Here is a 50,788-nt window from a genome sequence, read left to right as displayed (position 1 = left end):
CGTCTACAAGCCCTGATTCACCACAAACGAAAAAGCCCCGCCGCGATCGCTCGCGGCGGGGCTTTTTCGTTTGAAGACGTATTACCTGAGGACGCTGCGGCGGGAGCCGCGCACCGTCAGTGCTTCATCGTGACTTCGTCGCCCTTCAGGACGGCGAAATGCAGAACCACCATGGTGATGATAACGCTGAGAACGCTCATGATGACGCCGGCCCCGACGATGAGACCCATCAACATGCCGATCAGAATGGCGATGATGCCGGCGGTGCCGTATTTCACCAGCCAGAGAAAACCGAGATAGGTCTTCTGATGCTCGCGGTAGTCCATCGGCGCGCTTTTGCCGACCTCGAAACCCGAATGCTCCGCCATGCTTTCCTCCCCCGCGATCGCTCAAAGCTTGTCCCTGAATAGCCAAAAGCGGGAGGCCGGGCAATCGAGCTGACGCATGGATGCGAAAACGGGGCGCCCGAAGACGCCCCGCCATGAGCGATCTTGTGAGGCCGTCGTCAGGCGGCCTGACGCTTCTCGTGCCGGCCTTCCTCGACCTCCTCAATGATCTTCGCCACGAAGGCGTCGAGATCGCCGGGATTGCGCGAGGTGATGAGCGCCTGATCCGTCACCACGGTCTCGTCGTGCCAGCGACCGCCGGCGTTTTCGACATCGGTCTTGATCGACTTGAAGGACGTGACGTCGCGCCCCTTGATGACACCAGCCTCGATCAGAAGCCAGGGAGCATGGCAAATCGCGGCCAGCGTCTTCTTGGAATTGTAGAAATCGCGGATGAAGGAGACCGCCTGCTCTTCGGCGCGCAGCTTGTCAGGGTTGATCTGGCCGCCCGGCAGCACGAGCGCGTCGTAGTCGGACACGCTCACATCCGACAGCACCTTGTCGACCGGCACGCTCTTGCCCCAGTCGGTCTGGTCCCAGCCCTTGATCTCGCCGCTCTTGAGCGAGACCACATGGACGGTAGCACCGGCTGCCTTCAGCTTTTCCAGCGGAACCGTCAGCTCGGACTGCTCGAAACCATCCGTGGCGAGAATCGCGATCTTTGCCTGTTTGATGCTCGGCATGGGAAAATCCTCTTGCGTATTGGCGGCCCTTTCGGGTGCTGCGAAGCGCCGCTCGCGGCGCGGCACCACATGGCCGTTCGGGGAGCTAACGGAGGCGATTCGGGATGGTTCCCCGAAAGCGGCGTAATCGATCGCGCCACAGTCTCACTTGCACGATCGAATAATGCCCTTGCTCAGAACGCGTCCGGCTCGGGCTCGGCGTCGATGGCGGCCATGGCGACGGAGTAGGAAAAGCCCGCGCGCATAAGAGCGGCGATGTCCTTGTCGCGCCGCTCGGCCCGGCCCCTGGTGCGATGCGGCCCAAGGCGGCGGCGCTTCGCCAAGGCCCTGGCCGCTCCCTCCTCGTCCGTCTCGTCGGCTTCCATCACGCTCGCCACCGTCTCGCGATCGACGCCCTTCTCGCTGAGCTTCATCGCGCTGTGGCGGCGCGAGGCGCCGCGCCGGCGAAGGCTGGCGAGCTTGGCCTCGGCGAAGGCGCGATCGTCGAGCAGCTTCAGCTCCACGAAACGCGCGACCGTCTCGTCCACCAGCCCGGCGAAGGCCGAAGCATCCTCGCCGCGCAGCATGGCGCGGCGCGTCACCTTGCGCGCTAGGACGCGCTTCAGATGCGCCGTGCTAGCGGCGTAGCGCTCGAGATAATGGGCGGCGGCTCGAAACAGCCAGTCGGCCGTGATCGGCTTCGGGGGCTTGGGCTCGTCGGTGGGGCTCTGGCGGCGCATGAGCCGATCTATAGGGCCGATGCGGGTCTTCACCAAGGGCATGGCCCGACACGAAAAGGCCGGCGCTCTCGCACCGGCCTTTTCCCATGTTGAATCGACGTCGACTGTCAGGCGGCGCGGGCGTAGCCGCGCTCGATGTGGCCCGTACCTTGCGACCCGAAGCGCTCGCCCAGAAGGCCGACTTCATAGGCCAGCATCGTGGCCTCGGTGCGGGCGCGGTCTAGGCCCGAGACATGCTCTTCGGTGAGGTTGAACAGCGTACCGCCATGGAGGAAGGACGCCTCATAGGCGGCGCGCTGCACCAGCCCGGTTTCGAGGCGCGGGGTGGGCGAGCGTTCGATCATCGTCTCGATGGTGCGCGCGATACGGCTCGGAATGGTGGTCACGGCGCTGGCGACGAAGGCCCAGTCGCGGTCGCGTCGGCCCTTGCCCATTTCCATTCGCAGAAGCTGGTCTGTGGCGAGCGCGGCATAGGCCGAGAGCGGCGAAAAGCGCACCGGGATCAACGCCCGGTCGGCAAGGCGGGCGCCGGCGCGCAGGAGATCGGCATTGTCGCCGGCATCGATGATGGCGACCTCGCCCCGACGGCGCGCAGCGCGTACCAGACGCTCCAGCGCCATTTCGTCGTCGGCCACCTCGACCGTACAGCGCTCTGGGCGACCGGGCTTGGTGCCCCATTCCACCAAGTCCTTGTCGCGCGCCGCGTCGATGAGCACGACGGGAATGTCCGCCGCCGAAGCGACGCCCGCGAGCGCCAAGGCCAGGGTGGAGGAACCGGAGGTCTTGAGAGATCCGATGGACAGAACGGGGATCATGGCATGCCTTTTCACAAGGCGCGCAAAAGCTCTGCCGCACGGGAGCTGTGGCGTCGCGCTGGGTTGAAACAATCTGTCTGAGGATATGGCCGGCGGGAGGAACCGGCCGTTAAGCTCCTCGCAGGATTGATTAAAGTGCGGTGAGGGTTAACGAGGTGTTAACGCCGCCCGGCGCCGCCGCCCTGCGGCTGACCCAGGGCTTGCAGGGGCGCCGGGGCGTATGCCATGCGACAGGTTCAGGGCCGAGCGGGCCGATTTTGGCGGGAAAGGTGACAAGTCTCATGAGCGCGAACGGGCTTCTCGTGGCTGTTCCGGCCGATGTCAGGGAGTTCGAGAACTATTCCTGGCACGCCAGCCCCAGCACCTATCTCGCGGCGATCCGGGACGTGGCCGGCGCGCTGCCAGTGATCGTGCCGGCGCTGGCCGACGAGAGCGATCTCGACATCCTGTTCGAGCGGATCGACGGCGTGCTCGTCACCGGGTCTGTCTCCAACGTCCATCCCGCGCTCTACGGCGTCGAGCCCAGCCCGGCCCACGAGCCCTTCGACCCCGCGCGCGACCGGCTGTCGCTCGCCATGATCCGCAAGGCGATCGAAGGCGGCGTGCCGCTTCTGGCGATCTGCCGGGGACATCAGGAGCTGAACGTGGCGCTAGGCGGATCGCTCGCCACCGAGATCCAAGATGCGGCCGGGCGGATGGACCATCGCGCGCCGTCCCATCCCGAGCAGAGCGGGCGCTTCGCCCTACGCCATCCCGTCAGCCCCGAGCCGGGCGGCCGGCTGGCGGGGCTCGTGGGCACGGCGCCCTTCGCCGTCAATTCGCTGCACCGGCAGGCAATCGACCGGCTGGCCGAAGGACTGGCGGTCGAGGCGCGGGCCGAGGACGGAACGATCGAGGCCGTGTCGGTGCCCGGCGCCGCGAGCTTCGCGCTCGGCGTTCAGTGGCACCCGGAATATTGGGCAATGAGCGACGCGCCTTCGCGCGCCATTTTCGAAGCCTTCGCCAATGCCTGCGCCGCGCGCCGCGACGCCCGGCGGCGCTGAATCAGGGCAGCGAGGCCAGGAGCAGCCCGAAGCCGAGAACGACCAGAAGCAGCGCGCCGGCCAGTTCCAGAGCGGCGCGCAAGGGGCGCAGGCGCGACGCGCCCTGGCCGAGGCGCAAAACCACGTCCTTCGCCAGGACCGCGAGCGTGGCGAGCGCCGACACGGTGATCGCCGTGCCCAGCGCCATGGCGGCGACCGACAGAGCGCCGCTGCCGTAGAGGCCGTTGAGCAACGCGAAGGTCAGCACCACGATCGCGCCCGAGCAGGGGCGCAGGCCGATCGCCACCACGGCGACCAGACCCGAGCGCCAGGAAAAGCCGGCTGCACTGAGCTCAGCCGGGGCCAGGATATGAGGCCGGCCGCAGTCGCAGGCGTCTCCCGCCGCATCGTCGCAGACATCCGCGCCATAGGCGCCCGAGGCTCGCTGCAGGTGCCGGGGCCGGCCCTGGCTGGCATCGGAGAAGGTGCCTTGCCCGGCGAAGGCCAGCCCCTCCGTCCCCCGCGCCGTCGGGCGCAAGAAAAGCGCGAGTGACGGCAGGCGGCGCAGAAGCGCCCGTCCCTTTCGAAGAACCAGCCAAAGGCCGATCAGGCCGACCGAAAGATAGGAGGCGAGTTCCAGGCCGAAGGCGACCTTGGTCATCGACATCGACGTGCCGCGCAGCACCACCCAGCCGAAGGCGACGATGAGGCCCGCCGACAGGCCTTGGGCCAGCGCCGAGGCGAAGGACAGTGCGATGCCGCGCTTCAACTCCACCTCGTTGGCGAGCATGTAGGAGGAAATTACCGCCTTGCCGTGGCCCGGCCCGGCTGCATGGAACACGCCGTAGACGAAGGACAGGCCGACCAGCCAGGACAACCCGCCCTGCCCGTCCCTGATGCCAACCAGCGCGTGGCGCAGATCCACGAAGAAGGCGCGCTGGATGCTGAGGATTTCCATGAAGACCCCGGCCAGCGGCCCACTCGGCACGGTGGTCACCTCCGCATTGCCGATGCCGAGCGAGGACTGCGCGAGGGCCGCCCCGCTGAACAGGCAGAGAAGAACCAGCGTGGGACCGGCAAGGCGCAGGGACGAACGCATGGAGGGGCCTTTCGAGGTCGATCGAAGCAGAAGCCAAGCTTGGGGTTCAGCGCGCTCTCAAGGCGCGCAGGTCACGTCGATGCGCGTCGCCAGAAGCTGCGAGAAGTTCACCCCGTCGTCGGGCAGCTTCTGGTCGGGCTTCAGCATGGAGACCGAGTTCATCCATTCCGACGCGTCGGCGTCCGGGTCCGGCCGCGTGAAGCTCTTCTTGCAGGACTTGGGCAGGTCGAGCAGCTGGTAGCTGTTCTCGTCCGCGAAATCGAAGGCGACGAAATAGCTTTCGTCATAGACCGAGAAGGTGACCTTCTGCTTGGTGAGGTCCACCGGCTCGGCCGGCACCATCTCGAAGAACAGCGTCAGCTGTCCATGGTCGAACAAGCCGCGGATCTGATGCGGCGGCTTCAGCTTGATGTCGCGCCCGCCGATCGACACGAACGTGTAGAACTCCCATTCGGCGATGGAGCCAAGAACGGTCTTGCCCACCTCCTCGAGTTCGGGCGGGTCGAGCTTGCCGTTGCCGTTCTTGTCGAAGTCCACCACGACCGAGGAGGAGAAAAGCTCGTCGAAGCGCCAAATGTTGCGCAGCGAGACGAGCTTGCCCTCCTTGTTTCCGACGATCTCCATCTTCGAATCGGCGAAGACATGGGGGTGGGCGCTCGCCAGACCGGTGGCGGAAAGACATAGAGCCAGCGCGCCAGCGCCCGCCCGCACCATCCGTTTGCGATTCATGCCGCAGTCCCCGTTCGATTCGCTTCGTTGGACGGGCAAAGAACGGCCAAATTGGGGACAAGGCAAGCGGGAGCGCCCCGCTCGCCCCGCCTCGCTCCAGCGTTACTGCAGCACCACGACCTGCGCGCCGACATGGACGCGCTCGAACAGGTCCTCCACATCGGCGTTGCGCATGCGGAAGCAGCCGGCGGAGGCCGCCGAGCCGATAGAGTTCGGCGAGTTGGTGCCGTGGATGCGATAGGTGCCCCAGCCCAGATTCATCGCTCGCTTGCCGAGCGGATTGCTGGGGCCCGGGCCGACCGAGACCGGCAGCGTGGGCTTGGCCTCGCGCATGGAGGGCGTCGGCACCCAGATCGGGTTGAGGCGCTTCTTCGACACCCAGCTCGTGCCGAACCACTGCTCGCTCGGCTTGCCCACGGCGATGTCGTATTTCAGCGCCCGCTCGTGGCCGGTGACGAGGAAGAGCTGGCGGGCGCCGGTGAAGACGACGATCGTCCCCGGCTCGTAGTCGCCCAGGAACAGCGTCTCCTGCCGGTCGGCCGCGGGCACGGCGGCAAGAGCCGGCGCGGGGCCGAAGGCGAGGGAAAGGGCGAAAGCGGCGCAAGCGGCAAGTGCGCGAAAGCGGACCATGGACTGACCTCGGATCAAAGCGGCCCCGCCACGACCGAATGGGTCAAGCGGCGGGCTCGCGACCCGGGCAATTCTTTCGAAACCAGGTTGCCAAGAAGTCAACAAACACGCGCGTTCGCGCCGGCAAATGTCGGCGATGGGGAAAAACCGCGTAGATGCCGGCATCGTGCGGCACGAATTCATCGAGAATCGAGACCAGACGCCCGTCGGCGATGTCCTGCCGCACCACGAATTCGGGGATCAGCGCGACGCCGAGGCCGGCGAGGGTCGCGGCACGAACCGTGTAGGGCGAGTTCGCGGAGAAGCGGCCCGAGACGTTGATGGGGATCGGATCGCCTGTCTTGGGGTCGCGGAAGGTCCAGTTGTAGAGCGCCTTGGCGTTGGAATCGATCACCGCCGGCATGCGCGAAATTTCGGTGGGATGGGTGGGCACGCCGTGCTCGCGCAGGAATTCCGGCGTCGCGCAGATGGCGAAGTCGAGCTGGCCGAGCCGGCGCGCGATCATCGACGAATCGGTAAGCCGCGTCATGCGGATAGCGACGTCGAAGCCCTCCTCCACCAGATTGACGAAACTGTCGTTGAGATGAAGGTCGAGCGAGATGTCGGGATGGGCGGCCGAGAACTCCACGAGGCTGAGCCCGAGCTCGGCGTCGCCGAACGTGCGCGCGGCGGTCACGCGGAGCGCGCCCTTCGCCTCGCCGGTCGCCTCGCGCGCTTCCTCGTTCAGGGCCGCCAGATCTGCCAGGATGGTGGAGGCGCGCGCCACGTAGATCTCGCCCGCCGCCGTCAGGGCCACCTGCCGCGTGGTGCGGTTGATCAGGAGAACGCCGAGTTCGTCCTCCAGCTCGCGCACGTATTTCGACAGAAGCGCCTTGGAGCGACCGGTCTTGCGCGCGGCGGCGGAGAAGCCCTCGCTCTCCACCACGGACAAAAAAGCGCGCATCCGGGTCAACGTATCCATCGGCACATGTTCCTTGCCTAAAACCGACCTGTGTTGCCGTCCGACGACACCGGAAGACTGGCTTCCTTAGCAGGTTCGCATCCACCGAAGAGGGTGAATTTTTTGCTTGTCTGAGCCGGCTGGCGGACTTATATCCGCCTCTGCCCAATGTCGCACGTGCCTGTGGGCGTCCCCCGGTCCTTCGAATGCGAATGTCACCGGGTCGGTCACTGGAGTTTAGTCTCCAGGTCGGTTTCGCTGCTGGCGAAATCGTGGACGCCTTGAAGCAACGACGGTGCGGGCCTTTCTGGTCTCTCCCGGTCTCCATCTCCGGGAATACTGCAGAGGCACACCATCCTTGCCTGAAGTGCGGCGGGTTCAAGCCCTCCAAGCCATGGCACAATCCTCCGTTCCTGCGCGGCCTCGCGGCCGTTCGGACCGGTCGTCTGTCGCGTTTCGCGTTCAGTCCATGAGCGGGGTCTCCACCGGCCGCTTGTGGGTTCGACCGCGTGCGCTCCTTGTCAACCCCCGCGGTTTACCGGAGCTATCCCATGGCCACGCAGCGCATCATCGATTTCCTCGCCACCCGACGTCCCACCGGCCCTTGCCTCGTGGTCGATCTCGACGTGGTGGAAGACAATTACCAGGCCTTCCGTCGCGCGCTGCCCGATTCGGCGATCTACTACGCGGTGAAGGCCAACCCGGCGCCCGAGATCCTGCGCCTCCTCGCTTCGCTCGGCTCCAATTTCGACTGCGCCTCCGTGGCGGAGATCGAGATGGCGCTGAACGCCGGCGCGAGCGCGAACCGCATCTCCTACGGCAACACGATTAAGAAGGAGCGCGACGTCGCGGCCGCCCATGCGCTCGGCGTCTCGCTCTTCGCGGTCGACTGCGTGGAAGAGGTCGAGAAGGTCGCCCGCGCCGCCCCCGGCGCGCGCGTCTTCTGCCGCGTGCTGACGGACGGCGCGGGCGCCGAATGGCCGCTGTCGCGCAAGTTCGGCTGCGTGCCGGCCATGGCGGTGGACGTGCTCACCCACGCGCAGGCGCTCGGCCTCGTTGCCACCGGTGTGTCCTTCCATGTCGGCTCGCAGCAGTGCGATACGCAGGCTTGGGACGGCGCGCTGGCGGACGCGGCCTTCGTGTTCAACACGCTGGCCGAGCGCGGCATCACGCTGACCCTCGTCAACATGGGCGGCGGCTTTCCGACGCGCTACCTCAAGGACGTGCCGAGCGCGCAGGCCTATGGCCGCGCCATCTTCGCCAGCCTCTGCCGCCATTTCGGCAACCGCCTGCCCGAGACGATCATCGAGCCGGGTCGGGGCATGGTGGGCGATGCCGGCGTCATCAAGGCCGAGGTCGTGCTCGTGTCGAAGAAGTCGGTGGAAGACGCCAATCGCTGGGTCTTCCTCGACATCGGCAAGTTCGGTGGCCTCGCCGAGACGATGGACGAGGCGATCCGCTATCCCATCGTGACGGCGCGCGACGAGGACCGCAAGGAGCCCTGCGTGCTCGCCGGGCCGACCTGCGATTCGGCCGACGTGCTCTATGAGAAGACCCCCTACCCGCTGCCGATCTCGCTGACGGTGGGTGACGAGGTCCTGATCGAGGGCACGGGCGCCTACACGACCACCTATTCGGCGGTCGCCTTCAACGGCTTCGAGCCGTTGCGCTCCTACGTCATCTGATCGTGATGGCGGCGCCGTAAAAGACGCCGACACCGATTCCAAAAAACCGAGCCCAGCGTCGGTCGCCCTTTCCAGGGCGTCGGCGGTGGTGCCGAACCGATGGCGACGAGGCCGGCCCAGGCCTCGCCTTTTCTTTCGCACGCTTCTGGTCTGGCCGGCGCCCTCAAGCCCCGGCCGGTCGCTTTCGCTCCCGCGCGCGTTGGTCTTCGACTGAGGCGCGAGTTCGTTCGTCTCCCGTTTCGAGGATCGCCCCATGGCCGCGCGTCCCGTTTCCCTGTTCGAACTTCTCCGCGCTCGGCCGGAGGTGCATCTGCGCGCCGAAACGGCAGCGGATCTGACGGCGCGCGAAACCTTGCTGGACGCCGCCATGGGCACCGGGCGCACGCGCAAATCGTCCGAAGCGATCCGGCGCGGCCGCCTGCCCGCCAGCGGCCTGTCGCTGGTGGCGGAGAGCGAGGACGACGCCTTGGTCGGCACGGTTCGCCTGTGGAACATCGCCTCCGGTGTTCGCGACGGCGCGCCCGTCGCCGCGCTTCTGCTCGGCCCGCTGGCGGTCCTGCCTGGTTTCGAAGGATTGGGCATCGGCGCTAGCCTGATGCGCCGCGCCGTGGCGGAGGCAGCCTTTGGCGGCCACAAGGCGATCGTTCTTGTGGGCGATGCGCCCTATTACAGCCGCTTCGGCTTCTGCGCCGAGCACGCCGCCGGCCTCGTCATGCCCGGCCCGTTCGAGCGGCATCGACTGCTGGGGTTGGAACTCGAAAGGGGCGTCCTGCGCCAAGCGGCCGGGCTGATCGTGCCGACGGGTCGGGAGAGCGCGGCCGGCGATCTAGCCGCCGCGGCCTGAGGACGAAGGCTCAGACGCTGCCGGAGTAAAGCAAACCCGCCGAGGCCGGCCTCGGCAGGTTTGGCATTAGACTGCGATGTCGATGACGCCCGCGTCGCCGCTGTCCGAACCGAAGGCGAGAAAGCGGCCCTTCGCGTCCCAGCCGAGCGTTCGCACCACACCCGAACCGCCGCGCCGCAAGAGCGCTTCCTTCGAGTCGGCGATGCGCACGGCGAGGATCATGCCGTCGGCATAACCGATCGCCACGATGTCGTCGGTCGGGTGGCAGGCGACGGCGGTGACCATCGTGTCGCCGCGCGTGCCGAGTTCCAGCGGCGCCTTGTTCATCGGCCCGTCCTTGGCCGAAAAGGGCCAGAGAATTGCAGCCGGAGCGCCGGAGGTGGCTAGGAACTTTCCCTTGGCCGACCAGGACCAGCTCTTCACCTTGGCTGGATAGCCGGTCATGCGCATGTGCTTGCCGTCTTCCAGCCGCCAGCCATGCAGAGCGTTTTCCTGCATCACGGTGACGAGGAAGCGGCCGTCCGGCGAGAAGAAGACGTCGGAATGCGGCCCCTTCCATTCCAGTTCCTGCGGCTTGGCGTCGGTGCCGGCGAAGTAGAGATTGGCGCCGTCATAGCGCGCGGTCGCGAGCCGGAGGCCCTTGGGCGCGAAGGCGACATCCTCCACCGTTCGCGGGTGGGCGAACTCGCGCACCGGCCCCTTGGCCTCGCGCACGAAGGCCGAGCGGCCGGCGGCAAAGCCGAGCGCGCCGCCCGGCCCACCGGCAACGGACGTGACCCACTTGCGCCCGGCGGAGCCGAGCTCGGCTTGGCCGGCATCGGCGAGGATGGACACGACGCGCCCGTCCTCCCCGCCCGTTAGCAGGCGGTTGGAGAACGGGTCGAACCGGGCGGTGACGAGGCCGCCCTTGTGCGCCTCCACCACCCGCTCGCCGCCGGCGGGAAAGCGCACCGTGCCGTCGGACAGGGCGAAGACCGGCGCTTCTCCCAGGAAAAGCGCCGTCTCGACATGATTGTCGAAGCTATAGGGAACGACCTGCGGCATCAGGCGCCGACTGCCTCGCTGGACTTGGCGAGGCACGCCTGGAACTCGCGCTCCAGACGCTTGGCGTCGAGCTCGCGCCCGATGAAGACAAGTCGGCTTTCGCGCGCCTCGCCTTCGCGCCAGGCGCGCTGGTGGTCGCCCTCGATGATCATGTGAACGCCCTGCACGACATAGCGATCGGGATCGCCGGCAAAGGCCATGATGCCCTTGAGGCGCAGGATATTCGGCCCTTCGGTCTGCGTCAGGTTCTGGATCCAGGGGAAGAACTTGCGCTGGTCCACCTCGCCGCCGCGCAGCGAAACCGAAATCACCGTCACGTCGTGGATCGGCGAAGCCTCGCCATGATGATGGTGGTCGTGGTGATCGTGCCCGTGGTCGTGATGCGCATGGTCGTCATGGCCGTGAGCATGGTGGTCGTGACCATGGCTATGGTCGTGATGATGGTGGTCGTGGTCGCAGTCCGGGCCGCAGACATGGTCGTCATGCGCGTGGGCGGCTTCCTCGAGGAATTCCGGATCCTGATCGAGCACGCGCTTCAGGTCGAACGCACCCTGCCCCAGCACGCGGCGCGGGTCGATCGCGGAGCGCTCGGTGCGATGGATCACGGCATGCGGGTTGATGGCGCGAACCGTCGCCTCGACGCGTGCCAGCTCTTCCGGCGTGACGAGGTCGGTCTTGTTGAGAAGCACGACGTCGGCGAAGGCGATCTGGTCCTCGGCCTCGCGCGAATCCTTGAGGCGCAGCGGCAGGTGCTTGGCGTCCACCAGCGCCACCACGGCGTCGAGCCGCGTCTTGGCGCGCACGTCCTCGTCCATGAAGAAGGTCTGAGCCACGGGCACGGGATCGGCGAGGCCCGTCGTCTCCACGATGATCGCGTCGAACCGGCCGGGGCGCTTGGTCAGGTTCTCCACCACGCGCACGAGATCGCCGCGCACGGTGCAACAGATGCAGCCGTTGTTCATCTCGTAGATCTCTTCGTCGGTCTCGACGATGAGATCGTTGTCGATGCCGATCTCGCCGAACTCGTTCACGATCACGGCGTAGCGCTGGCCGTGGTTCTCGGAGAGAATCCGGTTGAGCAGCGTCGTCTTGCCGGAGCCGAGATAGCCGGTGAGAACGGTGACGGGAATCTGGTTTTCGGAGCCGCGAGCAGAGTCGGACATCGGGGTCACTCCATGACAGGTCCGCCCGATATAGTCCCGCCTCGTGGCGATTGCACGAGCCCCGCGCCAAGATCGAAGCGGGCGATGTCACTGAGGAATTCCACGAAGCCCCGCGCCTGATGGTCGGCGATCGCCTCGCCCATCGCGGCCGAGGCCAGCCGGGCGTCGCCCACCGTGCCGACGGGGTTGAGATCCTCCGCCAGCCAGCCGAAGCCGAGCCGGCCATGGGCTCTGAGATGCCGCAGCTCCAGAGCCATCTCGCTCTGGCGCGACGGCTGGTCGGCAACGCTTTGCGCCCGCACGAGGTCCGGCCGGAAGGCCAGCATGAGCGCGGTTTCCACCGCGCCGCCGTGAATGCCGATCGCCCGCTCCAGCTCCGGCACGAGCCCGTCCGGCAGGCCGAATCGCTGCCAGCCGGCGGTGGCGCAGAGAAGGCCGAAGCGCCGGCGAAGATCCAGCGCGGCCAGTTCCATCACCTGCGTGTTGCCGCCATGCGAGGACACGAAGCACATTCGCCGAAAGCCTGCGCGCGCCAGCCCCTCGCCGATGCGCAGCAGCGTTTCCGCGCCCGTGCGCCAGTCCAAGGACAGCGTACCGGGAAAGCTTCCATGCTCGTCCGAAGTGCCGATCCGCTGCACCGGCAGGAATGTGGCGGCGAGCGTTTCGGGCAGGCGCGCCAGAACCCGCTCCACCATGGCGTCGGCGATGATCGCGTCCGTGCCGAGCGGCAGATGCGCCCCGTGCTGCTCGGTCGCGGCCAGTGGCACCACGGCGACGGCGCGCGCCAGGGCGGGGCCCAGCGCCGCAAGATCGGCCGTGGTGTTCTCCTCGTAGCGCTGGGCGAGCGTCGGCATGGCGGCCTTCCCTGACTGAACCTCGCCTCGGGTCTTAAGCCCCTTGGGTTTGGCCTGCAAACCTGCAGCCGGCTTGGGTTTGCGATGGACTATGACAGGGGCTCCGGTCCATGCTGCCCTTTACACCTGCCAAGCAAGGGAGCGGCATGAGGGGAAAGAAGAACAAGCGGAAACTTCTCAGCCAGTTGACGCTCGCCTCGCGCGCCGCCCGCACCACGCTTTCCGTTCGGCTGGCAGGCGAAGGCCTTCATCCCGGCCAGGACGCCGCGCTTCTCGCCATTGCGGAGGATCGCGGCCTGACCTTGCGCGATCTCGCCGAGAAACTATCGGTGCGCCCGCCCACCGTCACCAAGACCATCGGCCGCCTCGCCGCGCAGGATCTCGTGGAAAAGCGCGCCGGCACGGCCGAGCGGCGCGGCAGCACGGTGCACCTGACCGAACGGGGCGAATCGCTGGTGGAGGGCGTGCGCCGCGCGCAGGTCGAGACCGAGCGCCAGGCCTTCGCCGGCCTTTCGGCCAAGCAGCGCAAGACCCTGCGCAAGCTCCTGCGCCGCATCGAGCGCAATCTCGGCACGCCGGACGGCGTCGATCTGGCGGAAACCGAGGATTAGCGCGCCCGGCACATCCGCCCCGCCGCCGCGCAGCTTCCCGCCGGCTCCTGTTGCGCCGGGCCCGGCCAGTCCTTAAACCCTTAGGCCAAGGACAACCGGACGGATGCGGAACGGCGTATAGGTGGCTCAAAAGGTCAAATTATCGACGATCGCCGAAGCGCTCGGCCTTTCCACGGCCACGGTCTCGCTGGCCCTGCGCGACAGCCCCCTCGTGGCGGAGGCGACGCGCGAGCGTATCAAGGAAGAGGCGCGGCAGTCCGGCTATATCTACAACCGGCGCGCGGCCAGCCTTCGCACCTCCAAGTCGGGCATCGTCGGCGTCTGCGTCCACGACATCATGAATCCGTTCTACGGCGAGATCCTGAAGTCGGTGGAGGACGAGCTCGGCCGCCATCGCCAGACCTTCATTCTCTGCAATCATTATGACGACCTCGCCAAGCAGCGCGCCTTTCTCGACACGCTGCTGCAGCTCGGCGCCGACGGGCTGATCCTCTCGCCCGCCATCGGCACGCCGCCCTCCGACATTCATCTGGCCGAGACCAACGACCTGCCGGTGACGCTGATCGCCCGCACCGTCGAGGGTTCGGGCGTCACCTCCTTCCGGGGTGACGACACCTACGGCATGTCGCTCGTGGTGCGCCATCTCATCGAGGAAGGGCATCGCAAGATCGCGCTGATCGGCGGCACCGACCAGACCTCGACCGGGCGCGACCGCCAACGCGGCTACCAGAACGCGCTGGAAGAGGCCGGCCTGGAAGTGCGGCCGGAATGGTGGATCAGGGGGCCGCGCTCGCGCCATTCCGGCTTCGACGCGGCGCGGGACTTTCTGGCGCTGCCGGACCGGCCGGACGCCGTGGTCTGCTTTTCCGATCTCGTGGCGCTCGGCCTCATGTACGGCCTGTCGCGCGCCGGCTTGCGGCCGGGAGTCGACATCGCCGTCTGCGGCTACGACGATATCGACGAGGCCGCCATCGCCATGCCCCCGCTCACCACCGTTTCCAACGGCCAGAGCGAGGTCGGCGAGCGGGCTGCCGGCGCCCTGCTCGCCCGGCTGAACGGCGAGCCGGCCGTGGAGCGGGTGGAACTCATCAAGCCCGAGCTCCGTATCCGTCGCTCCAGCCGCCTATCGCTCGGTACCGATCTCACCAAGTCCTGAAAGGACCCAAGCCTTGACCTCCGACACGAAGCCTCCCGTTCTCGTCTTCGGCCCCTACAATGCGGATGGTCTGGCCGAACTCGAACGCCGCTTCACGGTCCGCCATCTCAAATCGCGCGATCTGTCGGAGTTGAGCGAGGGCGAGCGCGGCGCGGTGAAGGCCGTGGCCGTCGCCGGCCATCTGCCGAACGAGGCGATGGACGCCCTGCCGGCGCTGGAGATCGTCGGTCATTTCGGCGTCGGCTATGACGGGGTGGACGCCGGCCATGCGGCCGGGCGCGGCATCGCCGTCACCAACACGCCGGACGTTCTGACCGACGAAGTCGCCGACACGGCCGTCGCTCTCCTTCTCATGGTGGTGCGAGAGCTGCCCCAGGCGGAGGCCCATGCCCGCTCCGGCGAATGGGAGCACAAGGGACCCTATCCCCTCACCCGCTTCTCCCTGCGCGGCAAGACGGTCGGCATCATGGGCCTCGGGCGGATCGGCCTTGCCATCGCCAAGCGCCTGGAAGGCTTCGGCGTCGCCATCCGCTACCACAACCGCTCGCAGCGGGGCGACGTTGGCTATCCCTACGACGCGAACCTCGCGGCGCTGGCGCAAGCCTCCGACATTCTCCTCAATGTTGCGCCGGGCGGAGCCTCGACCGACAAGGCGATCGACGCCGAAATCCTGCGTGCGCTGGGGCCGGACGGCATTCTGGTGAATATCGGGCGCGGCTCGACCGTGGACGAGGCGGCGCTGATCGAGGCGCTGGAAACGGGCACCATCGCCGCCGCCGGGCTCGACGTCTTCGCCGACGAGCCCCGGATCCCCGAACGCCTGCGCCGTCTCTCCAACACCGTGCTCCTGCCCCATGTCGCCTCGGCCTCGCGCGACACCCGCATTCTTATGGGCAATCTGGTGGCTGACAATCTGAGCCGCTGGTTCGCGAGCGAAGCGCTGGAAACGCCCGTGCCGGAAAGCGCCAAGGCGGGGTTGATGCGCCGTCCTTAAGCGAGAGGCGCGGCCGGGTTTCGATGGGTTAACAAAGACTTAAAACCGGCCCGCCCGTGCCGCATGGCTGAGTCCCGCGCTTGAGGGTTCCGCGTCTGCCAGCCTCGCGCCATATTGCGCTGCGATAAATCCCCTCTATCGAAACGCAAGGGAGCGGTTGATGACCGACACCTTACGCTCGACCGTCTTCGTGTCGCCCCGCCGGCAGGCTTGCAGCGCGGCCCTCGCCCTTGCAGGCGCTTTGCTTGTCGCATCTCCCAGCTTCGCCGCGCAAACGGTGGAAGGCTCGACAGGCCTCGCCGCCGATCTCGCGTCCGCCACCATCGCGCGCCTGGGCGAGCGGATGGAGGAGGTGCGCGACCCCGAGCAGACCCGCAACACCGATCTCGACCTGACGCTGCGCATCGCCGCGCCGGACGCCGACCGCACGCTGGCGCCCTTTCTCGACGCCGTGCCCATGCCGGTCTTGCCGAGCCTTTATCTCGGCGAGGAGTTCAACGCGCGCGAGACGCCAAGCCGCGCGCTGGAAATCCGCCGCAGCGCCGAGAGCCGGACCGCGCTCAATCTCTGGACAACCGGCGAAGTCGAGATGGGGCGCGACGGATCGGGCATGCTCGACGGCGGGCGGAGCCTCGCCGGCCTGTCGGGCGGATTCGACCTGTCGCTGTCCAACCGCACCTCGCTCGGCATGGCGCTGGGGCTCGACCAGCGTATCGGCGATTCCACCGTCAGCGCATTAAGCCTTGCCACCTATGGCAGTTTTCACCCCACCGCCCGCACCTTCGTGGACGTGGTGGCGGGCGCCTCGCGCCTCGCGGAAACCCGCAGCCTGGACGCGCCCGCCTTTGTCGGCGGGCTGGCCCAGGGCTTCGGCGCCCTCACCTTCGGCTACGAGCACCGTCGCGGCGCCTGGATGATCTCGCCCTATGGCCGCGCGCAGGTCTCGCGCCTCGGCGCCGATCTCCTGCCCGCGCTGAACGGCGCGACGGTCGGCGCCAGCAAGGCGACCGCGATCGCGGGCCTTCGCACGGACTACACGATGAAGGCCTATGGCCTTTCCTTCCGTCCGGGCTTTCGCGTCGAGCTGAACCGCGATCTGTCGCAGGCGCAGATGCGCGGGCAGGACGATGTCTTCGGCCGCTCGGGCTTCGCCAGCCTCACCTTCACGCCCGGCATCCGCGCCGACATCACGCCGGACTGGAGCGCCCGGATCGAGCACAAGACGATCTGGGAGAACGCCTCCCCGCGCTCGTCCATGGAAATGAAGATCAGCGGCAAGTTCTGAGCCACCCCTTTATGTCCCTGTCGCTCCATTATCTCCCCGACGCGCAATTCACCGAGACGCACTCGATCGAGATCCAGGCTGAGCCCGGCGGCATTCTGGATGCGGTGGAGCGACTGGCGCCCGGCGACGATCCGCTCGTGGCGCGCCTCATGGGCCTTCGCGAGGTGCCGGCGCGGCTCCTCGGCCTTCGCGACCCGTCCGATCCATTCGGCCTGCACAATTTCGTTCGGCTGGAGCGCACGACAAACGAACTGGCGTTCGGGCTGGCAGGTCGCTTCTGGCGGCCGGATTTTGGCCTGGTTCGGCTCGACAGCGCCGAGGCCTTCCGCACTTTCGCCGAGACGGGCGTTGCCAAACTGGTCCTGTCCTATGCGGTGGAGCCTGCCTCGCCTGACATCATGCGGCTGACCACGCGCACCCGCGTGTTCTGCCCCGACCTTGCGACGCGGCTGAAGATGATGCCCTATTGGCTGGCGATCCGCCCTGTGAGCGGCTTGATCCGCAAGCGGACCCTTCGCCTCGTGAAGGTCGATGCCGAACGTCTTCGGCAGGCATAAAGGCCGATCTTTTGGCGGCCAGCGTCGGGAACGCACCTTCGCACTTGCGAAAAATGTGTTGCAAATGCGTTTCGTTAACCTTCAGGTAAGATTAATGGAGTGATACTGGCTCTCCAGCGGGCATGGTCAGGACAGCGATCAGCCGCCCGCCTCGATTTTCAGGACACCCGCTTTGGCGAGCCGATGGTTCGCCGCTCGGTGCCTGTGCCGCAGGAGATCGAATATGAGATTCGCCCCCGTCGCTCTCGTCGTCGGATTCGCGGGTACGATTCTGGCTTCCTACCTCCAGGGGCCGGCCGTCGCCTCGACCGACAGTCTCGTGGCCGCCATGTCACCCTCGCCCGAGATCACGGCGTCGATCGCCGCGGACGCCCAGGGCGCCGATGCCGAGACGCTCCGCCTCATCGACCTGCGCAACGGCGCAAGCTGCAAGGTCAACGGTCCGGTGGATTCGGACGGGCCGCACCGCCTGCCCATCGGCCCGGCTTGCGCCAAGTCGCCCGATCTCGCCCGCGTCGCCTATTGGGAAACCAAGAATGACGGCTCGCTGGTCATGACCGACCACCAGGGCGAGACCGTCCTGGAGTTCATGCCGGGCGACGGCGTTCTCTACGAATCCGTCTATCCCAGCAACGCGCTGATCACGATCGTCCCCGCGCGCAGCTAAGCTTTGCCCCAGTGCAGGAGACGGACGGCGCCTTCGGGCGCCGCTTTCGTTTCAGCCCTCGCGGCACGCTTCGAGGGAGCGGATCTGGTGCCCCTCGCCGTTGAAATTCTCGTCCGCCAGCCAGCGCTCGAACCCGGCCTTCACGCCGGGCCATTCCTTGTCGGTGATCGAGAACCAGGCCGTGTCGCGGTTGCGGCCTTTCACCACCATGTGCTGGCGAAACAGGCCCTCGTAGCTGAAGCCGTAGCGCGCGGCCGCGCGGCGCGACGGGGCATTGCCGCTGTTGCATTTCCATTCCAGGCGGCGATAGCCCAACTCGTCGAAGACGCGGCCATAGAGGAGCGCGAAGGCCTCCGTCGAAGCGCGGGTCTTCTGCAGGCCGGGGCTGAGGCAGATATGGCCGATCTCCGCCACGCCGTTCGCGAGATCGAGGCGCATCAGGGCGGCGACGCCGGCCGCCTTACCCGTGTCGGTGGGAATGATCGCATGGAATTTCGGATCGCTGCCGAGATAGGTCGCCTCGGCATAGCGATGGAAGCTCTCGGCTCCGTCGAACGGGCCATAAGCGAGATAGTCCCAAAGCTGGTCGTGACCGCGAAACCCCGCCTCTAGATTGGCGAAATGCCTGTCGTCCACCAGGGTCTCGACCCGCACATGGCGGCCCACCAGCGGCGCGTCCCCAGGCAGGGGTCTGGGCGTCCAGGTCGCGAGGGAGGCGTCGGTCATCGGGAATGGGCCTTCAGGAAGAGAATCACGCGGTCGCGAAGCGCAGGGTTGCCGAGCGGCAGCGCCGTGGCAAGGGAGCTGACCGCGCCGATATGATCGAGACCGGGGTAATACTGCGTTTCGACCCGGCCGCCCTTGGCCTCGATCGCCCGCGCCATGGAGCGCGTCTCCTCGGGGTTTACGGTGGTGTCGGCCAGCCCTGCGATCAGCAACGTCGGGGCCTCGCGTCCGTCGGGAAAGCGAACCGGCTGGCTGTCGGTGCGCGTCGCGGGCGGGAAGATCGCCTTGTAGCGCTCTTCCTGGATCGGCAGGAAATCGTAGGGGCCGGCAAGGCCGACGAAGCCGGCGAGATCATGCGCCTTCAGCCCGACGCGGGCGAGATAGCGCTCGTCGAAGGCGAGCAGGCCGGCAATCTGCGCGCCAGCGGAATGGCCCATCAGAAACAGCGGGTGCCGCCCGGCGGGGATGCCCTGGCCGCCATCGCGCGCGAGCTTCGCGACGACGGCCGTAGCCTTCGCACCATCCTCCACAAAGCCGGGGAAGGTGACTTGCGGATAAAGCCGATAGTTGGGAATGGCCACGACGAAGCCGGCCGAGGCCAGCGACTGTCCGACGAAGGGATAAAGCGCCTTGGAGCCACCGTCCCAGCTTCCGCCGTGAATGAAGACGACCACCGGCGTCGTCGCCGTCGCGCCGTTCGGCACGTAGAGATCGTAAGTGCCGCGATCCCCCGGCGCGTAGCGGAGATCACGCACCGTCTCGAACCCGGCCCGGGAGGTGACGGCGTTGAGAAAGGCCGGGGCGGAGCAGCCGGCGAGAACGCAGAGGGAGACAAGACCGAGGAGGCGGGGGAGAAAGCGCGACATGACCGATCCGGCTGGAGACGACCGGGCCGAACATGGCGCGGCGACGGCCGAAAGCCAGCGGCAATGCCGCGCGAACGAAAGGGTCGCAGGCGAGCTAGCCAGGGGGCCAGCCTTCGCGTCTCGTCCGTCTGGGTCGAGGCAGGGCCGGCAATGACCGGCCGGAAGCGGAGAGAGACGCCCCTCCCCGCCGGCACCGCCTCTTGAAGCGTCAGCGCGTGCGCAGCGCCGCCGCCTCGCGGGCGAGCTGGGTGATCGTGTCGAAACGGCCCTCGGCGATCATGTCCTTGGGCGCGATCCACGAGCCGCCGACGCAGACGACGTTCGGCAGCGCCAGATAGTCCGACACGTTGCTGGGCGACACGCCGCCGGTCGGGCAGAAGCGGATCGCCTTGAAGACGGGGGCGAGCGACTTGAGGTAGGGAATGCCGCCCAGTTGCTCGGCCGGGAAGAACTTCAGGATCTCGTAGCCCTCCTCGATCATCGCCATGAGCTCGCTCGGCGTCGCCGCGCCCGGCAGAAGCGGCACTTCGGAGGTCTTGGCGGCGTCCAGCACCTCGTGCGTCGTGCCGGGCGAGACGATGAAGCGCGAGCCCGCCTCGACCGCTTCCTCGAACTGGCGCGGCGTCAGGATCGTGCCCGCGCCGCAGATGGCGCCCGGCACCTCGGCCGAGATGGCGCGGATCGCGTCCAGCGCGGCGGGCGTGCGCAGCGTCACCTCGATCGCCGGCAGGCCGCCCTTGACCAAAGCTTCGGCGAGCTTCACGCCGTCGGCCGCGCTTTCCACCGCGACCACGGGCATGACCGGCTGGGCTTCCAGGATTTCAAGCAACGCATGGGTCTTCTGGGTCATGGCTCCGGTCCCTTCGGGCGGCTGTGCGGTGGGTTCCCGCTTCCTTAGACCATCCCCGCCCGTGCCGAAACAGGGCAGTTTCGTCAGCGCGCCGGCGAGCCCCCGAAGCCGAAACGATGCCACCAGGAGCGCGGCTGGAGATCACGCTCGTGCCCGTCGTCCAGCACCGCCAGGAAGCTCTCGCACCAGTGCTGCGCCGTGTTGGTGAAAACGCGCTCGCGCATCGCCTCGTGGCGCCGACGCCGCTCGTCCAGCGGCATGGCGACGGCGCGCGACAGGGCCCGGGAAATGTCGTCGGTGGAATAGGGATTGACGATCAGGGCTTCCGGCATCTCGGCCCAGGCACCGGCAAAGCGCGACAGGATCAGGACGCCGGGGTCCTCGGGGTCCTGCGCGGCGATGAACTCCTTGGCGACGAGATTCATGCCATCACGCAGCGGCGTCACCATGCAGATCTGCGCGGCGCGGTAGATGCCGGCCAGCGCCCTGCGCGTGAACCCGTTGACCATGATCTGGATCGGGTTCCAGTCGAGCGTCGCGAAGCGACCGTTGATGTTGCCGGCGAGCCCCTCCAGCTCGACGCGCAGCTCGGCATAGGCCTCCAGTTCGGAGCGCGACAGCGGAGCGACCTGAAGGAACTGCACGTTGCCGCGCTGCTCCGGCTCGTCCTCCAACAGCTGCTCGAAGCCGCGAAAGCGCTCCGGCAAGCCCTTGGAATAGTCCATCCGATCGACGCCGACGATCTGGTGACGGCCGCGCGAGATCTCGCGCACCATGGCCTCGTGCTCGCGCGCCTCGTCGGACTTGGCGAACTCGGCGAAGCCATGCGCATCAATGCCGATCGGAAAGGCGGAGGCGCGCACGATGCGCCCGTCCTGCGTGCGCACGCGGTCGCCGTCGATGTCTTCGGCGCCCAGTTCCTGCACGCAAAAGGCCACGAAATTGCGCCGGTCGCCCTCGGTCTGAAAGCCGACGACGTCATAGTCGAGCATGGCGCGCACGAGATCCTGGCTGCCCGGCAGGGCGGAAAGGAGGTCGGGGGGGCAGAAGGGAATGTGGAGAAAGAAGCCGAGCCGCCCGTCGTAGCGGCAGCGCCGAAGCTCCGTGCCCATGAAGAAGAAATGATAGTCGTGAATCCAGACGAGATCGTCCGGTGTCAGCAGCGGGCAGAGCCGTTCGGCGAAGCGCCGGTTCACGTCGCGATAAACGCGCGCCGTGGCCCGATCAAAGGAGGCGATGTCGAGCCGGTAATGCAGGAGCGGCCAGAGCGAGCGGTTGGCATAGCCGTAGTAGAACCCATCCAGCTCTTCCACGCTCATGTCGATCGTGGTCAGCGAGGTGTGGACGTGGGTCTCGATGCGATAGTCGCTGCTCGTCCCCTCCTCCGAGGTTTCCCCGCTCCAGCCGAACCACAATCCGCCGCGCCGGCGCAGGGCGTCGGCCAAGCCCACCGCGAGCCCTCCGGCCTTTCCCTCGTCGCTCAGCGGACCGACCCGGTTCGAGACGACGACGAGCCGCTGGTTGGTGTCGCCCATGGATGTCATTCCCCTTCGACTTCCTCGGAGGCCCCCGGCCTCCCGACGCCCAGCCAGCGGTGGACCGAATCCACCGAGGCGAGGCGATACTCCGCTTCGGTCGCCCCCTCGCCGACCTTCACCGAAATTCCTCCAAGCTTTCGCACGGCATAGAAGCCGAATTCGTCGGTCGTGTCGTCCCCGAGATAGATCGGCACGCGGCCCTGGAAGGGCGCATGAGCCATCAGGGCCTCGATCGCCTTGCCCTTGTCCATGCCGGCCAGATGCACCTCGACGATGTTGTCGCCCTTCATCACGGCAAAGCCGGGCTGCTCGTCCACGGCGGCCGAGACGAGGCGGATCGCCGCTTCCTGAAGCTCGGGATGGCCGCGATAATGGACGACAAGGGCGGTCTTCTTGTCTTCCAGCCGCAGGCGCGGCTCCTCAACGACGCCGGCCGAAAGCGCCACGCGCAAGGGGTCGAGCCCCTCCGGGCCGGCGAGCGGCACGACCGGCTCGCCCGGCCCGTCGCGCCGCTCCAGCCCATGCACACCGGCGGCGGCAAAGCGCAGCGGCCGCAGGAAATGGTCGAGATCAACGATGCGCCGGCCGCTGACCACGGCGAAGGCGCCCTCGCACGCGCCTTGGATTTCCCCGAGGCGCCGAACGGCCTCGGGGGAAAGGACGACCTTCGAGGGGTCGTCCACAAGGTCCACGAGCGTTCCGTCGAAGTCGATGAACAGCGCATGGCGGGCGGGGTCGATCGGGGGCGGAAGGTTCATGCCACCCGAGATAGGCCCTTTTGCCGATTCGGGAACATGGTTCCGCCAGAGAAAGGACGCCGTCTCGCCGCCCTTCTCCTGGCTGTCGCTCAGACCACAGGGGAGCCCAGCGCGCGCGACGCCTGCCGCCAAGCGCTGGCGATCTTGCCGTCATAGCCGTTGGCGGCAAAGCCCGGGCCGTTGTAGAGGCGCGCGAAGCCAGCCCAGTCCGCCCTCTCAAGCCGCTCCACGAAGGGGCCGGTTTTGAGAAAGCGCGCGACGATGTCGAACTGGCCCTCGGCCGACTGTCGCGCCCGCGTCGCCATCTCGCCCGCGCCGGCGAAGCCGAGCTTGCGCCAATGCGAGCCCATCACCTGCCCCAGACCCCAGGACGTCGCCTCGAAGGCCGCCTCGGCGTCGATCGCGGCCGCCTGCGACAGGAGACGCCAGCGCGCCTCCTGGCCCGCCGGGTTGCGGATCGCGCCCGCGCGCGGCGAGGACAGGCCCGCCAGCCGCGCGATACGGCGCTTGTCGCCGTCCAGCAGCCGGTCGAAATAATGCCCCTCGAAGCGGATCAGAGGCTCGCGCCGCTCGCCCACGGGCGCGAAGGCACGGGCGTTGGTCTCCACCAGAGAAGCGGCGACAAGCGCCGCTGCGCGGACGCCTCTTCGCGCTTCCACGGCCCGCGCGGCGTCCAGAACTTCGCTTGAGATCGACATGAAAATCCCCATCCGTTGAACGGCGGCCAGGATGGGGCCGCGCCAACGGAGGGGGACAAATCGGGGATAGATCATGAAAAGCTTGGCGCAGGCGCCAAGATCAAAGGCACCTGCGGCAGGGGTCGGATCAGGCGGCTTCCCGCTCGGCTTCCTTGCGCACGGCGTCCACCGGCTTCAACTCGCCGCGAACGGGCGTGCCGGAGGCCTTGTAGTCGCCCGCGACTTCCGCGGCGATCGTGTCGGCCGTGATGGCCGAAAGCGTCCAGCCGAGATGGCCGTGGCCGGTGTTGTAGTAGACGCCCTTGGCCTTGCCGCGGCCGACGCGGGGCAGCATGTCGGGCATCATGGGCCTGAGGCCCGCCCAGGGCACGACCGAGGCGGTGGACACGCCTGGAAAGCGGTAGCGGCACCAGTCCACCAGCGGCTTGATGCGTGCCATGCGAATGTCGCGGTTCTCGCCGGCGAACTCCGCCGTGCCGGCGATGCGCAGCCGGTCGCGGCCGAGGCGGCTGGTGACGATCTTGGCCTTGTCGTCAAGCAGAGAGACGAAGGGCGCGCCCTCCTGGCTGGCTTCGTCCTCGAGGTTCACGGTGATGGAATAGCCCTTCACGGGATAGACGTTGACCCGGTCGCCCAGCATGGCGGCGAAGCGACGCGAGGCGACGCCGGCGCAGATGACGGCGCCGTCGAAATCCTGCCGCGTGGCCTCGGCTTCCGTGCCCGCCTTGCGCGAGAACACGGCGACGCCCCCGCCCTCGCGGGTGGAAAGCTGCGTGATGTCAGCCTCGTAGCGGAAGGTGACGCCCTTGCGCGCGCAGGCGTCCGACAGGCGGCGGGTGTATTTGTGGATGTCGCCGGTGAAGTCGCTCTCGGTGAAGAAGCCGCCATGGAACGTGCCGGCGAGCGCCGGCTCGATCTCGTGAATGCCGGGATTGTCGAGGACGCGGCGTTCGAGACCGCCCTTCTTGTAGAGCTCGTTGACGCGCAGCGCGTTCTTGAACTCGGATTCGGTCTCGTAGACGTGCAGAATGCCGCGCTTCACGAGGTCGAACTCGAAGCCCTCGCGCTCGGCCATCTCGATGAGGTGGCGGCGGGCGGCGATCGCCATCTTCACGGTGGCGATCGTGTTCTCCTCGTAGGAGCGCGCGGCGAGCACGAACTCGGCCATCCAGGAGAGCTTGTGCCAGGAGGGGCTGGGATGGACGAGCAGAGGCGCGTCCTTCTTCAGCATCCACTTGATACCCTTGAGGAACGTCGCGGGCGAGTTCCAGACCTCGGCATTGGAGGCCGAAAGCTGGCCGCCATTGGCGAAGGAAGTTTCCATGGCCGAATAGGCGTTGCGGTCGAAGACCGTCACGTCGAGGCCCTGGGAAAGGAGCTTATAGGCAGTGGTCACGCCGGTGATGCCGGCGCCAATAACGGCAATGGAGGTCACGATTCTTCCTTCGCCCGAACATCTCGGGTCTGGTCGTGCCCCTCCGTCATTGGCCTGAGAGTTTCACGGAACCGGGATCATCCCCCGTTCCGCTTTCTCCTTCGGCGGACGGCCGCGCCAAGGCGCCGTCACTCTCCGGATGTGTTTTCGCGCCGAGCGGTCCTTTTGCCTGAGAGTTTCCGGGGCGGTTGCTCCTTCGGCGCCGGCCTTTCGGCCGGTCTCTCCCGCATGCGGCGATATGGACTTTAAGATACGCGACATCCCATGCCGCAGCAAGCACGAAGCGCCGGCATTTCCTGCCTCGATTCAGGCACCCTGCCTCCCAAAGCGGCAGGCACCTTACTCCCCGCGTGGGAAGCGCTGCGACTCCTCCAGAATGTTCAGGTCCATGTGGTTGCGCATGTAGCGCTCGGAGGCCTTCTGCAGCGGCTGGAAATCCCAGGGGTAATAGGCGCCGTTGCGCAGCGCCTCGTAGGTGACGTGGCGGCGCGCCTGGCTCTGGCGCACGTCCCGGTCGAAGCGGTCGAGATCCCAAAGCGATGCGGCGCGGGCGCGAAACGCCTCCAGAAATTCCCTCTGGGCGGGGTCGCCGGCGAGATCGCGCAGCTCCTTCGGATCGGCGTCGAGATCGAAGAGCTGATCCGGGTCGGCGGCGCAGCGCGTGTATTTCCAGCGCCCTTCGCGGATTGCCACCATGGGCGCGACCGATCCTTCCGCTGCATATTCCATCGGCACCGCCTCGCGTCGCTCGCCGCGCGCGACCGTGTCGAGCAGCGACACGCCGTCGATCCACTCGGCGCCCGAGCCGAGGTCGATGCCGGCGAGATCGGCCAGCGTCGGCAGCACGTCGAGGGTGGAGACCGGGGTTGGGAAAGCGCCGGGCGCAAGCCCGGGCGCGGCCACCATCAGCGGCACGCGCGCCGAGCCCTCGAAGAAGTTCATCTTGAACCAGAGACCACGCTCGCCCAGCATATCGCCATGGTCGGAGACAAAGAGGATCGCGGTGCTGTCCAGCATCCGTGTGGCGTCCAGCACCTCGATCAGCTCGCCCACCTTCTCGTCGATATAGGAGATGTTGGCGTAATAGGCCCGGCGCGAGCGGGCGATCATCTCGTCGGTGATGGCATAGTCGGCATCGTTGCAGGCCGTCATCAGGCGCTGCGAATGCGGGTCCTGCCGATCGAAGGGAATGCGCCCGACCTCGGGCAGGAGATGCGGCGCGTCCTCGTAGAGATCGAAGAAGCGGCGGCGCGCGACATAGGGGTCGTGCGGATGGGTGAAGGAAACGGTGAGGCAGAAGGGCCGCTCGTCCTGCGCGCGGCTGAGATCATAGAGCCGCGCTTTGGCATGATAGGCGACCTCGTCGTCATATTCGAGCTGGTTGGTGATCTCCGCCACGCCCGCGCCCGTCACCGAGCCGAGATTGTGATACCACCAGTCGATGCGCTCGCCGGGCTTGGTGTAGTCCGGCGTCCAGCCGAAATCGGCGGGGTAGACGTCGGTGGTCAGCCGCTCCTCGAACCCGTGAAGTTGGTCCGGCCCGACGAAGTGCATCTTGCCAGACAGAATGGTGCGATAGCCCGCGCGGCGCAGATAATGCGCGAAGGTCGGGATGTCGGAGGCGAACTCGGCGGCGTTGTCGTAGACGCGCGTCTTGGACGGCAGCTGCGCGCTCATGAACGAGGCGCGCGCCGGGGCGCAGAGCGGGCTCGCCGTATAGGTGTTGACGAAGCGGGCCGAGCGCGCCGCCAGCGCCTTGAGGTTCGGCGCGTGGAGAAAGGGCGCCGGCCCGTCGGGAAACAGCGTGCCGTTCAGCTGGTCCACCATGATGACGAGGATGTTGGGGCGGCGCGCGGCGGTCATGGCGGTCTTTCGGGCTTTCAGGACATGAAATCGGCGGCGCCCGGTGTGAGCGCCGCCGACAGGAATGGCAATGGCGTTCAGGCGCCGATCTTGGCCTTGACGGCGGCAAGGCCGGGCTGGCCGTCCAGCGTCGTGACGCCGGCAAGCCAGGGCTCCAGAACCCCCGGGTTCTTGGCGAGCCAGCTCTTGGCGGCCTTTTGCGGGTCGGTGCCCTCGGCCAGCGCCGCCATCATCTCGTTCTCCATGCCGATCTCGAAGCGCAGCTGCGAGAAGAGCTTGGCGGCGTTGGGGCAATCCGTGGCATAGCCCGTGCGCGCGAGGGTGAAGACCTCGGCGCCGCCGTAGTTCGGGCCGAAGAACTCGTCGGCGCCGGAGAGATAGGTGATGCCGATACTGTTCATGGGATGGGGCGCCCAGCCCAAGAACACGATCCAATCCTTGGAGCGGGCGGCGCGCTGAACCTGCGCCAGCATGCCCTGCTCGGAGGAATCCACTAGCTTCCAGCCCTTCAGCGCGTAGGCCGGCGCGTCGATCATCGACTGGATATTGGTGTTGGCCGGCGCGCCGGGCTCGATGCCGTAGATCTCGGACTTGAACTTGGCCGCGTTGGCGGCAAGATCCTTCACGTCCTTGACCCCGCCCTCGGCCACGTAGTTCGGCACGGCGAGCGTGAACTTGGCGCCTTCGAGATTGCGGGTCAGCACGTCGGCTGCCTTCTTGGCCTCCAGCTCGTCGCGGAACTTCTTCTGTGCCGGCATCCAGTTGCCGAGGAAGACGTCGGTCTGCTTGTTGGCGAGCGCCTGATAGCCCACCGGCACGCCGAGCGTCTCGACATCGGCCTTGTAGCCGAGACCCTCGAGCACGACGCTGGCCAGGGCGTTGGTGGAGGTGATGTCGCTCCAGCCGGGGTCCGACAGGCGCACGGTCTGGCAAGCGGGCGCATCGGCCGCAAAAGCCGCACCGGCCAGCGAGGCGGAAGCGCAAAGGGCGGCGAGAAACGCGCGGGCGGGGCGAATCATGGGCGGTCTCCTTGTGGGCCATTCATGGGCCGTGTCGCCACGCGGCGACGCTCACCCGCATCAGGACCGAGTGCGCGGCGCCTTTCAAGGTCATTTCGATCGCTTATGACCGGCCGGCGGGGATTTGCCGCTCTTGCGCAAGCGCTTCGTCGCATCCGGAACAGGATCGAATCGAATGCCGCTCATGTGGCGGAGCCCGCCGCCTTTCTCCCCGCTCCGCGCGAGGCTAGGGTCGCGGCTGGACGTGGACGGGAGCCGAACGGTGGACGACGCAAGCATCGAGGAGATGTTCGAAGGGCTCGGCCCGGTCGGCATTCGCCGCATGTTCGGCGGCAAGGGCATCTACCGCGACGGGCTGATCGTGGCGATCGATCTGGCGGACGAGATCCTGCTGAAGGCCGACGCCGTCAGCGCGCCGCTTTTCGCCGCTGCCGGGGCGCGGCAGTGGAGCTACGAGGGCAAGGCGGGAAAGCCTGTGCTCATGCCCTACTGGTCCATCCCGGACGAGGCGCTGGACGACCCGGAAAGCCTGATGACATGGGTTCGCCTCGCCTTCGAGGCAGCCTTGCGCGCAGAGGCCGCCAAGCCCAAGACGCCGCGTCGTCGAAAGCCCGACTCAGGGCTTTAGCCTTGACGCTTGATCCAGCGAGGGATCGTCCGCCGAGCGCGGCAGGAAGCGGCGGGTGCGCCGCTTGAACCCGTCGAGATAGGTCAGCACCACCGGCACGAAGATCAGCGTCAGCACGGTGGAGGAGATGAGGCCGCCGATGACGGCATGGGCCATGGGCGCGCGCTGCGCCCCGCCTTCGCCAAGGCCCAGCGCCAGAGGCAGCATGCCGAAGATCATGGCGAGCGTCGTCATCACGATGGGCCGCAGGCGCACCGCGCCCGCCTCCGCCAGACTGTCGCGCAGCGACAGGCCCCTGCCCCGCGCCTGGTTGGAATAGTCCACCAGGAGAATGGCGTTCTTTGTCACGAGGCCCATCAGCATGATGAAGCCGATGATCGAGAAGATGTTGAGCGTCGAGCCCGTGGCGAAGAGGGCCAGCAGAACGCCGATCAGCGAGAGCGGCAGCGACATCATGATCGCCACCGGCTGGAGGAAGGAGCCGAACTGCGAGGCGAGGATGAGATAGATGAAGATCACCGCCAGCCCCAGCGCCTGGACGGCGTAGCCCGTGCTTTCCACCATGTTCTCCGCGTCGCCGCCGAAGGAGACGCGGTACCCCGCCGGCAGCTGGAGCTTGGCGATCTCCTTTTGCAGATCGGCCGTGACCTCGCCCAAGGCCCGGCCCGAGACGTTGGCGGAAATGCGCACCTCGCGCTGCAGGTCGCGCCGGTTGATGGAACTGGCGGCCACGCTGTCCACGACATCGGCCACTTGGTCGAGCGCCACGGTGACCGGGCGGTTCTCGGCGTCGCGCCGACCCGTGGCGATGGTCAGCGCGCGAAGCTGCTCAGCGCGGGCGCGCCCTTCCTCGGGCAGGCGCACCATGACATCGTAGGTCTCACCGTCCGGCGCATTCCAGACCGAGACGGCATCCCCCGCCACCAGCGGGCGCAGCGTGTCGCCGATCTCGGTCAGCGTGATGCCGAGATCGCTCGCCGCCTCGCGCCGCACCCGCACGGCCAGCGTCGGCTGCTCGTCCTCGATCGAGGACTCCACCTCGATCGCGCCGGGAATGGCGCGCAGCGCCATGGTGAGCTGGTCCGACAGGCGCTTCAGCTCGGCCGGGCTTTCGCCAAGCACCGAGAATTGCAGCGGCTTGGACGAAGCCCCGCCACCGCCTCCCCCGCCCATGGAACTCTGATTGAGCGAGACGGTGAGCCCGGCGATGCGCGACAGGCGCGGGCGCAGGGGCTCGATCAGTTCGGCGGTGGAGCGCGTGCGCTCCGCGATCGGCTTCAGCGTTACGGCGATGCTCGCCGCGTTGTAGCCGCGCGAGCCGCCGGAATTGATCGTGGAATAGGTGGTGGCGACTTCGGGCAGCGTGCGCAGCACGGCCTCGACCTGGCCCACCTTCATCGCGGTGTAGTCGAGCGAGGAACCTTCCGGCGCCTCCAGCGACACGCTGAACTCGCCATTGTCGCCCTCGGGCAGGAACTCCGCGCCGATGCGCGGCACCAGCATCAGGCTTCCCACGAAGATCGCGAGCGTCACTGCCACGGTCAGGATGCGATGGCGGAAGCTCCAGCGGATAATGCCGGCATAGGCGCCCGACAGGCGCTCGAAGCCGCGGTCGAAGCGCGCCACCAGACGGCCGACCGGCCCGCGCTTGGCGCCCGCATGGGCGTGCGGGTCGTACCAGACGCTGGAGAGCATCGGATCGAGCGTGAAGGACACGAAGAGCGAGATGAGAACGGCCACCGAGACGGTGACGCCGAACTGGAGGAAGAAGCGCCCGATGATGCCGCCCATGAAGGCGACGGGCAGGAAGACGGCGACGATCGAAAGCGTCGTCGCCAGAACCGCAAGGCCGATCTCGTTCGTGCCGTCGAGCGCCGCCTGACGATGGCTCTTGCCCATGGCGAGATGGCGCGTGATGTTCTCGCGCACCACGATCGCGTCGTCGATCAGGATGCCGATGGCGAGCGAGAGCGCCAGCAGCGTCATCGTGTTCAGCGTGAAGCCGAAGGCATGGACCACCGCGAAGGTGCCGATCACCGAGATCGGCAGGGTGAGCCCGGTGATGACCGTGGAGCGCCAGGAATTGAGGAACAGGAAGACGATGGCGACCGTCAGGCAGGCGCCCTCGATCAGCGTGCGCTGCACCTCGGAAACCTGGGCCGAGATGGCGCGGGAATTGTCGCGCGAGACCGCGAGCTCGAAGCCCTGCGGCCCGAGTTCCGCCTGGAGCTTACCGATTTCGGCGCGCAGCGCGTTCGCGACCTCCACCGTGTTGGCGCCCTGCACCTTCACCACATCGACGCCCAGCGCTTGCACGCCGTTGCGCGCCGCGCGGCTGGTCAGTTCCGCCCCGCCCTCGCGCACGGTGGCGAGGTCGGCAAGATAGATCGGCGCGCCGCCCTCGCTCGCGACGATGATTCGCTCGAAGCCGGCGACATCGCCGATCCGCCCCTCTACCGTCACGGTGCGCTGGTCGATACCGGAAATGAGCGAGCCAGCGGCGATGTCCTGGTTCTCACGCCGGATGGCGGTGAGCACCGCCGAGGTGCCGACGCCCAGCGCCTCCATGCGCTCGGGATCGAGCAGGATCTGGATCTGCCGCTTGGCGCCGCCGATAATGGCAGTCTGGCCGACGCCGGTGACGACATTCAGCCGCTTGGTGACGATCTGGTCGGCGATCGTGGTGATTTCGGTCAGCGAATGCGTGGCCGAGGACATGGCGAGCGACAGGATCGGCTGGTCGTCCGGGTTGAAGCGGGTGACCTGCGGCGTGTCCACCGCGTCGGCGAAGCCCGCCTCAAGGCGCGAAACGCGGTCGCGCACCTCCTGCGCCGCGACGCCGGAATTGGTTTCCAGCGTGAACTCGACGATGACGAGCGAGCGGCCCTCGTAGGTCTGCGAGGAGACCGTATCGACGCCGCCGATCGTGTTCACCGCCTGCTCGATCGGGCGCGTCACCTCCGATTCCACCGTCTCGGGCGAGGCGCCGGTATAGGTGGTGGAGACCACCACCACCGGCAGGTCCACCTGCGGAAACTGCTCGACGCCCAGCCGGGAATAGCCGAACAGGCCGATCACGACGATCGCCGCCATCATCATCGTCGCGAAGACGGGATGGCCGACGCTGATGCGGGTGAGGAACATGGGTTAACCCAAATCCGCGATGGAGACTTCCACGTCGGGCTTGAGGTCGGGCAGCGGCGCGGTGACGACGACGTCGCCTTCCGCCACACCGCGCGCCACCTCCACCAGACCCCGGTCGGCGAAGTCCGCGCCGAGTTGCACGGGCTGACGATGGAGCCGGCCGCCCCGCGCGGCGAGAACGAAGGCGCCCTCCTCGTCGCGACGAATGGCCCCGGCGGGAAGCGCGATCACATCGGGAAAGGACTCGACCTCGACCTCGCCCGTGGCGAAGAGGCCGCCGCGCAGGAGACCTTCGCCGTTGGGCACGCTGAGATAGACGCGCACGGCGCGCGAGCCGGCGACGGCGACCGGCGCGATGCGCGCCACGCGCGCTTCCACGGTCCGGCCGGAAGAGCCCTCGACCCGCATATGGGCGGTCTGGCCGAGGCGCACGTCGGCGATCCGGCTGGTCGGCACCAGCGCCTCGATCTCCATCTCGCTGAGGTCCACGACCTTGAAGAGCTGGGTGTTGACCGGCACGCTCTGCCCCGGCTCTACCGAGCGCTCCGACACGATGCCGGCAAAGGGCGCCTTGACCTCGGCATCGCTCAGCGACTTGCGGGCGTCAGCGACGCCCGCTTCCAGCCCACGCACCTCGGCCTCCAGCCCCAGAAGCTCGGCCTCGGCCTGCAGCAGCGTCGCCTCGGAGGAGATGCCGGCCGAGCCGAGCCGCCGGCTGCGCTCCAGCGTCGAGGCCGCAAGCCGCCGCTGCGCCTGTTTGGCTTCCAGCGTCGCCTCCTGCGCGGCGAGCGCGGACCGCAGCACCACCGTGTCGAAGCGCGCGATCACCTCGCCGGCCTCGACCTCCTGCCCCACCTCGGCACCGACTTCGGCCAACTGACCGGAGACCTGCGCGTTGACGGCGCCGACGCGCCGGGGCTCCGCCGAGCCGGACACGCGCACTGTGCGGGTCAGCGTCTGCGGCGCGACCTTCGCGACCTCCGCCCCGGCCAGTTCAACGCTCTGCGGCGGCGCCACCGTCGAGGCCACCGCCTGAGGCGCGGCCGGCGAAGTCTCGCGCGCGCGGCTCCAGCCAATCGCCCCAGCGACGCCGCCGGCGAGAAGAAGAACGATCAGACCTGTGCGGAGCCTTCCGGCCATGCCAATTCAACCCAAAACTCAAATGTGCAACTTATCGTCTAGCCGGAAAGAACGGCCGTGGCATGACGTGGCGGTTACGAAACATTGCGTCAACGCCCGGGGGCGCAAAACGACTTGCGGCATCATGGCGGCCCGCCTTGCTTCGGATTCTAAGGGGCTACCGATGACGCGGGCGTTCCGCGCGCCATAATCTCCAGAAGCGGGGCCTTTCGGAAACGCCAAGCGTCATGGCACGTCACGGGGCTGGCCTCGGCCGTTCCCGACCATTCGAGACTAGCGGAGAACGATCGGCGGATGGCATCCCTGGAGGCGGAGATACGCGAGACCGCCCGTGCCCCCGCGCGCGGCCCCGACAGGCTCGGCCTTCTCCTGGCCGGCCTCGGCGCCGTGGCGCTCGCGGTTCTGCCCTTCGCCACCTTTCGCGCCAATCGCATCGTGCCCGGCCAGGGGCGTGGCTTGTTCGAAGCGATCGCGCCCTCCTTCGCCTGGCCTCTCGCCCTGGCGCTCGGCCTCGTCGCCCTTGTGGCGCTCTGGCGCAGCCCGCCGGTTCTTCGCCTCGTGGCGGCGCTGGCGGGCCTTGGTCTGGTGCTGGTCGGGCTGGGCCTCGCGCCGGCGCATCTGACACCCGCCGGCAACACCTATGCCCGCGTCGCGCCCGGTTCGGGCTTCTGGCTGCTCGTCTTCGCCCTGGCTCTGCTCGCGACCGACGCCTTGGCGCGGCTGCGCCCGCCGCCGCTTCTGCGCGTCGCTCTGCTCGCCGCCGCCGCGCTCGCGCTTTTCGCCCTGTTCCGGCTCGGCCTGTGGGACGATCTGTCGGTGATGAAGGAATATCGCCCGCGCGCCGACGCCTTCGCGCGCGAACTCGGCACCCATGCGGTTCTGGCGCTCGGCTCGCTTCTGGCGGCGGTCGCGGTCGGCCTGCCGCTCGGCATTCTCTGCCATCGCGCCGCCGTGATGCGTGAGCCCGTGCTCGGGCTTCTCAACATCGTTCAGACGATTCCCTCCATCGCCTTGTTCGGCCTCCTGATCGCGCCGCTCGGCTGGGTGGCGCTGAACGTGCCGGGCGCGCGGACGCTCGGCATCGCCGGTATCGGCGCGGCGCCCGCCCTGGTGGCACTGTTTCTCTATTCTCTCCTGCCTATGGTGGCGAACACCGTCGCGGGCCTCGCCGCCGTGCCCTTTGCGGCGCACGACGCGGCGCGCGGCCTCGGTATGACGGCCGGCCAGCGCCTGTTTCGCGTCGAGTTGCCGTTAGCTCTGCCGGTGATCCTGACGGGCGTGCGCATCACGCTGGTCCAGAATATCGGTCTTGCCACCGTCGCGGCGCTGATCGGCGGCGGCGGGCTCGGGGTCTTCGTTTTCCAGGGCCTCGGGCAGACGGCAATGGACCTTGTCCTGCTCGGCGCGCTGCCCACCGTCGCCCTTGCCTTCTCGGCCGCCGTCCTGCTCGACGCCGCCGTCGAGCTCGTCCAGATACCCCAGACCCAAGGATCGTCCGCATGATCGAATTTCGCGACGTCTCGAAAGTCTATGACGGCAAGGCGGTGGTGGATCACGTCAGCCTCGTGGTCGAGCCGCGCACGATCTGCACGATCGTCGGCGCCTCCGGCTCGGGCAAGACCACGCTCATGCGCATGGTCAACCGGATGACCGAGCCGAGCTCCGGTCAGGTGCTGATCGACGGCGAGGACAATCGCTCGATCGACGGACCGGAGCTGCGCCGGCGCATCGGCTACGTCATCCAGAACCACGGGCTGTTTCCGCATCGCACCGTGGCCGAGAACATCGCGACCGTGCCCAACCTCCTGAAATGGGAGCGGCCGCGCGTCGAGGCGCGGGTGGAGGAACTTCTTCATCTCTTCGGGCTGGCGCCCAAGGACTATGCCGCGCGCTACCCGCACCAGCTCTCCGGCGGCCAGCAGCAGCGCGTCGGCGTCGCCCGCGCGCTCGCCGCCAAGCCTGCCATCCTCCTGATGGACGAGCCCTTCGGAGCGCTCGACCCGATCATCCGCGCCCGCGCGCAGGCCGATCTCCTGGCCGTGCAGAAGGCGACCGGCACGACCGTCGTCCTCGTTACCCACGATATGGAAGAGGCCGTTCATCTCGGCCACCGCATCGCCGTGATGGAAGGCGGGCGGCTGCGCCAATGCGCCTCGCCGGCCGAGATCCTGGCCCGCCCGGCCGACAGCTATGTCGAGGAGATGCTGGGCGCCAACGATCGCGCCTTCAAGCTTCTGTCGCTCGGCACGCTCGCCGATCTCGTGGAGCCGGGCGCTGCCTCCGGCGCGCCGCTCAGCACAGACACCAACCGGCGAGACGCGCTGGCCGACCTTCTCTGGTCCAACCGGGGCGCGGCGCCGGTGACCGATGCCTCGGGCCGGCTTCTGGGCATCGTGCGCACCTCGGCGCTGCTTCGCTCCGCCGCGAGGCCCGCTTCGTGACACGTCTCCTGGCGCGGCTCTGGCGCCTCGCCCTCCTGGCCTTGCTTCTGGCTTTCCTCGTTCGGCCCGGTCTCTACGAGCCGCTGCTGCGACCGCTGACGAAAAACGGCGCGCCGGCGATCTACGACAAGGGAGACCTTCTCGCACTCACCCTGTCGCATCTGAAGATCACGGGCCTCGCGACGCTCGCCGCCGCCTGCCTCGCCGTCTCGATGGCGATCTTCGTCACGCGCCGAGCGGGGGCGGAGTTCATTCCCCTGTCGCGCTCGGTGGTCAATATAGGCCAGACCTTTCCGCCCGTCGCCGTTCTGGCGCTGGCCGTGCCGGGTATCGGCTTCGGCGAGGCGCCGACCCTCGTCGCCCTCTTCCTCTATGGTCTCCTGCCGATCTTCGAGACCACGATCGCCGGTCTCACTGGCGTGCCCCGGCCGGTGCTGGAAGCGGCGCGCGGCGTCGGCATGACACCCTGGCAGCGCCTCGTGCGCGTCGAACTCCCCCTCGCCCTGCCGCTCGTCGTCGCCGGCCTGCGCCTTTCGGCGGTGATCGGCCTCGGCACGGCGACCATCGGCTCGACGGTGGGCGCCCGCACTCTGGGCGAAGTGGTGATCGCCGGCCTCCTGTCGGACAATCTCGCCTTCGTCGTGCAGGGGGGCGCGATCGTCGGCGCCCTCGCCGTTCTCCTCAACGACACGCTCGCCTGGCTCGAACGCCGCCTCGCCCGCGCCATCTGAACCCCACTCGCGAGGCCAAACGAGCCGCCAAGCTCAAGATCGCACCTTGCCTGCCCCGCCGTCCTCCTGTAAGGAGTTTAGCGCGTCCCGAGCCAGCCTCGGAACGCGGCCGTCAGGTCAGGCACCCGTAGCTCAGCTGGATAGAGTGTCGCCCTCCGAAGGCGAAGGTCACAGGTTCGAATCCTGTCGGGTGCGCCAACAAATTCGATCAGTTTGGTATAGAGCCGCGAACCGGTACATCATCAACCCATATGGGATTGTTGGGCGGTCCGGGGTCGCTTTCAGCGCTTAGCTGATACGCTTTTAAAGTGTCACAGGCGGCGCCTCTACCAGCTCGTTCGGCCAGTGAAACCTCATCAGGACTGCTGGGCTCCGAGCGGGATCGCCGCGATCCCCATCGCCACGCTTGATCCACCCAGCGTGTGGCGCCTCCAGCGGCCCTCCCGCTTACCGGGTCCCGGTCCCCGTATCGCTCACTCTGCCGCAATCGGCGGGATCGCGAGCGAACTGATCTCAGCGATGGACTGAAGTTCGCCCAAGTACTCTTGTCGGTGAAGGCTCAGCCAACGCACGATCCGCGCGTTGCCGAGCAGCTTTGCGACGTAGCCCTTGGCGACGGTGAGGTGCAGGTTGTCGATGCTATAGGTTTCTTCAACCGACTTTACCTGCGTTTGCAGGCTGGCCAGTTCTCGTTCCATCCGTGCGATTTGCCCAGCAGCGGCTGCCGACGCGCCGCCAAGTTTCGGCTTTCGAAGTTGGACGAGTTGCTTTTCCGGCGTCGCGACCAGGAGCGCTTTGGCGAACACGACGCTGAAGTTGTTCTGCCCGATCATCAGCTCGGCCGCCTCGATCTGACGCGCCGGCATCATGCGCCGCAGTTGATCGAAGACCGCACCAGGACAGATCGTATCCTTCAACAGCTCAACCGCTGCCGCACAGATACCGTTCAGCATGCGGAACTTGCGACGAACGGATACGACCTCGATACTCAACGCCTCCGCAATCAACTCTTCAGGCACGCCTCGCTTGACGGCAAGCGCGATCATCTTGTGCTCTTGAACGGCGGCCAAGCGATTGATCCGCTTGTTATAGGTGTAGCCTTCGTCGTCGGTGGATACGAGACATTCGACCTCCGTCTGACCAAGATCCTTCAGCGCTTCCACGCGAATATGGCCATCGAGCAGGAAGTAGGTACCGGGATGACCTGGATCGGGCGCAATCGCCGGCGGCTCGACGAGACCGATCATCTTCACGGACGCGAGGATCTGAGCGTATTTGCGACTTTCCTTCATACCTGGACGGAAGGTGCGCAACGGTACCAACCTGTCTAGAGGAACGATGATCGTCTCACGTTCGAAACCGAGCCGAACACCGCCATCGTCGTTGACGCTTGGATCGTCTGCGTCTTTCTCCCGGCTCATGCTGCATCTCCCGCGATGCGTTTCGCCAAGGCACGCGGCATCGTCTCCAGGTGCTCCGCTCGCAGCAGTGTCACGAACCCGTCGTCAGACAGGAGGTCCTTGAGCGCTTCCACGAGAAACAGGAGCTTGGCGTGTGTGAAGTCGGACTTTTTGGCGATCAGACGCTGCTTCTCGGCTTCGCGCTGATAGATCTGCATGAGATCGGCAACGGTCAGACGGCGCGACTTGCTCCGCTTTCCTCCGAGAGGGTTATCCCGCACCGCTGCCGTTCGCATCCGACGATCGAGCAGCCGACGAAGGATGCCGACCTTCCTGCCTTTGATCTTTCCGGCAGCGCAGGCTTCCGTGAGGATATCCTGCGCCTCCGACGAACCCGCTCTTGCGATATCGATCGCGAAGCTCACCGGGATCAGGCCGGTCTCGACCGCCGCGACCAGCTTTTCTTCGCCGCGATCGAGCAGCGTGGTGATCATGTTGACCCAACCCGCCGAGACCCCGATCTTGCGGCCAATCTCGACATCGTTGTAACCGCGCTTTTGTAAGCTACCGATCTCGCCCATGAGGTCGACCGGTCGATGCTGCCGCCGTGCTATATTCTCGACAAGGCTCATGACAAGGCATTCGGTCTCGGTTGAGTCGGCAACGAATGCTGGAGCCTCCCTCTCGCCCAGCATGCGAAGGGCTTCCAGGCGGCCCTCACCACAGATCAGGCCATAGCGCTCGACCCCGTCCTCGATATAGCGTCTGACCTTGATCGGGCGCTTCAGACCGATCGCCTCGATGTTGTCGACGATCTCCTTGTGCTGGCGCTTGTTGCGCGATCGGGTGTTCAGGACGGTGATACGCGCGATCGGGATCATCTCGATCCGATGGCCTTGCCTCTTTGTCATTAAGCAGCCTCCGCGATTCGGACAGGTTCGGCGATGTCGTAGAGAAGATCGAGTGTCTCGAAGCGGTAGGCATCGAGTGCGAAGCCGTTCTCCTCGGCTAGACGTAATTTGGGCGATGCGAGATCGATCGCAGGCAGAAGGTAGTAGTCGAGCGGCACGCGGTTGGCCGCATCCATTCGAACGGCGATCGTGATGTCTGGAAGTAATCCGGTATCGAAGCGAAGCTGCCAGCGAAGCGAGCCAGCTTCCGTCCTTTGGCACCGCGCGATAACGACCGAGAGGGTGAACTCTCCGTTGACCTTTATGAGCTCGGTGTTCGAATCCTTGGTTATACGACAGCCGGTTGCTTGCAGCCCTGCCAGCACTTTGCCGACGACATCCGGGTGCAAGGCGCGTAGCGCGCGGTTGATCTCGACATAGGCGTAGTCGCGGCGCGGCGTGTAGCCGACGAGCTTGTAGGCGCGCAGCAAACTGCCGAAGCGCGAGCGGTAGGCGCTGCTCGAGGGCAAACCATCGGTCTCGTCAATGACGATTCCAGACAGGACGCCTTCCTGCTGGAAGAGTGTTCGCAGCGCCACCAACATCTCGTCGTCCGATAATCGGAAGGACCGCGCGGCTATGATGGTTCGGGCGGCCTCGGCCATCGCCCTCTCGACGACCGCTGGAAACACATCGTTGGCTCGCACCCACATGTCGGGCGGATTGCGGACATGCCGCCTTTTGAGTTTGAAGGACGTACGGTTCCAGACGTTGTCCCCGGCATATTTTTCGTTGATCAGCACCTGGTGAACAGTGCCGCGCGTCCACGCTCGGCCGAAGTCGGTCCGGCAACCTTCGGCGTTCAGCGCGGTCGCGATCTCGCTCTCCGACCGCTGATCGTTGACGAAGGCGCGGTAGATGCGTCGCACGATTTCGACTTCGTGCGCCGGCCCGAGCGTCAGCACCACGCGGTCGGTTTGCAGGCTCTTCTGCTCGCCACGCGCCAGTTCGCCTTTTACATTCCCGAACGGATCGATCAGCAGACGACGTAGCCCGAAGCCCGCGGCGCCCCCTTGCCGATGGCCGTTCTCGATATGGCGGCATTGCCCCTTGAACACTTTGACGGACAGCTCGCGGCTATACTCCCCAGCCATGGCGCGTTTGACGCTCTTGATGATCGTCGAGACCGGACTGCCGTCGTTGTCGAACTCTTCCGCGCAGTAATGGACGGCGATGCCGGCGCGTTTGCAGCTATGCTCGTAAAAGGCGCTTTCGTCGGCGTCCTGAAAGCGCCCCCAACGGCTGACGTCGTAGACGAGGATGGCGTCGAAATCGGCCTTTCCGCTCTCGACATCTTGGATCAGAGCTTTCAGCGCGTTCCGGCCGTTGATGCGAAGGCCGCTCTTGCCGGCGTCGGCATAGGTTCGAACGATCTCGAACCCACGCGCCGCAGCGTAGACGCGGATCACGTCAGCCTGATTTTCGGTTGAGTACTGTTGGTGTTCGGTCGACATGCGCACGTACTCGGCCGCACGCTTGGGCCTGCTTCGCGATCTCTCAGCGTCCGTTCCACGGTCTGCGCCTATCAAGATACGACATCCGATCAGCCGTTGCCCACGGCGGCGACGTTCGGTGCATTTCTGATGCAAAGGCTCGGGACGAGCTTGGGACCCGACCTTTAAGTATTCCGCATCTGGCTACTATCATGGGAGGCAGTTCCGATGCGGACGAAGAAGGGAAAGCCATTACCGAAAACGGGAAATGTATTTCCGGCAAACGGCTCCGACACCAGCGGAGCGCCGCTGTTGGCACGAATGGTGGCAGGGGCTTTGCGCGAGCATTTCATCACCCAGTCGCATGCCGTCAAGACCGTGATGACGTGGACGGATGCCAGCGACCGGACCGTCAAGAACTGGTTCGCCGGCACGCACGAACCCAGCGGTGCCCATCTTGTCGCGCTGGCTCGTCATTCCGACTGTGTGTTCCGGCTCTTCCTTTCGCTGACCCAGCATGACCCCGCGATCGTCGATCAGCTGGTCGACCTGAGAGCGCAGTTGCGAGCGACGATCCTGATGATCGACGGACTCCTGCTCTCACCGGACTGAGGCGCATACGGCGCACAGGCTTCGTCTGTCATGCCATGGACCACAGCCGCACCGTGCCGACGATCCCCTCGCCTTATGGTCGACAGCGTTCGGCCGTCCTGATCCGGTAACTTGCGCACCGTGACCAGGCGCAGGAACGCTGCGATAGCAGAGGCTCGAACCCGTAAGGGGCATAAGCACGCTGGCGACGAGCCATCAACGCTGCGTCACCGCAGTCCAGCAAGTCGAGCATGACGAGCGCGACGCCGTCTTTCATCGTGAGGACGGGACAGGCCGCGTTCCCCAACTGCCGCGTCTCAAATGGCCGCTTGTCCGCTTTCGCCATGCTTTGCGAGGACCGGAACTCGGCGCATCGCGAGTCCGGCTCGCGCTCGAGCGATCAAAGCACGACGCCGAAGGTATGACCGCCGCTGAACTTACCTGTTCGGATGCGTTGCTCTCAAACGATGGAACCGCGCAACCTCAGTTTATGTCGCCGTGTGCAAAGCACCGCACTCCTCCAAGCAGATCGGCGTCGCGAAGAACATTGATCTCGAACAAATAATTACGTATACGTAAGAGGAAAATAAGAAGCGCAGCGATTTCATCACGTTCGTAAGCAGAACGATCGAAATCGACTCGCCAAGCTCCATCAATGCTGCACGCCCGGAGGCCGCGATTTCGCGGACCGGGGCGTTGGGAGGATGACGTTATGGGGATGTTCGACTATCGCCGATTTTCCACCACGCAATCTGCCGAGCTTGCCGAAACGTCGCTGCAGATCGCGACCTTCGGCCAGCTCGATCGCATTTTCGGGATGGATATCGGCAAGATCACCAATGCGTTCGGCGGAAGCCTGCCGGACGGCCTGGCCGCCAACCGCGCCCACATCGCCCTGCCCGAGGGCTGGTCCAAGGTCGGCCCGGCCGCGCTCGGGCTGGGGCCCGAGGCCGTGGATGCCGACGGCTACTACATCATCAAGAGCCCGTTGACCGGGACCACCTATTCCGGCCCGCAGGCGCAGATCCTCGAAGAGCGCGACACCGCCGGGCATGTCACGCGGGTGTCCATCGCGTTCTCCGGCACCAACTCGCCGGTCGATCTGCCGGACTATACGCAACTCAACAGCGGCGAGATCGCACCGAACATGGAGCCCTTGCTCGCCGCGGTTCGTGATTACACCCTGGCTCATGGCCTCACGGCGGACCACGTCATCGTCACCGGCTACTCGCTGGGCGCCGCCTACACCAACGTCATGGCGAAATATGCCGATACGCTCGCGGGCGGCTTCTTCGCCGACAGCAGCTATATCGCGCACGAGGTTCCCTACACCTACGAAGGGCAGGACCGTGTTCTCAACATCGGTTACGAGAACGATGTCGTGCATCGCGCGGCCGGTTCCTTCCCTTCGTTCGGCGAGGCCGTGGCGCATGCGCCGGGCTTGATGGGGCAGGATTACGCGCTCAGCTCCGCGACGGACAATCTGATCCTGTTCAGCGACGATTACGCCTCGCCCGGCTGGCCGTTCGGTCCGTTCGCTCTCTACAACATCGTCGGCGGCTGGAGCGCGCATCTGGCCGGCATCACCTCCGACGCGATCGACCGGATCACGCATTCTGCCTTCTACGACTTCACCGCGCGCGACAGTCTGGTGATCGTCTCGAACCTCAGCGGCGCCGCGCGGCCCGTGACCTGGGTGGAGGACCTGCCCCGGCCATCGGACACGCACGGCCATGTCGGCGACTCCGCCTTTCTGATCGGTTCGCAATATGACGACCGGCTGCGCGGCAATGTCGGCAACGACTATATCGACGCGATGGGCGGCGACGACACGATCCGCCCGGGGCTCGGGCAGAACCGCGTCGAGGGCGGGACTGGCACCGACACGCTGGAACTGAACGGCCGGCCCGGCGACTGGACCGTCTCCAAATTGAGCGACGGTACGCTTGCGTTTTTCTCTCCCTCGCAAGGCCTGAACATCGTCTCGGGTGTCGAGAAAGTCGCGTTCCTGAACGGGCAGCATTACGCGATCGCGGCCGATCATCTCGAGGATCAGACCTGGAGCGGCCTGCTCGACTGGCGGAACCAAGATATCGGCTACACCTCGGCGCTTCAGGGAACGGCGGGCAACGACACGCTGGCGGGATCGCGGGTCTTCGGCCTCGCCGGCAACGACACGATCACCGGGACCGCGCAGGCGGACCTGCTCTACGGAGGCGCCGAGCGCGACTGGCTGGACGGCCGGGGCGGCAACGACGCGATCTATGGCGGCGAGGGCAACGACACGCTGACCGGCGGCGGCGGCGTCGACCTCCTCAACGGCGGCTTGGGCGACGATCTCTTCGTGGTCAATGCGGCGCAGCCCGGCCGCGTCACGGTCGAGGATTTCCGCCTGAGCGACGTCGAGCACGATATGATTCGGATCGTCGGGAGCGCGGACCATACGGCCGCCGAAGTGCTCGACCATGCCGAGCAGACCGAGGAGGGCGTGATGATCCATCTCGGCAGCGTGAATCTGCTGGTGGAGCACATGCTGCTGAGCAATCTGTCCTCCGACATGCTGATCGTCGGCTAAGGTCGGGGACGCCAAGCGAAGGGGCGCGGACGACAAGGACGCGCCTCTTTCCAGAATAGGCTCCACCTGTCGGCGGAAAGCGCGGCCGCCAGTTGGCAGGGGAAGACAATCGTGATGCCGTCGAGCCAAGACTGTCGAGGCGTCTCCCCCCGCTCGGGCAAGTCGGCCAGATAAGAAGTCGTGTGGTAATCAACGAGAATCCTGGCGGACCATGGGTCGGTTTCGCTTGGTTGAACCGCGATGCAAACGGGGATCGGGGTTTTCGCTTGGTTGTGATCCGACGTTTGGAGGTAAGTGATCGAGCGGCGTGGGTGATCGACAAGTCCCAGCCGATCCACCCGAGAGGGGGACATGGGGGTGTTCGGTCACCTAAGACCGGGCGATGCCATGCTCTCGCTCCTCCCCGATCGTCACGCCCGCCGTTACGAACAACGCGGATACCGCCATGCACGAGGCGCGTTCCGTGACGGGCGTGATTTTGGAAGTGGATGGCGGTCGCACGACTCGAGAGCGATCCTGCGCAGCGCAGCAGCGGCCTCCTTCGTTGGCGCGCTACACTACGATCCGCTCAACCCGGCGCTCCCCGCATGTCCCGCCGGCGAAAACTCGATCGCGGCGCGGTTCTTCCCCGCGAAGCGAGCGAAGAGGAGATAGATGATCGGCGTGGTGTAAAGCGTCAGCGCCTGGCTGACGAGCAGCCCGCCGGCGATGGCGATGCCGAGCGGGCGATGGAGATCGGCGCCCGGCCCGGTCGAGACGATCAGCGGCAGCGCTCCGGCGAAGGCGGCGAGCGTCGTCATGGTGATCGGCCGGAAGCGCTGGAGGCAGGCTTCGAAGATCGCCTCCTCCGGCGGCAGGCCGCGCCCGCGCTCCGCCTCCAGGGCGAAATCCACCAGCATGATGCCGTTCTTCTTCACGATGCCGATCAGGAGGATGATGCCGATAAAGGCGACGAGGGTTAGCTCCGTGCCGCTGACCCACAGAGCCAGAAGCGCGCCGAGCCCGGCGGACGGCAGGGTGGAGAGGATCGTCAGAGGGTGGACGAGGCTCTCGTAGAGAATGCCGAGCACGACATAGACGGCGACGAGCGCGGCGAGGATCAGGAGCGGCTGGCTGGCGCCCGACGAGGTCGCTGCCGCATCGCCCGCGAACTCGGCATGGAGCGTGTCCGGCAGGTGCATTCCCGCAACCGCCGCCCGCACCGCCGCGTTGGCCTGGTCCAACGTCGCGCCTTCCGCGAGATCGTAGGAGATCGTCACCGCCGGGAATTGGCCCTGATGGTTGACATCGACCGGCGCCTCCTCCCGCTTGATGACGGCAATGGCCGAAAGCGGCACGAGCTTGCCCCCCGCGCCGGGCACCTCGATCTTGAGGACATCCTGCGGATCGCTGGCGAAATCCGGCCCTGCTTCCAGGATGACGCGGTACTGGTTCCGCTCGCCGTAGATCGTCGTCACCTGCCGCTGCGCGAAGGCGTTGTTCAGCGCCGCGTCCACGGCCGTCATCGCGATGCCGAGCCGGCTGGCGGCCGATCGGTCCACCTCGACGCTGGCCTGCAACCCGTTCGGCTCCCGGTCGCTGCTGACGTCGGCCAGCACGCCCTCCCCCCGCAGCCGCTCCTCGATGCGCGGCGCCCAGGCGGTGAGCTCGCCGAAATCGGCGTCCCAGAGCGTGAACTGATATTCGGAATCCGCGCTGCGCGCGCCGATGCGAATGTCGCTCGGCGCGTAGACCGAGCTTTCCAGACCCGGAATGTCGGCCAAGGCCCGGCGCAGCCGGTTCACGACGATCTCGCTCGGCGGCCGCTCGGTGGCGGGCTTGAGCGACACCTGCATGGAGCCGTGATTGGCGGTGCCGAAGGTCCCGCCGCCGACCGAGGCGCCGACATTCTCCACCGCCGGATCGGCCCTCACCACGGCCAGCGCCCGGCGCTCCAGGGCGATCATGGCGGGATAGGCGATATCGCTGGCCCCTTGCGTGCTGGCCACCAGAAAGCCCGTATCCTCGCGCGGGAGCAGGCCCTTGGGCACCTGCGCATAGAGCCAGACGGTGAGCCCGACGCAGATTGCGACGCTGCCAACGGCCAGCGCGCGATGATGCAGCACGCCCTTGAGCGAGCGGGCATAGAACCTGGCAAGACCGTTCCATGCGCGGTCCAACCCCCGCGACAGCCGGCCGGCTCGGTGGCTTACAGGGGGCGCGCGCATGTGATGGGCGCAGATCATCGGCGTCAGTGTCAGCGACACGAGGGTCGAGACGGCGATGGTGAAGGCCAGCGTCAGCGAGAAGGTGACGAGAAAGCGCCCGGTGACGCCGCCCATGAAGAAGAGCGGGATGAAGGCCGCCATGAGCGAGACGCTGATGGCGATCACCGTGAAGCCGATCTGCCGGGCGCCCCGGCGCGCCGCCTCCATGGGCGAGAGGCCCTTTTCGAGTTGAGCCTGGATGGTCTCGATCATGACGATCGCATCGTCCACCACGAAGCCGCTGGCGACCGCCAGCGCCATGAGCGAGAGATTGTCGAGAGCCAGCCCCGAAAGCCACATGGCCGCGAAGGCGCCGGCAAAGGCGAGCGGCACGGTGACACCCGCCGCCAGCGTCGGCGCCCCGCCGCGCAGAAAGGCGAAGACCACGGCCATGACCAGCCCGATCGTGACGAGCAGCGTGCGCTGCATGTCCTCGACGCTGGCGTGGATCGTGCGCGTCCTGTCCTGCAGGATGTCGATGCGGATGCCGGCGGGCAGGAGCGCGCCAAGTTCGGGAACCAGCGCCTTCACCGCGTCCACCGTCCGCACCACGTTGGCGTCCGCCGCCTTGGTGAGGGTGAGGATCACCGCCGGCTGACCGTTGAACCAGGCCTCGGAGCGGCGGTTGCGCACGCCCGGCTCGACGGTTGCAATGTCGCCGAGGCGCAGCGCCGTGCCGTCGGCGGCGCGAAGGACGATGGCGGCATAGTCCTCAGGCGTCGTCAGCTGCGCGTCGAGCGTGATCGCGTAGCCCGCGCCCGGCGCGTCGATCGAGCCGACCGGGCTTAGCGTATTGGCGTTGACGATGGCGTTGCGCACGTCCGCGGCCGAGAGGCCGGTTGCGGCGAGGCGCTGCGGATCGACGCGAACGCGCACGGCCGGCTGGTCCGCGCCGCTGACCGACACGTCGCCGACGCCTTCCACCTGCGCGATGCGCTGGACGAGAACGCTGTCGGCGATGCCGAACACCGCGCTCGCGGTCGTCGTGTCGGAGGTGAGCGCCAGGGTGAGGATGGGCGCGGCGGCGGGGTTGGCCTTTCGGAGCGAGGGCAGGCCCGGCATGTCGCTCGGCAGATCCGCGACGGCGGCGTTGATCGCCGCCTGCACGTCGCGCGCCGCGCTGTCGACGCTGCGCGAAAGGTCGAACTGGAGCGAGATGCCGGTGGCGCCGAGCGCGCTGGTGGAGGTCATCTCGGTAAGACCCGCGATGGCGCCGAGATGGCGCTCCAGCGGGGCGGCGACGCTTTCGGCCATGCTCTCGGGATCGGCGCCCGGCCGGCTCGCATTGACCCGGATCGTCGGCAGGTCCACCGCCGGCAGGCTCGCCACCGGCAGGAGATGGTAGGCGACGAGGCCGAGCAGCAGAAGGCCGATCGCCAGAAGCGTGGTGCCGATCGGCCTGTCGATGAACGGATCGGACAGCCTCACGCAGCCTGGCTCCCCGGCTTCTCCAGCGCAGGCGGCGCGAACCGGCGCTTCAGTCCGTCCAGCGCGAGGTAGATCACCGGCGTCGTGTAAAGCGTCAGAAGCTGGCTGAGCAGCAGCCCCCCGATGATGGAGATGCCGAGCGGCACGCGCAGCTCCGCCCCCGCCCCGCTGGCGAAGGCGAGCGGCAGCGCGCCGAACAAGGCGGCCAGCGTCGTCATCATGATCGGGCGAAAGCGGAGCGTGGCCGCCTTCAGGATCGCCTCGCGCGGCGCCAGCCCCTCGCCGCGCTCCGCTTCCAGCGCGAAGTCGATCATCATGATCGCGTTCTTCTTCACGATGCCCATCAGAAGCACGATGCCGATCAGCGCGATCAGCGACAGGTCCTGCCCGGTCAGCATCAGGGCCAGAAGCGCGCCGACGCCGGCCGACGGCAGGGTGGAGAGGATGGTCAGCGGATGGACGGCGCTCTCATAGAGAAGGCCAAGCACGATATAGATCGTGACCACCGCCGCGAGGATCAGCCATGGCTCGTTGGCCGCCGAGCGGGCGAACTCCTCCGTGTCGCCGCTGGTACGCCGCTGGATGGAATCGGGCAGGCCGATGGTCCGCTCGGCCTCCTTCACGGCGGCGAGCGCGGTGCCGAGCGAGGCGCCGGGCGCGAGGTTGAAGCTGATCGTGGCGGAGGGAAACTGCTCGTCGCGGCTGACCACCAGTGGGCCGGTGCCGTAAGACAGCGAGGCGAAGGCGCCGAGCGGCACCATGGCCCCGCCGCTGCCCGGCAGATGGATCCCCTCCAGCGAGGCGGGGTCGGCCTGGAAGCGCGGCGCGGCCTCCAGAATGACGCGGTACTGGTTGGCCTCGCCGTAGATCGTGCTGATCTGGCGCTGGCCGAACGCGTCGTAGAGCGTGTCGCTGATCTGTTGCATGGAGATGCCGAGCCGCGACGCCGCTGCGCGGTCGATCGCCACCGCGAGACGGCCACCGCCCTGCTCGGCGTCGGAGGCGACATCGCTCAGCGCCGGCTCCGAGGAAAGCTGCCGCGTCAGCCGCTCTGCCCAGCCGGCCACCTCGCCCGCCTCGGCGCCCGTCAGCGTATATTGGTAGGCGCCCCGGCTCGCCCGGGTCGAGATGGCGATGTCGCGCTGGCTCTGGAACGTCGCCTGAAGGCCTGGCATGTCGGCAAGGCTGGCGCGCAGCCGCGCGATCACCTCGTGCGCGCCTATGCCCCGCTCCTCACGGGGCTTCAGCACGAGGCTATAGACGGCGGTGTTCAGCGTCAGGTTGGAGGCGCTGGTGCCGATCGCCGCCGTGACGCTTTTGACCGCCGGATCGGCTCGCAGCCGATCGCCGACCTTGGCCTCGATCGTCCGCATGGCGTCGAAGGACACGGCCGGCTCGGCCTCCACCGTGGCGGTGACGAGCCCGGTGTCCTGTTCGGGCAGGAAGCCCTTGGGAATCGTGACGGCGAGCCAAAGCGTGAGGGCGAGCGTCGCGCCGGTCAGAAGCAGCATCAGCCGCCCGTGGCGCACGGCGAGATCGAGCGAGCGGCGATAGGCTTCGTTCATCGCGTCCATGGCGCGGTCGAGCGGGCCGGTAAGGCCGCGTCCATCGTGCCGGGGCGCGCGCAGGAGCCGCGCGCACATCATAGGCGTCAGCGTCAAGGAGACGAGCGCGGAGACGACCACGGCGATGGTCAGCGTCAGCGCGAACTCCCGAAACATGCGCCCGACCAGCCCGCTCATGAACAGGAGCGGAATGAACACGGCGATCAGCGAGGCCGTGAGCGAGACGATGGTGAAGCCGATCTCGCCCGCGCCCTTCAGCGCCGCCGCCATCGGCGTCTCGCCCGCCTCCAGATGGCGGGCGATGTTCTCGATCATCACGATCGCATCGTCCACCACGAAGCCGGTGCCGATGGTGAGCGCCATCAGCGAGAGATTGTCGAGGCTGAAGCCGCAGAACCACATGACGGCAAAGCTCGCCACGAGCGACAGCGGCAGGGCGATGCCGGCGATCAGCGTCGCCGAGAGCGTGCGCAAAAACAGGAACACCACGAGGATGACCAGCGCGACGCTGACGGCGAGCGTCCATTGCACGTCATGGATCGAAGCGCGGATCGTCTCGGTCCGATCACTTACCACATCCAGCGAAGCGCCGGCCGGCAGCGCCTCGCGCAGGCGCGGCAGCTCGCGGTTGATGTCCGCCACGGTCTCGATCACGTTGGCGCCGGGCTGGCGCATGATCTCGACCACCACCGCCGGGCGCCCCTGATAGAAGGCGCCGACGCGGCTGTTCTCCAGCCCTTCCACCACGTCGGCGACGTCGCTGAGACGCACCGGCGCGCCGTTGCGATAGGCGACGATCAGCGCGCGATAGGTCGCGGGATCGTGGATCTGGTCGTTGGCGGCAAGCGTAAAGGACTGGCTCGACCCGTCCACCACGCCCTTGGCGCCAGAGACATTGGCGTTGGAAACGGCGTTGCGCAGGTCTTCGAGGCCAAGCCCATAGGCGGCAAGGCGCGTCAGGTCCACCTCGATGCGGATCGCCGGCTTCACCCCGCCCTGGATGCGCACGTCGCCGACGCCGGACACCTCCGCCAGCCGCTGGGCCAGGACCGTGTCGGTGAAGTCGCTGAGATCGCGCAAGGGGTAGGTGTCGGAATGAAGCGCGAGCGTGACGATGGGCGTCGCGGCGGGGTTCACCTTCGCATAGGTCGGGGGATAGGGCAGCGCGCGGGGCAGGCCGCCGGCCGCCGCGTTGATCGCGGCCTGCACATCCTGCGCCGCGCCGTCGATGTCGCGCCCGAGCTGGAATTGCAGCGTGATCTGGCTGATGCCGAACGCGCTGGCGGAGGTCATGCCGGCCAGCGCCGGGATCTGCCCGAGCGGGCGCTCCAGCGGCGCGGTGACGAGGGCGGCCATCGTGTCGGGGTCGGCGCCCGGCAGCTGCGTGGTGACGCGGATCGTCGGAAACTCGACCTGCGGCAGCGGCGCCACGGGCAGCGAGGCGAAGCCGAGACACCCCGCGATCAGCACCGCGATGGCGAGAAGCGTCGTCGCGACCGGCCGTTGGATGAAAGGGGTGGACAGGCTCATCGGGCCGGCGCGCCCGTGCCCGGTTCGGATGCGGGGGCCTGTCCGGGGGCGGAAGACGGGGCGCGCTGAAGAGCCGCCTCGGGCGCGCGAGGCGCCGCCTCGCTTTCCGGCGCCGCGCGCTCTCCCGCTTCCGCCGCCTGAACCGCCGGGTCGCCCTGCCCCGGTCCCGAAGCCTCGACGGGCGCGCCGAGATCAGAGGTGCGGGCCGGCGGTGCGTCCGCCTTGGTCTTCGCTTCCGATGCGGTCGGCCCGGCGTGGCCCGATTCGGGGGGCGCCGTGCCGGCCGCCGGCGCGGCGGCGGTCGGGGGCTTGGGCCCATGCTTGCCCTTATGGTGCTTGCCGCCGCCCGCTTCGGCGATCGGCACCGCGAGCTTGGCCGGGTCGGCCTCCTCGGGCGAGGACACGCGCACGCTCGCCCCGTCCTGCAACCGCGCGAAGCCTGTGGTAACGACGAGCTCGCCGACCGAGAGGCCCGCGTCGACGACGCTGGTGCGCTCGTCCTGCAGCGTCACGGTGACGGGGCGCAGCTGCACGTGATTGTCGGCCGAGACGACATAGACATAGGCCCCGGTCGGGCCGCGCTGCACGGCGGCGCTCGGGACGGTCAGGACGTCGCGCCGGGTTTCCACGAGCAGCCGCGTGTTGACGAACGCGCCCGGCCAGAGCGCCAGCGTCTCGTTGGGAAACTCGGCCTTGAGGCGCACCGTGCCGGTGGTCGGGTCCACCTGATTGTCCACCACCGTGAGCCGCCCCTCGGCCAGCACCTCGCCCTCTTCGCTCGACAGCGCGTCCACGCGAAGCGGGCCTTCGCGGCTGGCGGCGTTGACGCGCGCGAGCTGCTGCTGCGGCACGGAGAAGATCACGGCGATCGGCCGGATCTGCGACAGGGTGACGATGCCGGTCGCGTCGCCGCTGCTCACCAGATTGCCGACATCCACCGTGCGAAGGCCGGTGCGCCCGCTGATCGGCGCGGTGATCGTGGTGTAGGAAAGCTGCGCCTCGGCGGCCTCGACGGCGGCCTGGTCGGCCGCGACCTGAGCCCGGTTCTGCGCCACCAGCGCCCGCTGGTTGCCGACAAGCTGCTCCGTCATGTTGCCGGACTGCACGAGCCGCTCGTCGCGCTGAAGCTCGCGTTCGGCATTGAGGAGAACCGCCTCGTCCTGCGCCTTCTTGGCGAGGGCCTGATCGCGTTGCGCCTTATAGAGCGCGTCGTCCAGCCGGGCGATCGGATCGCCCTTCTGAAGATCCTGCCCCTCGCGAAAATCGATCTCGGCGATCTTGCCGGAAACCTGCGCGCGGACCAGCACGGAATTCACCGGCTTGGCGGTGCCGACGCCGCCGACATAGACC

The 50,788-nt window shown here is 67.2% G+C and carries 43 protein-coding genes, 1 tRNA gene and 1 riboswitch; of the genes, 16 read left to right on the top strand and 28 right to left on the bottom strand.

Features of this window, described 5'->3' with window-relative positions; translation table 11 throughout:
* Positions 1-116: 116 nt before the first annotated feature.
* The 4 genes from AUL32_RS03255 to AUL32_RS03240 all read right to left on the bottom strand — a co-directional run bounded on the left by AUL32_RS03255 (position 117) and on the right by AUL32_RS03240 (position 2,603).
* Positions 117-368 (bottom strand): aa3-type cytochrome c oxidase subunit IV, encoded by a 252-nt coding sequence (locus AUL32_RS03255; RefSeq protein ID WP_061974875.1) that lies wholly within the window; start codon positions 366-368, stop codon positions 117-119.
* Positions 369-505: 137 nt separating this feature from the next.
* A complete protein-coding gene (locus tag AUL32_RS03250) occupies positions 506-1,069 on the bottom strand; it encodes a type 1 glutamine amidotransferase domain-containing protein (RefSeq protein ID WP_062111727.1) in 564 nt (187 codons plus the stop codon).
* Between the two features lie 173 nt (positions 1,070-1,242).
* The gene (locus tag AUL32_RS03245; protein ID WP_062111721.1) at positions 1,243-1,788 is read right to left on the bottom strand and encodes a regulatory protein RecX; all 546 of its coding nucleotides are present in this window, start codon (positions 1,786-1,788) and stop codon (positions 1,243-1,245) included.
* A gap of 107 nt (positions 1,789-1,895) precedes the next feature.
* Positions 1,896-2,603 (bottom strand): hypothetical protein, encoded by a 708-nt coding sequence (locus tag AUL32_RS03240; protein ID WP_062111719.1) that lies wholly within the window; start codon positions 2,601-2,603, stop codon positions 1,896-1,898.
* A gap of 281 nt (positions 2,604-2,884) precedes the next feature.
* Here AUL32_RS03240 and AUL32_RS03235 point away from each other — a divergent pair, with 281 nt between their 5' ends.
* A complete protein-coding gene (locus tag AUL32_RS03235; protein WP_062111717.1) occupies positions 2,885-3,646 on the top strand; it encodes a gamma-glutamyl-gamma-aminobutyrate hydrolase family protein in 762 nt (253 codons plus the stop codon).
* Between the two features lies 1 nt (position 3,647).
* Here AUL32_RS03235 and AUL32_RS03230 read toward each other — a convergent pair whose 3' ends face one another.
* The 4 genes from AUL32_RS03230 to AUL32_RS03215 all read right to left on the bottom strand — a co-directional run bounded on the left by AUL32_RS03230 (position 3,648) and on the right by AUL32_RS03215 (position 7,044).
* Positions 3,648-4,724: a nickel/cobalt transporter gene (locus AUL32_RS03230; protein ID WP_062111715.1), complete on the bottom strand. Its 1,077-nt coding sequence runs from the start codon at positions 4,722-4,724 to the stop codon at positions 3,648-3,650.
* 57 nt (positions 4,725-4,781) lie between these two features.
* Entirely contained in the window at positions 4,782-5,453 is a 672-nt protein-coding gene (locus tag AUL32_RS03225; RefSeq protein ID WP_061974865.1) for a DUF1007 family protein, read from the bottom strand.
* Between the two features lie 102 nt (positions 5,454-5,555).
* A complete protein-coding gene (locus tag AUL32_RS03220) occupies positions 5,556-6,083 on the bottom strand; it encodes a L,D-transpeptidase (protein ID WP_082659215.1) in 528 nt (175 codons plus the stop codon).
* Between the two features lie 43 nt (positions 6,084-6,126).
* Positions 6,127-7,044 (bottom strand): LysR family transcriptional regulator, encoded by a 918-nt coding sequence (locus AUL32_RS03215; protein ID WP_061974861.1) that lies wholly within the window; start codon positions 7,042-7,044, stop codon positions 6,127-6,129.
* A 530-nt stretch (positions 7,045-7,574) separates the two neighbouring features.
* On the opposite strand from AUL32_RS03215, the gene odc2 reads away from it, so the two are divergent.
* Both odc2 and AUL32_RS03205 read left to right on the top strand, forming a co-directional pair.
* The gene (gene odc2, locus AUL32_RS03210) at positions 7,575-8,708 is read left to right on the top strand and encodes an ornithine/lysine decarboxylase (protein ID WP_061974860.1); all 1,134 of its coding nucleotides are present in this window, start codon (positions 7,575-7,577) and stop codon (positions 8,706-8,708) included.
* 253 nt (positions 8,709-8,961) lie between these two features.
* Entirely contained in the window at positions 8,962-9,552 is a 591-nt protein-coding gene (locus AUL32_RS03205) for a GNAT family N-acetyltransferase (RefSeq protein WP_062111713.1), read from the top strand.
* A 66-nt stretch (positions 9,553-9,618) separates the two neighbouring features.
* On the opposite strand, the gene AUL32_RS03200 is transcribed toward AUL32_RS03205, so the two are convergent.
* Genes AUL32_RS03200 through AUL32_RS03190 form a run of 3 tightly spaced genes read right to left on the bottom strand, consistent with a single transcriptional unit; the run spans position 9,619 to position 12,613 of the window.
* On the bottom strand, positions 9,619-10,596 hold the full coding sequence (locus tag AUL32_RS03200; RefSeq protein ID WP_062111711.1) for a WD40 repeat domain-containing protein: 978 nt from the start codon (positions 10,594-10,596) through the stop codon (positions 9,619-9,621).
* Entirely contained in the window at positions 10,596-11,759 is a 1,164-nt protein-coding gene (locus AUL32_RS03195; protein ID WP_062111710.1) for a CobW family GTP-binding protein, read from the bottom strand. The genes AUL32_RS03200 and AUL32_RS03195 overlap by 1 nt, the downstream gene beginning before the upstream one ends.
* A 5-nt stretch (positions 11,760-11,764) precedes the next feature.
* Positions 11,765-12,613: a creatininase family protein gene (locus AUL32_RS03190; RefSeq protein WP_062111707.1), complete on the bottom strand. Its 849-nt coding sequence runs from the start codon at positions 12,611-12,613 to the stop codon at positions 11,765-11,767.
* Positions 12,614-12,759: 146 nt separating this feature from the next.
* On the opposite strand from AUL32_RS03190, the gene AUL32_RS03185 reads away from it, so the two are divergent.
* From AUL32_RS03185 to AUL32_RS03160, 6 genes are all read left to right on the top strand, one after another.
* Positions 12,760-13,224, top strand: coding sequence for a MarR family winged helix-turn-helix transcriptional regulator (locus AUL32_RS03185; RefSeq protein WP_148639993.1), 465 nt, complete (start codon positions 12,760-12,762; stop codon positions 13,222-13,224).
* Between the two features lie 121 nt (positions 13,225-13,345).
* Positions 13,346-14,380, top strand: coding sequence for a LacI family DNA-binding transcriptional regulator (locus AUL32_RS03180; protein WP_061974848.1), 1,035 nt, complete (start codon positions 13,346-13,348; stop codon positions 14,378-14,380).
* Positions 14,381-14,393: 13 nt separating this feature from the next.
* Positions 14,394-15,374, top strand: a complete 981-nt coding sequence (locus AUL32_RS03175; protein WP_062111702.1) for a 2-hydroxyacid dehydrogenase — start codon at positions 14,394-14,396, stop codon at positions 15,372-15,374.
* A gap of 160 nt (positions 15,375-15,534) precedes the next feature.
* Positions 15,535-16,659: an autotransporter outer membrane beta-barrel domain-containing protein gene (locus tag AUL32_RS03170; RefSeq protein ID WP_062111700.1), complete on the top strand. Its 1,125-nt coding sequence runs from the start codon at positions 15,535-15,537 to the stop codon at positions 16,657-16,659.
* 11 nt (positions 16,660-16,670) lie between these two features.
* On the top strand, positions 16,671-17,216 hold the full coding sequence (locus tag AUL32_RS03165) for a DUF2867 domain-containing protein (protein WP_062111698.1): 546 nt from the start codon (positions 16,671-16,673) through the stop codon (positions 17,214-17,216).
* 223 nt (positions 17,217-17,439) lie between these two features.
* On the top strand, positions 17,440-17,883 hold the full coding sequence (locus AUL32_RS03160) for a hypothetical protein (RefSeq protein ID WP_062111697.1): 444 nt from the start codon (positions 17,440-17,442) through the stop codon (positions 17,881-17,883).
* A gap of 51 nt (positions 17,884-17,934) precedes the next feature.
* Here the strand turns inward: AUL32_RS03160 and AUL32_RS03155 are convergent, their stop codons facing one another.
* The 9 genes from AUL32_RS03155 to choX all read right to left on the bottom strand — a co-directional run bounded on the left by AUL32_RS03155 (position 17,935) and on the right by choX (position 27,636).
* Positions 17,935-18,609 carry a GNAT family N-acetyltransferase gene (locus AUL32_RS03155; RefSeq protein WP_062111695.1) on the bottom strand — a complete coding sequence of 225 codons (675 nt, stop codon included), beginning with the start codon at positions 18,607-18,609 and terminating at the stop codon, positions 17,935-17,937.
* Positions 18,606-19,475: an alpha/beta hydrolase gene (locus tag AUL32_RS03150; protein ID WP_062111693.1), complete on the bottom strand. Its 870-nt coding sequence runs from the start codon at positions 19,473-19,475 to the stop codon at positions 18,606-18,608. Before AUL32_RS03150 ends, AUL32_RS03155 begins: the two co-directional genes overlap by 4 nt.
* Before the next feature lie 208 nt (positions 19,476-19,683).
* The gene (locus AUL32_RS03145) at positions 19,684-20,325 is read right to left on the bottom strand and encodes a 2-dehydro-3-deoxy-phosphogluconate aldolase (RefSeq protein ID WP_062111691.1); all 642 of its coding nucleotides are present in this window, start codon (positions 20,323-20,325) and stop codon (positions 19,684-19,686) included.
* Positions 20,326-20,408: 83 nt separating this feature from the next.
* Positions 20,409-21,860 (bottom strand): alpha,alpha-trehalose-phosphate synthase (UDP-forming), encoded by a 1,452-nt coding sequence (locus AUL32_RS03140; RefSeq protein WP_062111689.1) that lies wholly within the window; start codon positions 21,858-21,860, stop codon positions 20,409-20,411.
* Positions 21,861-21,865: 5 nt separating this feature from the next.
* Positions 21,866-22,621 (bottom strand): trehalose-phosphatase, encoded by a 756-nt coding sequence (gene otsB / locus AUL32_RS03135; RefSeq protein ID WP_062111723.1) that lies wholly within the window; start codon positions 22,619-22,621, stop codon positions 21,866-21,868.
* Between the two features lie 89 nt (positions 22,622-22,710).
* Complete coding sequence (locus AUL32_RS03130; protein WP_062111687.1) at positions 22,711-23,319, bottom strand: N-acetylmuramidase domain-containing protein; 609 nt, start codon at positions 23,317-23,319, stop codon at positions 22,711-22,713.
* 127 nt (positions 23,320-23,446) lie between these two features.
* Positions 23,447-24,754, bottom strand: a complete 1,308-nt coding sequence (locus AUL32_RS03125) for a D-amino acid dehydrogenase (RefSeq protein ID WP_062111685.1) — start codon at positions 24,752-24,754, stop codon at positions 23,447-23,449.
* Positions 24,755-24,901: 147 nt separating this feature from the next.
* Positions 24,902-24,991, bottom strand: a riboswitch (glycine riboswitch).
* A gap of 102 nt (positions 24,992-25,093) precedes the next feature.
* Positions 25,094-26,617: a choline-sulfatase gene (gene betC / locus AUL32_RS03120; protein ID WP_062111683.1), complete on the bottom strand. Its 1,524-nt coding sequence runs from the start codon at positions 26,615-26,617 to the stop codon at positions 25,094-25,096.
* A 77-nt stretch (positions 26,618-26,694) separates the two neighbouring features.
* Positions 26,695-27,636: a choline ABC transporter substrate-binding protein gene (choX, locus tag AUL32_RS03115; RefSeq protein ID WP_062111681.1), complete on the bottom strand. Its 942-nt coding sequence runs from the start codon at positions 27,634-27,636 to the stop codon at positions 26,695-26,697.
* Between the two features lie 262 nt (positions 27,637-27,898).
* Between choX and AUL32_RS03110 the strand changes: the two genes are divergently transcribed.
* Positions 27,899-28,264 (top strand): TfoX/Sxy family protein, encoded by a 366-nt coding sequence (locus AUL32_RS03110; RefSeq protein WP_062111679.1) that lies wholly within the window; start codon positions 27,899-27,901, stop codon positions 28,262-28,264.
* Here AUL32_RS03110 and AUL32_RS03105 read toward each other — a convergent pair.
* Positions 28,253-31,408, bottom strand: coding sequence for an efflux RND transporter permease subunit (locus tag AUL32_RS03105; protein ID WP_062111677.1), 3,156 nt, complete (start codon positions 31,406-31,408; stop codon positions 28,253-28,255). The genes AUL32_RS03110 and AUL32_RS03105 overlap by 12 nt on opposite strands.
* A gap of 3 nt (positions 31,409-31,411) precedes the next feature.
* The gene (locus tag AUL32_RS03100) at positions 31,412-32,548 is read right to left on the bottom strand and encodes an efflux RND transporter periplasmic adaptor subunit (protein WP_062111675.1); all 1,137 of its coding nucleotides are present in this window, start codon (positions 32,546-32,548) and stop codon (positions 31,412-31,414) included.
* Between the two features lie 294 nt (positions 32,549-32,842).
* Between AUL32_RS03100 and AUL32_RS03095 the strand changes: the two genes are divergently transcribed.
* From AUL32_RS03095 to AUL32_RS03080, 4 genes are all read left to right on the top strand, one after another.
* Positions 32,843-34,051: an ABC transporter permease gene (locus tag AUL32_RS03095; RefSeq protein ID WP_062111673.1), complete on the top strand. Its 1,209-nt coding sequence runs from the start codon at positions 32,843-32,845 to the stop codon at positions 34,049-34,051.
* Positions 34,048-34,989: an ABC transporter ATP-binding protein gene (locus AUL32_RS03090; RefSeq protein ID WP_061974812.1), complete on the top strand. Its 942-nt coding sequence runs from the start codon at positions 34,048-34,050 to the stop codon at positions 34,987-34,989. Before AUL32_RS03095 ends, AUL32_RS03090 begins: the two co-directional genes overlap by 4 nt.
* Positions 34,986-35,720, top strand: coding sequence for an ABC transporter permease (locus AUL32_RS03085; protein ID WP_062111671.1), 735 nt, complete (start codon positions 34,986-34,988; stop codon positions 35,718-35,720). Before AUL32_RS03090 ends, AUL32_RS03085 begins: the two co-directional genes overlap by 4 nt.
* A 121-nt stretch (positions 35,721-35,841) precedes the next feature.
* Positions 35,842-35,918, top strand: a tRNA-Arg gene (locus AUL32_RS03080).
* A 275-nt stretch (positions 35,919-36,193) separates the two neighbouring features.
* On the opposite strand, the gene AUL32_RS03075 is transcribed toward AUL32_RS03080, so the two are convergent.
* The 3 genes from AUL32_RS03075 to AUL32_RS03065 are packed head-to-tail and all read right to left on the bottom strand — an operon-like array spanning position 36,194 to position 39,530.
* Entirely contained in the window at positions 36,194-37,141 is a 948-nt protein-coding gene (locus AUL32_RS03075; protein WP_062111669.1) for a plasmid partitioning protein RepB C-terminal domain-containing protein, read from the bottom strand.
* Positions 37,138-38,001: a ParB/RepB/Spo0J family partition protein gene (locus tag AUL32_RS03070; protein ID WP_202814372.1), complete on the bottom strand. Its 864-nt coding sequence runs from the start codon at positions 37,999-38,001 to the stop codon at positions 37,138-37,140. The genes AUL32_RS03075 and AUL32_RS03070 overlap by 4 nt, the downstream gene beginning before the upstream one ends.
* 29 nt (positions 38,002-38,030) lie before the next feature.
* Entirely contained in the window at positions 38,031-39,530 is a 1,500-nt protein-coding gene (locus AUL32_RS03065; protein ID WP_280137550.1) for a recombinase family protein, read from the bottom strand.
* Between the two features lie 201 nt (positions 39,531-39,731).
* Here AUL32_RS03065 and AUL32_RS03060 point away from each other — a divergent pair, with 201 nt between their 5' ends.
* A complete protein-coding gene (locus AUL32_RS03060; RefSeq protein WP_192847417.1) occupies positions 39,732-40,115 on the top strand; it encodes a hypothetical protein in 384 nt (127 codons plus the stop codon).
* 697 nt (positions 40,116-40,812) lie between these two features.
* A complete protein-coding gene (locus tag AUL32_RS03055; protein WP_192847416.1) occupies positions 40,813-42,669 on the top strand; it encodes a calcium-binding protein in 1,857 nt (618 codons plus the stop codon).
* Positions 42,670-43,226: 557 nt separating this feature from the next.
* Here AUL32_RS03055 and AUL32_RS03050 read toward each other — a convergent pair.
* The 3 genes from AUL32_RS03050 to AUL32_RS03040 form a co-directional block, all read right to left on the bottom strand.
* The gene (locus AUL32_RS03050) at positions 43,227-46,343 is read right to left on the bottom strand and encodes an efflux RND transporter permease subunit (protein ID WP_082659213.1); all 3,117 of its coding nucleotides are present in this window, start codon (positions 46,341-46,343) and stop codon (positions 43,227-43,229) included.
* Positions 46,340-49,438 carry an efflux RND transporter permease subunit gene (locus AUL32_RS03045; protein ID WP_062111661.1) on the bottom strand — a complete coding sequence of 1,033 codons (3,099 nt, stop codon included), beginning with the start codon at positions 49,436-49,438 and terminating at the stop codon, positions 46,340-46,342. The genes AUL32_RS03050 and AUL32_RS03045 overlap by 4 nt, the downstream gene beginning before the upstream one ends.
* The coding region (locus AUL32_RS03040; RefSeq protein WP_062111659.1) for an efflux RND transporter periplasmic adaptor subunit at positions 49,435-50,788 on the bottom strand (1,354 nt) is incomplete at its 5' end. The genes AUL32_RS03045 and AUL32_RS03040, both read right to left, overlap by 4 nt.

This window comes from Aureimonas sp. AU40 (assembly GCF_001463785.1).
GTDB lineage: Bacteria > Pseudomonadota > Alphaproteobacteria > Rhizobiales > Rhizobiaceae > Aureimonas.
This window is presented reverse-complemented; position numbering and strand designations above follow the sequence as displayed.

Coding starts and splice junctions, on each gene's coding strand:
- AUL32_RS03255 (WP_061974875.1), bottom strand. CDS start 368: ATGGCGGAGCATTCGGGTTTCGAGGTCGGCAAAAGCGCGCCGATGGAC.
- AUL32_RS03250 (WP_062111727.1), bottom strand. CDS start 1,069: ATGCCGAGCATCAAACAGGCAAAGATCGCGATTCTCGCCACGGATGGT.
- AUL32_RS03245 (WP_062111721.1), bottom strand. CDS start 1,788: ATGCGCCGCCAGAGCCCCACCGACGAGCCCAAGCCCCCGAAGCCGATC.
- AUL32_RS03240 (WP_062111719.1), bottom strand. CDS start 2,603: ATGATCCCCGTTCTGTCCATCGGATCTCTCAAGACCTCCGGTTCCTCC.
- AUL32_RS03235 (WP_062111717.1), top strand. CDS start 2,885: ATGAGCGCGAACGGGCTTCTCGTGGCTGTTCCGGCCGATGTCAGGGAG.
- AUL32_RS03230 (WP_062111715.1), bottom strand. CDS start 4,724: ATGCGTTCGTCCCTGCGCCTTGCCGGTCCCACGCTGGTTCTTCTCTGC.
- AUL32_RS03225 (WP_061974865.1), bottom strand. CDS start 5,453: ATGAATCGCAAACGGATGGTGCGGGCGGGCGCTGGCGCGCTGGCTCTA.
- AUL32_RS03220 (WP_082659215.1), bottom strand. CDS start 6,083: ATGGTCCGCTTTCGCGCACTTGCCGCTTGCGCCGCTTTCGCCCTTTCC.
- AUL32_RS03215 (WP_061974861.1), bottom strand. CDS start 7,044: ATGGATACGTTGACCCGGATGCGCGCTTTTTTGTCCGTGGTGGAGAGC.
- odc2 (WP_061974860.1), top strand. CDS start 7,575: ATGGCCACGCAGCGCATCATCGATTTCCTCGCCACCCGACGTCCCACC.
- AUL32_RS03205 (WP_062111713.1), top strand. CDS start 8,962: ATGGCCGCGCGTCCCGTTTCCCTGTTCGAACTTCTCCGCGCTCGGCCG.
- AUL32_RS03200 (WP_062111711.1), bottom strand. CDS start 10,596: ATGCCGCAGGTCGTTCCCTATAGCTTCGACAATCATGTCGAGACGGCG.
- AUL32_RS03195 (WP_062111710.1), bottom strand. CDS start 11,759: ATGTCCGACTCTGCTCGCGGCTCCGAAAACCAGATTCCCGTCACCGTT.
- AUL32_RS03190 (WP_062111707.1), bottom strand. CDS start 12,613: ATGCCGACGCTCGCCCAGCGCTACGAGGAGAACACCACGGCCGATCTT.
- AUL32_RS03185 (WP_148639993.1), top strand. CDS start 12,760: ATGAGGGGAAAGAAGAACAAGCGGAAACTTCTCAGCCAGTTGACGCTC.
- AUL32_RS03170 (WP_062111700.1), top strand. CDS start 15,535: ATGACCGACACCTTACGCTCGACCGTCTTCGTGTCGCCCCGCCGGCAG.
- AUL32_RS03165 (WP_062111698.1), top strand. CDS start 16,671: ATGTCCCTGTCGCTCCATTATCTCCCCGACGCGCAATTCACCGAGACG.
- AUL32_RS03160 (WP_062111697.1), top strand. CDS start 17,440: ATGAGATTCGCCCCCGTCGCTCTCGTCGTCGGATTCGCGGGTACGATT.
- AUL32_RS03155 (WP_062111695.1), bottom strand. CDS start 18,609: ATGACCGACGCCTCCCTCGCGACCTGGACGCCCAGACCCCTGCCTGGG.
- AUL32_RS03150 (WP_062111693.1), bottom strand. CDS start 19,475: ATGTCGCGCTTTCTCCCCCGCCTCCTCGGTCTTGTCTCCCTCTGCGTT.
- AUL32_RS03145 (WP_062111691.1), bottom strand. CDS start 20,325: ATGACCCAGAAGACCCATGCGTTGCTTGAAATCCTGGAAGCCCAGCCG.
- AUL32_RS03140 (WP_062111689.1), bottom strand. CDS start 21,860: ATGGGCGACACCAACCAGCGGCTCGTCGTCGTCTCGAACCGGGTCGGT.
- otsB (WP_062111723.1), bottom strand. CDS start 22,621: ATGAACCTTCCGCCCCCGATCGACCCCGCCCGCCATGCGCTGTTCATC.
- AUL32_RS03130 (WP_062111687.1), bottom strand. CDS start 23,319: ATGTCGATCTCAAGCGAAGTTCTGGACGCCGCGCGGGCCGTGGAAGCG.
- betC (WP_062111683.1), bottom strand. CDS start 26,617: ATGACCGCCGCGCGCCGCCCCAACATCCTCGTCATCATGGTGGACCAG.
- choX (WP_062111681.1), bottom strand. CDS start 27,636: ATGATTCGCCCCGCCCGCGCGTTTCTCGCCGCCCTTTGCGCTTCCGCC.
- AUL32_RS03105 (WP_062111677.1), bottom strand. CDS start 31,408: ATGTTCCTCACCCGCATCAGCGTCGGCCATCCCGTCTTCGCGACGATG.
- AUL32_RS03100 (WP_062111675.1), bottom strand. CDS start 32,548: ATGGCCGGAAGGCTCCGCACAGGTCTGATCGTTCTTCTTCTCGCCGGC.
- AUL32_RS03095 (WP_062111673.1), top strand. CDS start 32,843: ATGGCATCCCTGGAGGCGGAGATACGCGAGACCGCCCGTGCCCCCGCG.
- AUL32_RS03090 (WP_061974812.1), top strand. CDS start 34,048: ATGATCGAATTTCGCGACGTCTCGAAAGTCTATGACGGCAAGGCGGTG.
- AUL32_RS03075 (WP_062111669.1), bottom strand. CDS start 37,141: ATGAGCCGGGAGAAAGACGCAGACGATCCAAGCGTCAACGACGATGGC.
- AUL32_RS03070 (WP_202814372.1), bottom strand. CDS start 38,001: ATGATCCCGATCGCGCGTATCACCGTCCTGAACACCCGATCGCGCAAC.
- AUL32_RS03060 (WP_192847417.1), top strand. CDS start 39,732: ATGCGGACGAAGAAGGGAAAGCCATTACCGAAAACGGGAAATGTATTT.
- AUL32_RS03055 (WP_192847416.1), top strand. CDS start 40,813: ATGTTCGACTATCGCCGATTTTCCACCACGCAATCTGCCGAGCTTGCC.
- AUL32_RS03045 (WP_062111661.1), bottom strand. CDS start 49,438: ATGAGCCTGTCCACCCCTTTCATCCAACGGCCGGTCGCGACGACGCTT.